General features: G+C 38.9%; 68 protein-coding genes, 2 pseudogenes and 1 riboswitch (2 of these 71 cut by a window edge). Of the genes and pseudogenes, 14 read left to right on the plus strand and 56 right to left on the minus strand.

The window, feature by feature from the left end; translation table 11 throughout:
• Positions 1 to 666: the 5' portion of a YihY/virulence factor BrkB family protein gene (locus J7I96_RS01205; RefSeq protein ID WP_214773663.1), read on the minus strand. Its footprint begins 174 nt before the window's first position; the window shows 666 of its 840 coding nt (coding positions 1-666); the start codon lies at positions 664 to 666; its stop codon lies off the left edge, out of view.
• Between the two features lie 16 nt (positions 667 to 682).
• The gene (locus J7I96_RS01210; protein ID WP_214773664.1) at positions 683 to 1075 is read right to left on the minus strand and encodes a YtxH domain-containing protein; all 393 of its coding nucleotides are present in this window, start codon (positions 1073 to 1075) and stop codon (positions 683 to 685) included.
• A 230-nt stretch (positions 1076 to 1305) separates the two neighbouring features.
• On the opposite strand from J7I96_RS01210, the gene J7I96_RS01215 reads away from it, so the two are divergent.
• From J7I96_RS01215 to J7I96_RS01230, 4 genes are all read left to right on the plus strand, one after another.
• On the plus strand, positions 1306 to 1530 hold the full coding sequence (locus J7I96_RS01215; RefSeq protein WP_034305672.1) for a DUF1128 domain-containing protein: 225 nt from the start codon (positions 1306 to 1308) through the stop codon (positions 1528 to 1530).
• Between the two features lie 97 nt (positions 1531 to 1627).
• On the plus strand, positions 1628 to 2893 hold the full coding sequence (locus J7I96_RS01220; RefSeq protein WP_214773665.1) for a molybdopterin molybdotransferase MoeA: 1266 nt from the start codon (positions 1628 to 1630) through the stop codon (positions 2891 to 2893).
• Positions 2881 to 3396: a molybdopterin-guanine dinucleotide biosynthesis protein B gene (gene mobB, locus J7I96_RS01225; protein WP_214773666.1), complete on the plus strand. Its 516-nt coding sequence runs from the start codon at positions 2881 to 2883 to the stop codon at positions 3394 to 3396. Before J7I96_RS01220 ends, mobB begins: the two co-directional genes overlap by 13 nt.
• A 12-nt stretch (positions 3397 to 3408) precedes the next feature.
• A complete protein-coding gene (locus J7I96_RS01230) occupies positions 3409 to 3651 on the plus strand; it encodes a DUF2164 domain-containing protein (protein WP_034305676.1) in 243 nt (80 codons plus the stop codon).
• Positions 3652 to 3691: 40 nt separating this feature from the next.
• Here the strand turns inward: J7I96_RS01230 and map are convergent, their stop codons facing one another.
• The 6 genes from map to J7I96_RS01260 all read right to left on the minus strand — a co-directional run bounded on the left by map (position 3692) and on the right by J7I96_RS01260 (position 8466).
• Positions 3692 to 4438 (minus strand): type I methionyl aminopeptidase, encoded by a 747-nt coding sequence (gene map, locus J7I96_RS01235; protein ID WP_034305678.1) that lies wholly within the window; start codon positions 4436 to 4438, stop codon positions 3692 to 3694.
• A gap of 106 nt (positions 4439 to 4544) precedes the next feature.
• The gene (locus J7I96_RS01240) at positions 4545 to 5060 is read right to left on the minus strand and encodes a type 1 glutamine amidotransferase domain-containing protein (RefSeq protein WP_214923201.1); all 516 of its coding nucleotides are present in this window, start codon (positions 5058 to 5060) and stop codon (positions 4545 to 4547) included.
• A gap of 127 nt (positions 5061 to 5187) precedes the next feature.
• On the minus strand, positions 5188 to 5463 hold the full coding sequence (locus tag J7I96_RS01245) for a late competence development ComFB family protein (RefSeq protein ID WP_251025403.1): 276 nt from the start codon (positions 5461 to 5463) through the stop codon (positions 5188 to 5190).
• A gap of 45 nt (positions 5464 to 5508) precedes the next feature.
• Entirely contained in the window at positions 5509 to 6264 is a 756-nt protein-coding gene (gene motB / locus J7I96_RS01250) for a flagellar motor protein MotB (RefSeq protein WP_214773805.1), read from the minus strand.
• Positions 6257 to 7048 (minus strand): flagellar motor stator protein MotA, encoded by a 792-nt coding sequence (gene motA, locus J7I96_RS01255; protein WP_134784041.1) that lies wholly within the window; start codon positions 7046 to 7048, stop codon positions 6257 to 6259. Before motA ends, motB begins: the two co-directional genes overlap by 8 nt.
• A 320-nt stretch (positions 7049 to 7368) precedes the next feature.
• Entirely contained in the window at positions 7369 to 8466 is a 1098-nt protein-coding gene (locus J7I96_RS01260) for an AbrB family transcriptional regulator (protein WP_214923199.1), read from the minus strand.
• 275 nt (positions 8467 to 8741) lie between these two features.
• Between J7I96_RS01260 and mreBH the strand changes: the two genes are divergently transcribed.
• From mreBH to J7I96_RS01285, 5 genes are all read left to right on the plus strand, one after another.
• A complete protein-coding gene (gene mreBH, locus J7I96_RS01265) occupies positions 8742 to 9749 on the plus strand; it encodes a rod-share determining protein MreBH (RefSeq protein WP_214773669.1) in 1008 nt (335 codons plus the stop codon).
• Positions 9750 to 10012: 263 nt separating this feature from the next.
• On the plus strand, positions 10013 to 10576 hold the full coding sequence (locus J7I96_RS01270) for a tyrosine-type recombinase/integrase (RefSeq protein ID WP_214773670.1): 564 nt from the start codon (positions 10013 to 10015) through the stop codon (positions 10574 to 10576).
• Positions 10577 to 10628: 52 nt separating this feature from the next.
• Positions 10629 to 11126, plus strand: a complete 498-nt coding sequence (locus J7I96_RS01275; protein ID WP_063234692.1) for a cation:proton antiporter regulatory subunit — start codon at positions 10629 to 10631, stop codon at positions 11124 to 11126.
• Between the two features lie 6 nt (positions 11127 to 11132).
• Complete coding sequence (locus tag J7I96_RS01280) at positions 11133 to 12359, plus strand: cation:proton antiporter (RefSeq protein ID WP_214923197.1); 1227 nt, start codon at positions 11133 to 11135, stop codon at positions 12357 to 12359.
• A 353-nt stretch (positions 12360 to 12712) separates the two neighbouring features.
• Positions 12713 to 13579 (plus strand): YihY/virulence factor BrkB family protein, encoded by an 867-nt coding sequence (locus tag J7I96_RS01285; RefSeq protein WP_214773672.1) that lies wholly within the window; start codon positions 12713 to 12715, stop codon positions 13577 to 13579.
• Between the two features lie 48 nt (positions 13580 to 13627).
• Here J7I96_RS01285 and J7I96_RS01290 read toward each other — a convergent pair whose 3' ends face one another.
• From J7I96_RS01290 to J7I96_RS01320, 7 genes and pseudogenes are all read right to left on the minus strand, one after another.
• Positions 13628 to 14794, minus strand: coding sequence for a DHH family phosphoesterase (locus J7I96_RS01290; RefSeq protein ID WP_214773673.1), 1167 nt, complete (start codon positions 14792 to 14794; stop codon positions 13628 to 13630).
• Positions 14795 to 15200: 406 nt separating this feature from the next.
• On the minus strand, positions 15201 to 15671 hold the full coding sequence (gene ribH, locus J7I96_RS01295) for a 6,7-dimethyl-8-ribityllumazine synthase (RefSeq protein ID WP_048685088.1): 471 nt from the start codon (positions 15669 to 15671) through the stop codon (positions 15201 to 15203).
• A 79-nt stretch (positions 15672 to 15750) separates the two neighbouring features.
• Positions 15751 to 16389 (minus strand): annotated as a pseudogene (ribB, locus tag J7I96_RS01300) (3,4-dihydroxy-2-butanone-4-phosphate synthase); the annotation flags it as partial.
• Positions 16390 to 16407: 18 nt separating this feature from the next.
• Positions 16408 to 17046: a riboflavin synthase gene (gene ribE, locus J7I96_RS01305; protein WP_034305702.1), complete on the minus strand. Its 639-nt coding sequence runs from the start codon at positions 17044 to 17046 to the stop codon at positions 16408 to 16410.
• Between the two features lie 146 nt (positions 17047 to 17192).
• A riboswitch (FMN riboswitch) is annotated at positions 17193 to 17323 on the minus strand.
• A 205-nt stretch (positions 17324 to 17528) separates the two neighbouring features.
• Positions 17529 to 17726: a helix-turn-helix domain-containing protein gene (locus tag J7I96_RS01310; RefSeq protein ID WP_251029069.1), complete on the minus strand. Its 198-nt coding sequence runs from the start codon at positions 17724 to 17726 to the stop codon at positions 17529 to 17531.
• Positions 17727 to 17728: 2 nt separating this feature from the next.
• Positions 17729 to 18181: an ArpU family phage packaging/lysis transcriptional regulator gene (locus J7I96_RS01315; protein ID WP_034305704.1), complete on the minus strand. Its 453-nt coding sequence runs from the start codon at positions 18179 to 18181 to the stop codon at positions 17729 to 17731.
• 56 nt (positions 18182 to 18237) lie between these two features.
• A complete protein-coding gene (locus J7I96_RS01320) occupies positions 18238 to 18765 on the minus strand; it encodes a hypothetical protein (RefSeq protein ID WP_251029070.1) in 528 nt (175 codons plus the stop codon).
• Between the two features lie 298 nt (positions 18766 to 19063).
• Here J7I96_RS01320 and J7I96_RS01325 point away from each other — a divergent pair, with 298 nt between their 5' ends.
• Complete coding sequence (locus tag J7I96_RS01325) at positions 19064 to 19588, plus strand: hypothetical protein (protein ID WP_214923195.1); 525 nt, start codon at positions 19064 to 19066, stop codon at positions 19586 to 19588.
• 284 nt (positions 19589 to 19872) lie between these two features.
• On the opposite strand, the gene J7I96_RS01330 is transcribed toward J7I96_RS01325, so the two are convergent.
• The 13 genes from J7I96_RS01330 to J7I96_RS01390 form a co-directional block, all read right to left on the minus strand.
• Positions 19873 to 20454, minus strand: a complete 582-nt coding sequence (locus J7I96_RS01330; protein WP_214923193.1) for a RuvC family protein — start codon at positions 20452 to 20454, stop codon at positions 19873 to 19875.
• A 332-nt stretch (positions 20455 to 20786) separates the two neighbouring features.
• Positions 20787 to 21113, minus strand: a complete 327-nt coding sequence (locus tag J7I96_RS01335) for a hypothetical protein (RefSeq protein ID WP_214923191.1) — start codon at positions 21111 to 21113, stop codon at positions 20787 to 20789.
• Positions 21114 to 21131: 18 nt separating this feature from the next.
• Positions 21132 to 22430, minus strand: a complete 1299-nt coding sequence (locus J7I96_RS01340) for a replicative DNA helicase (protein ID WP_214923189.1) — start codon at positions 22428 to 22430, stop codon at positions 21132 to 21134.
• A complete protein-coding gene (locus J7I96_RS01345) occupies positions 22411 to 23181 on the minus strand; it encodes a replication protein (protein ID WP_214923186.1) in 771 nt (256 codons plus the stop codon). The genes J7I96_RS01340 and J7I96_RS01345 overlap by 20 nt, the downstream gene beginning before the upstream one ends.
• Before the next feature lie 33 nt (positions 23182 to 23214).
• Positions 23215 to 23952 carry an MBL fold metallo-hydrolase gene (locus J7I96_RS01350; RefSeq protein ID WP_214923183.1) on the minus strand — a complete coding sequence of 246 codons (738 nt, stop codon included), beginning with the start codon at positions 23950 to 23952 and terminating at the stop codon, positions 23215 to 23217.
• Positions 23949 to 24104, minus strand: a complete 156-nt coding sequence (locus J7I96_RS01355) for a hypothetical protein (RefSeq protein WP_214923180.1) — start codon at positions 24102 to 24104, stop codon at positions 23949 to 23951. Before J7I96_RS01355 ends, J7I96_RS01350 begins: the two co-directional genes overlap by 4 nt.
• Before the next feature lie 12 nt (positions 24105 to 24116).
• Positions 24117 to 25022, minus strand: a complete 906-nt coding sequence (locus J7I96_RS01360) for a RecT family recombinase (protein WP_214923178.1) — start codon at positions 25020 to 25022, stop codon at positions 24117 to 24119.
• 172 nt (positions 25023 to 25194) lie between these two features.
• The gene (locus tag J7I96_RS01365) at positions 25195 to 25416 is read right to left on the minus strand and encodes a YqaI family protein (RefSeq protein ID WP_214923176.1); all 222 of its coding nucleotides are present in this window, start codon (positions 25414 to 25416) and stop codon (positions 25195 to 25197) included.
• On the minus strand, positions 25409 to 25567 hold the full coding sequence (locus J7I96_RS01370) for a DUF6906 family protein (RefSeq protein ID WP_214923173.1): 159 nt from the start codon (positions 25565 to 25567) through the stop codon (positions 25409 to 25411). Before J7I96_RS01370 ends, J7I96_RS01365 begins: the two co-directional genes overlap by 8 nt.
• Complete coding sequence (locus J7I96_RS01375; RefSeq protein WP_214923171.1) at positions 25564 to 27078, minus strand: AAA family ATPase; 1515 nt, start codon at positions 27076 to 27078, stop codon at positions 25564 to 25566. Before J7I96_RS01375 ends, J7I96_RS01370 begins: the two co-directional genes overlap by 4 nt.
• Positions 27079 to 27303, minus strand: coding sequence for a hypothetical protein (locus J7I96_RS01380; protein ID WP_214923168.1), 225 nt, complete (start codon positions 27301 to 27303; stop codon positions 27079 to 27081).
• 96 nt (positions 27304 to 27399) lie between these two features.
• Positions 27400 to 27582, minus strand: a complete 183-nt coding sequence (locus tag J7I96_RS01385; protein WP_214923362.1) for a hypothetical protein — start codon at positions 27580 to 27582, stop codon at positions 27400 to 27402.
• Positions 27583 to 27701: 119 nt separating this feature from the next.
• Positions 27702 to 27965: a hypothetical protein gene (locus tag J7I96_RS01390; RefSeq protein ID WP_214923165.1), complete on the minus strand. Its 264-nt coding sequence runs from the start codon at positions 27963 to 27965 to the stop codon at positions 27702 to 27704.
• A 257-nt stretch (positions 27966 to 28222) separates the two neighbouring features.
• Here J7I96_RS01390 and J7I96_RS01395 point away from each other — a divergent pair, with 257 nt between their 5' ends.
• Positions 28223 to 28699 carry a helix-turn-helix domain-containing protein gene (locus J7I96_RS01395; RefSeq protein ID WP_214923162.1) on the plus strand — a complete coding sequence of 159 codons (477 nt, stop codon included), beginning with the start codon at positions 28223 to 28225 and terminating at the stop codon, positions 28697 to 28699.
• A gap of 542 nt (positions 28700 to 29241) precedes the next feature.
• On the opposite strand, the gene J7I96_RS01400 is transcribed toward J7I96_RS01395, so the two are convergent.
• The 4 genes from J7I96_RS01400 to J7I96_RS01415 form a co-directional block, all read right to left on the minus strand.
• Positions 29242 to 29886 carry a hypothetical protein gene (locus J7I96_RS01400; RefSeq protein WP_214923159.1) on the minus strand — a complete coding sequence of 215 codons (645 nt, stop codon included), beginning with the start codon at positions 29884 to 29886 and terminating at the stop codon, positions 29242 to 29244.
• Positions 29792 to 30985, minus strand: a complete 1194-nt coding sequence (locus J7I96_RS01405; protein ID WP_214923157.1) for an FtsK/SpoIIIE domain-containing protein — start codon at positions 30983 to 30985, stop codon at positions 29792 to 29794. The genes J7I96_RS01400 and J7I96_RS01405 overlap by 95 nt, the downstream gene beginning before the upstream one ends.
• A complete protein-coding gene (locus J7I96_RS01410) occupies positions 30978 to 31208 on the minus strand; it encodes a hypothetical protein (protein WP_214923154.1) in 231 nt (76 codons plus the stop codon). The genes J7I96_RS01405 and J7I96_RS01410 overlap by 8 nt, the downstream gene beginning before the upstream one ends.
• Before the next feature lie 189 nt (positions 31209 to 31397).
• A complete protein-coding gene (locus J7I96_RS01415; RefSeq protein WP_214923151.1) occupies positions 31398 to 31580 on the minus strand; it encodes a hypothetical protein in 183 nt (60 codons plus the stop codon).
• Between the two features lie 151 nt (positions 31581 to 31731).
• Between J7I96_RS01415 and J7I96_RS01420 the strand changes: the two genes are divergently transcribed.
• The 3 genes from J7I96_RS01420 to J7I96_RS01430 are packed head-to-tail and all read left to right on the plus strand — an operon-like array spanning position 31732 to position 32647.
• A complete protein-coding gene (locus tag J7I96_RS01420; RefSeq protein WP_214923149.1) occupies positions 31732 to 31929 on the plus strand; it encodes a helix-turn-helix transcriptional regulator in 198 nt (65 codons plus the stop codon).
• On the plus strand, positions 31926 to 32402 hold the full coding sequence (locus J7I96_RS01425; protein ID WP_214923147.1) for a hypothetical protein: 477 nt from the start codon (positions 31926 to 31928) through the stop codon (positions 32400 to 32402). Before J7I96_RS01420 ends, J7I96_RS01425 begins: the two co-directional genes overlap by 4 nt.
• Positions 32402 to 32647, plus strand: a complete 246-nt coding sequence (locus J7I96_RS01430) for a hypothetical protein (protein ID WP_214923145.1) — start codon at positions 32402 to 32404, stop codon at positions 32645 to 32647. The genes J7I96_RS01425 and J7I96_RS01430 overlap by 1 nt, the downstream gene beginning before the upstream one ends.
• Before the next feature lie 96 nt (positions 32648 to 32743).
• On the opposite strand, the gene J7I96_RS01435 is transcribed toward J7I96_RS01430, so the two are convergent.
• The 24 genes and pseudogenes from J7I96_RS01435 to J7I96_RS01545 form a co-directional block, all read right to left on the minus strand.
• Positions 32744 to 33535 (minus strand): NPCBM/NEW2 domain-containing protein, encoded by a 792-nt coding sequence (locus J7I96_RS01435; protein ID WP_214923143.1) that lies wholly within the window; start codon positions 33533 to 33535, stop codon positions 32744 to 32746.
• Positions 33536 to 33750: 215 nt separating this feature from the next.
• Entirely contained in the window at positions 33751 to 34548 is a 798-nt protein-coding gene (locus tag J7I96_RS28705) for a flagellin (protein WP_396020041.1), read from the minus strand.
• A 354-nt stretch (positions 34549 to 34902) separates the two neighbouring features.
• Positions 34903 to 35307: pseudogene (locus J7I96_RS28710) on the minus strand (flagellin N-terminal helical domain-containing protein); the annotation flags it as partial.
• 8 nt (positions 35308 to 35315) lie between these two features.
• Entirely contained in the window at positions 35316 to 35489 is a 174-nt protein-coding gene (locus J7I96_RS01445; RefSeq protein WP_214923139.1) for a carbon storage regulator, read from the minus strand.
• A gap of 146 nt (positions 35490 to 35635) precedes the next feature.
• Positions 35636 to 35977, minus strand: a complete 342-nt coding sequence (locus J7I96_RS01450) for a YolD-like family protein (protein WP_214923136.1) — start codon at positions 35975 to 35977, stop codon at positions 35636 to 35638.
• Between the two features lie 104 nt (positions 35978 to 36081).
• A complete protein-coding gene (locus J7I96_RS01455) occupies positions 36082 to 37065 on the minus strand; it encodes a peptidoglycan-binding protein (RefSeq protein WP_214923134.1) in 984 nt (327 codons plus the stop codon).
• Between the two features lie 51 nt (positions 37066 to 37116).
• Positions 37117 to 37389, minus strand: a complete 273-nt coding sequence (locus tag J7I96_RS01460) for a holin (RefSeq protein ID WP_396020034.1) — start codon at positions 37387 to 37389, stop codon at positions 37117 to 37119.
• A 4-nt stretch (positions 37390 to 37393) separates the two neighbouring features.
• Positions 37394 to 37786: a hypothetical protein gene (locus tag J7I96_RS01465; protein ID WP_214923132.1), complete on the minus strand. Its 393-nt coding sequence runs from the start codon at positions 37784 to 37786 to the stop codon at positions 37394 to 37396.
• A 128-nt stretch (positions 37787 to 37914) separates the two neighbouring features.
• Positions 37915 to 38448, minus strand: a complete 534-nt coding sequence (locus J7I96_RS01470) for an acyltransferase (protein ID WP_214923130.1) — start codon at positions 38446 to 38448, stop codon at positions 37915 to 37917.
• A gap of 83 nt (positions 38449 to 38531) precedes the next feature.
• Complete coding sequence (locus tag J7I96_RS01475; RefSeq protein ID WP_214923128.1) at positions 38532 to 39938, minus strand: hypothetical protein; 1407 nt, start codon at positions 39936 to 39938, stop codon at positions 38532 to 38534.
• 13 nt (positions 39939 to 39951) lie between these two features.
• The gene (locus tag J7I96_RS01480) at positions 39952 to 41781 is read right to left on the minus strand and encodes an Ig-like domain-containing protein (protein ID WP_251029072.1); all 1830 of its coding nucleotides are present in this window, start codon (positions 41779 to 41781) and stop codon (positions 39952 to 39954) included.
• 39 nt (positions 41782 to 41820) lie between these two features.
• A complete protein-coding gene (locus J7I96_RS01485; RefSeq protein WP_214923126.1) occupies positions 41821 to 42042 on the minus strand; it encodes a hypothetical protein in 222 nt (73 codons plus the stop codon).
• 12 nt (positions 42043 to 42054) lie between these two features.
• The gene (locus tag J7I96_RS01490; RefSeq protein ID WP_214923124.1) at positions 42055 to 44811 is read right to left on the minus strand and encodes a phage tail spike protein; all 2757 of its coding nucleotides are present in this window, start codon (positions 44809 to 44811) and stop codon (positions 42055 to 42057) included.
• Between the two features lie 108 nt (positions 44812 to 44919).
• Complete coding sequence (locus J7I96_RS01495) at positions 44920 to 45885, minus strand: glycosyltransferase (RefSeq protein ID WP_214923122.1); 966 nt, start codon at positions 45883 to 45885, stop codon at positions 44920 to 44922.
• Positions 45886 to 45968: 83 nt separating this feature from the next.
• Positions 45969 to 48224: a pyocin knob domain-containing protein gene (locus J7I96_RS01500; RefSeq protein ID WP_214923121.1), complete on the minus strand. Its 2256-nt coding sequence runs from the start codon at positions 48222 to 48224 to the stop codon at positions 45969 to 45971.
• A gap of 12 nt (positions 48225 to 48236) precedes the next feature.
• Positions 48237 to 49052: a phage tail family protein gene (locus J7I96_RS01505; RefSeq protein WP_214923119.1), complete on the minus strand. Its 816-nt coding sequence runs from the start codon at positions 49050 to 49052 to the stop codon at positions 48237 to 48239.
• A complete protein-coding gene (locus tag J7I96_RS01510) occupies positions 49049 to 53182 on the minus strand; it encodes a phage tail tape measure protein (protein WP_251029073.1) in 4134 nt (1377 codons plus the stop codon). Before J7I96_RS01510 ends, J7I96_RS01505 begins: the two co-directional genes overlap by 4 nt.
• Before the next feature lie 220 nt (positions 53183 to 53402).
• Positions 53403 to 53759: a phage tail assembly chaperone G gene (gene gpG / locus J7I96_RS01515; RefSeq protein ID WP_214923117.1), complete on the minus strand. Its 357-nt coding sequence runs from the start codon at positions 53757 to 53759 to the stop codon at positions 53403 to 53405.
• A gap of 59 nt (positions 53760 to 53818) precedes the next feature.
• On the minus strand, positions 53819 to 54400 hold the full coding sequence (locus J7I96_RS01520) for a major tail protein (RefSeq protein WP_214923115.1): 582 nt from the start codon (positions 54398 to 54400) through the stop codon (positions 53819 to 53821).
• Positions 54401 to 54403: 3 nt separating this feature from the next.
• On the minus strand, positions 54404 to 54769 hold the full coding sequence (locus tag J7I96_RS01525; protein WP_214923114.1) for a hypothetical protein: 366 nt from the start codon (positions 54767 to 54769) through the stop codon (positions 54404 to 54406).
• Positions 54766 to 55155: an HK97-gp10 family putative phage morphogenesis protein gene (locus tag J7I96_RS01530; RefSeq protein ID WP_214923112.1), complete on the minus strand. Its 390-nt coding sequence runs from the start codon at positions 55153 to 55155 to the stop codon at positions 54766 to 54768. The genes J7I96_RS01525 and J7I96_RS01530 overlap by 4 nt, the downstream gene beginning before the upstream one ends.
• Complete coding sequence (locus J7I96_RS01535) at positions 55155 to 55475, minus strand: phage head closure protein (protein ID WP_214923109.1); 321 nt, start codon at positions 55473 to 55475, stop codon at positions 55155 to 55157. The genes J7I96_RS01530 and J7I96_RS01535 overlap by 1 nt, the downstream gene beginning before the upstream one ends.
• Positions 55456 to 55779 (minus strand): hypothetical protein, encoded by a 324-nt coding sequence (locus J7I96_RS01540; protein ID WP_214923107.1) that lies wholly within the window; start codon positions 55777 to 55779, stop codon positions 55456 to 55458. Before J7I96_RS01540 ends, J7I96_RS01535 begins: the two co-directional genes overlap by 20 nt.
• A gap of 16 nt (positions 55780 to 55795) precedes the next feature.
• Positions 55796 to 55870, minus strand: partial view of a head-tail connector protein gene (locus tag J7I96_RS01545; protein WP_214923105.1) — the end only. Its footprint extends 177 nt past the window's final position; the window shows 75 of its 252 coding nt (coding positions 178-252); its start codon lies beyond the right edge, outside the window; it ends in the stop codon at positions 55796 to 55798.

Below are 55870 nucleotides of genomic sequence, written 5' to 3' on the forward strand. Positions count from 1 at the left end.
AGCGAGGCTCCATCCTGCCGTTGCAAAGATTGCACCAGGCAGTACGGTTATGCACTTCAGCTTAATGTTGGGCGCAATCCAATAAAGGATGGTGAACACAATTAAAAACACAAGCGTACTGACCACCCAGCGAAGTTGGTTCCAAATCGTAAGAAACTCATCGGATTGTCCAATTTCGGCAAATAGGAACAATCCGATCTGTTTTCCGAATACCGGCAGCAATAAAACGACAATAAAAACAAAAATCATCGCTAAAGTGAGAAGAATCGACATTCCCCGGGAAATAAAGAAAGTTCGACTTTCTTTTACACCATATGCATGGTTAAATGCTTTAATGATTGCATTCATCCCATTCGATGCCGACCATATCGTTCCGATGACACCAAACGATAATAAAGTCCCATTCGCTTCCATCACTTCCGATAGATTAGCTTCAATGATTTTCATCGAATCGTCCGGTGCATATGTACGGACGGTATTTAATATATCTTCTTGTGAAAATGGCAGATAGGCCAATAAAGTGAATAAAAAAATAAGTAACGGAAACAGGGATAGTAGGAAGAAATAAGACAGCTGTGCAGCAAGCCCCGACACATCATCGACCTGTAACCGTTTTACCAAAGTCTTGAAGAATGAGCCTTTCAGCCATTCTTTTTTATTGGCCATACCTCCACCCCATTTTTTAATTTAAGGAAATTCGTTCGTTGTCTCTTGAAGACGGCTCTTCTTCCTCTGCAGTAAAAACTTCCTTCGTCTCCATCACCACTTGGGCAACTTGTGATGGAATATCTTTCATTTCCTCAACCTTTTGGGAAATGAAGGATACATCTTCGGAAATTTTTTCAACAGTGGAACGGACCTTGGATGATGTTTCACGTACTTGTGTAAGCACCCCATTGGGATTCTTCACGAATTCCTTCATATTACTCATGCAGCTTTTGCTGTTTTCCAATACAGAATAACGCGTTTGCTTGTCAAAAAGGCTTATTGCCGCCCCAGCTAACGCCCCAATAAAAACAGCTTGCATAAACTTACTTTTCTTGGCACAATTATATTCTTCTCGAATGTTGCTCATATATTCTCCTCCTCGTCATATATTAGTTGATGGATAATGGTAGCTCTCTCCATTATACAATGTTTAAAAAAGTTTTTTCCTATCTTTTCCCAAACTCTCTCACTTTAAAACGTGAAGATCACCAAGATTATCGGGGTTAAGCTTCATATACCACCCGAATATTCATTGACTTCCAGCGGTAATCATGCCAAGATGAAAATAATTTAGGAACGTATGAAAGGATGAAGGAAATGGATTTAACGCAAAACACAGCCGAAAGTGTCGAGTTTATGATTGAGGCAATCAAGGATAAATTAAAAGTGATGAACTTCGGTGCAATCAAATCAACTCATTTTGATATCGAAATGTACGAAGAACTGCACGATATTTATACAATGGTGATGAAAAAAACGAATTTCAGTGTCCGTGAAATGGAAGCGATCGCTGAAGAACTTGGAAGACTTCGTAATAAGTAACATTCAAATCCTCCCATACCGGTGAGGATTTTTTTCATTTTCAAAAAAATTCTGCTACATTTGATATAGAAATTGAAAACGGACAGGAGTTGTAAGCATGGTAGAAAGAAGAACGCCCATCAGCATCGCAGAAGCAGTGGAAAAAGTGATGAAGCATAAATTAACAGGACATGTGGAACTGATTCCCCTCGAGGACAGCCAAGACCGTTTTTTGGCTCAGGATATTGTAGCTACAAATGATGTTCCGCATTTTAACCGTTCCCCATATGATGGATTCGCCCTCAGGTCCAAGGATACTTCTGAAGGTTCCATAAATAACCCACTCGAGTTCGAAGTGGTGGAAGAGTTGGCTGCGGGTATGGTATCGACTATCCCCGTTCAAAAAAATCAAGTGGCAAGAATCATGACTGGAGCCCAGATGCCAGCTGAGTGTGATGCCGTAATCATGCTTGAACTTACTAAGGAATTTGAAAAGGACGGAAAGGAGTACATATCATTTAAACGCTCACTTAAGGAAGGCGAAAACGTTTCTTTTCAAGGCGAGGATGCAAAGAAAGGCGATGTTCTTGTAAAAAAAGGAACAGCGATCAATCCAGGGATCATCGGCTTGCTGGCAACATTCGGCTATGCCGAAGTGCCAGTTGCCAAGAAGCCTGTCGTCGGATTATTCGCTACGGGATCGGAACTGCTTGATGTTCATGAACCGTTGCAGCCTGGGAAAATCCGCAACAGCAACTCACATGCCATCTCCGCCCAAATTCGGAGGGCCGGGGGGGAAGTCCGTTTTTATGGAAAGCTCAAGGACGAATTCGAATTAAGCTACGAGGCCATTTCAACTGCATTGGAGGAAGTGGATCTGCTCATTACAACAGGAGGAGTTTCTGTCGGTGATTTTGACCTTCTCCCGGATATTTATCAAAAGCTTGGCGCCGATGTCTTATTCAACAAAGTGGCCATGCGCCCCGGCAGCGTGACGACCGTAGCGGTATATAATGACAAGTTTTTATTCGGTTTATCCGGAAATCCATCCGCCAGTTATGTCGGCTTTGAACTATTTGCAAGACCGATCATCCGAACCATGCTGTTCTCGGGATATCCTCATTTAAGAAAAGAGACGGCCCGATTGGCAGAGGACTTCTTAAAACCCAATCCATTCTCACGTCTGCTTCGCACCCGATTATTTTACGAATCCGGCCAGTTGAAGGTAATTCCAAGCGGTGTGGATAAATCCAATATTACAACAAGCTTGGCAGGTGCCAATTCACTGACCGTCTTACCTGGGGGGACACGTGGTTTCCAAACGGGAGACTTCGTGGACATCCTGCTCCTCGATGACCAGGAAGGTTCCAAATGGCCTTGGTGAAGCCCTTTATTTTTCAGGTGGTTGGCTACCAAAATAGAGGAAAAACGACCTTCATAACGAATTTAATCAAAAAGCTTCGCGAAGCAAAATTAGAGACAGCCGTTTTAAAACATCATGGACATGGCGGAAAACCAGATGTTACAGGCACGAAGGATTCCAATAAACACTTTCTTGCCGGGGCGGCCGCTTCACTTGTTGAAGGCGATGGAACAATCGAGCTGCTCGGCAATTTCAGGGGGAGCGCCCCTATCACGGAGCTGATTCAATTACTGTGTCTATTTCTCCCTGATGTGATTTTAATTGAAGGGTATAAGCAAGAGGATTTTCCCAAGGTCATTTTAATCAAGGAAGAATGTGACCTCCTGTTATTGGAACGGCTTACCAATGTCAAGGCAGCGGTGGCTTGGCCCGAATGTCTTGAACGAGCCAGGAATCATGCTTCAGTACCTGTCTTCCCTTTGGATTCGGATCAATTCATTACTTGGTTTTTAGAACAAATATGAAGGAGTGGGACAATGTTCATTCAATTCCCGATAGAAAAGCGCCGTAAAATGATCGAAAGCATCCAAGAATATGTTTATCAGGAACACGGGAAGGAAATCGGTGAAATTGCTGCTGAAAATCACTTGCAGTTCATTTTCGAAAATATCGCTCCCTTTATTTACAATGAAGGGATCAAAGATGCTAAAAAAGTCATGGAGGACAGGTTAGGAAATATCGAAGAAGATTTGTATTCATTGGAACGCCCCATTGATTAAAATGAAAAACAGCATCATAATCGATGCTGTTTTTTAATGTTCATTGTTCAGTTAGAATGAGCGGACCGTTTTTCGTTATGGCAATCGTATGCTCATATTGAGCCGAGTATTTCCCATCTGCAGTGGATGCCGTCCATCCATTCGGATTCCGGCTTGCTTTATATGTACCTACGTTTACCATTGGCTCGATGGTGAATACCATGCCTTCCTTAAGGCGCGGACCTTTATTCGGCAGTCCATAATGCGGAACCTGAGGCTCTTCATGAATGACATTCCCTATCCCGTGTCCGATGAAATCACGAACGACAGAGAAGCCTTCCGCTTCGACATATGTTTGTATGGCATGACCTATATCTCCAATCCGATTGCCTTCCACACATACTTCAATCGCCTTATATAAAGATTCCTTCGTCACATTCACTAAATGTTCGGTTTCCTTTGAAACCTTACCGACCGTATATGTCCAAGCAGAGTCAGCAAGGGCCCCATTATAATTGACGACCATATCAATCGTTACGATATCTCCGTTTTTCAAAGGGGTCTTACGAGGGAAACCATGACAGATTTCTTCATTTATGCTGGCACATGTCGCATACTCATACCCTTTGTAACCCTTTTGTTCCGGCTTCGCACCATGTTTTTTTAAGAATCCTTCAACAAATTCTTCTATTTCCCATGTTGTCACACCAGGAACAATCAACTTTGCAATCTCCCTATGACAAGCTGCCAAAATTTTACCCGACTCATGCATCGCTTGAATTTCACGTGCAGATTTTAATACGATCAATCGTGACACTTCCTTTTTTATTCGTCTCTCCTTTTATTTTACTGCAAAGATTGAAGTATATGAATCCTTTAATATGAAAAATCCCGGCAGCCGCCGGGATTTTTCTTTATTTCAATAGATTGAGCGATTCCCGGTTAAATGCCGGTAGATCTTCAGGAGTCCTGCTGGTTACAAGCTGGTTGCCGCATACCACAACCTCTTTGTCCAAATATGTGGCACCTGCATACTCCATATCGACTTTAATGGATGTATACCCTGTTGCGTGGCGTCCTTCAAGTGTTTTGGCCGTAATCAGCAACTGCGGTCCATGACAGATCGCAAATACAGGTTTTTTATCATCCATGAACGATTTTGCGAAAGATACGAAGCGTTCGTCAGCACGCAATTGATCAGGCGAGAACCCACCGGTGATGAATAACGCATCGAAACTTTCAGGTTTCACCGAGTCGATGCTTTCATCAATCTCGACTTCCACCTCCCCTTGTTTCCCTTTAACCGTTTTCCCTTTTATCATTTCAATTGTCGTTACCTTATGGCCGGCTTCTTCAAATGCTTTTGCCGGTTCACTATACTCCGAGTCCTCAAACATATTCGTTACTACACATGCGATTTTTTTACCCATAATCATTCATCTCCTCAATTTTTGATTGAATGAACCTACTTTGCACTTTATTTATGTTCCCTCTGGCACTATAAATAAAACACATAATTAGTAGTTGTCCCTTTGTTTATGAGTAAAATACCGCGAATCAATGTTTAGGATATTCGCCAACAACGTGTATCGCATTGATGATTCTTTTATTGATCCATTTCCTGTTTTCTTCTGTATTCAAATTTCCAAATATCCTATTCCGCCCTACTTCCGTGGTTACATAGTAATTAGGCAGGTTATTCAATGATAATGTGATGATGTCATTTTTACATTTCCTGCACGAACAAAATGTTTGGTATTCTATACCTGACATTAAAACCTGCACCCATGTCACAACGATTTCTTCCATCACATTTGTATATTCTCTTTCCATATATTCTCCTTCAAAAAGAAAAACCCGTCCATTCCTGACAGGTTTTCACTTATTTATCGCTGTCCGTGGAACAATTAGGATTTCAACTCTCCGGTTTTTCGCCCTTCCTTTTTTCGTTTCATTGGAAGCAACCGGCTTGAATTCCCCATGTCCTTTAGCACTGAACATTTCGGGATCCAAATCCTTATTTTCGAGGAGAAGTTTCATAAAATTCACGGATCGCATCACACTCAGGTCCCAGTTGGATTCATACGTGGAATTTTTAATAGGAATATTATCGGTATGTCCGCTTACGATGATGTTTCTGGGTAAGTCCATGACCAGTAACTCCGAGATTTCTTTAGCGATTTTACGGTTTTCACTTCTCACCTCGGCCACACCCGATTCGAACAGCACGTTTTCCCTAATTGAAATCACCATGCCTTCATCCGTAAGGTTCGTTCCCAATTTATCCGTTAAATCATTTTTTTCGATATAGGCATTTACGCGCTCCTGAACTTCAGTAAGTTCTTCCTGCTCGTTTTTCCCTAGCTTCTCAAGATCTTCTGCACCTGTTCTTTGTTCTGGTGACGTCGGCTCATTGCTTGGGGAATCACTTGGAAAATCCATAAAACCCGTTCCGCTTGTAAAAACCTGGTTAAATACATTGGACAACTGCTGGAACCTTACTGCATCAACCGAACTTGAAGCGAACAAGACGATAAAAAGCGCAAGAAGCAATGTTAAGATATCGGCATAGGGAACCAGCCATGATTCATCGATATGCTCTTCATGCCTTTGTTTCTTTTTGCGCCTAGCCATCATCTCTCACATCGCCTTCCAACCACTTTTTACGATCTCCAGCTGGCAAATATGAGGTTAATTTCTGTTCGATCGTTCTCGGCGCCTCCCCTTCGATGATCGATAAAATCCCTTCAATCATCATTTCTTTGATTCTGACTTCCTGCTGAGATTTCCGTTTGAGCTTATTGGCAAATGGATGCCATAACACATACCCCGTGTAAATCCCCATCAAGGTCGCGACGAACGCTGCAGATATGGCATGTCCCAATGCCTCCGTGTCAGCCATATTACCCAATGCAGCAATCAGCCCGATTACGGCACCCAATACGCCAAGCGTCGGTGCGTATGTACCGGCTTGACTGAAAATCGCCGCCGCACTTAAATGACGTTCTTCCATCGCGTCTATTTCCTCTGCTAAAATATCACGAATATAGTCGGCACTCTGACCTTCGACTGCAAGGTTCAAGCCATTTTTCAAAAAGGCATTATCCACCTGATCCGAAATGCTTTCTAAGGCCAATAAGCCTTCCTTCCTGGCAATGACCGCCCATTCCGAAAAGGTTTTTATTAAATCTTCCGGCTTTGTCAATTTTTGTTCAAAGAATAAAATCTTGAATATTTTTGGTAGTCTTTTTAATTCCGACAAAGGGAAAGCCGTTACGACAGCAGCTATCGTCCCTACAATGATGATCAAAATAGCCGCCGGATTAATCAGCGCCGTTACACTAACACCTTTCAACACCATTCCGACTAAGATGGCCACAATACCAAGAACTACGCCCAAAACTGATGTTATATCCATAATACTCACCCATTCATTTAAAGTCTCGTCTCCTCGTTATATCGGATGAAGTTCAAAAAAAGTGAGGATTATTTTACTATTCAATTTCAATTTTCATTAAATCATCACAAAATCTACCAACCTTATTGCCTGCATGAGCTTATCAGCACAAATATTCTTTCAAGAATGGAACCTCAAGCATGTTCCGTACATGATCTTCTCATAACATCTGGAATATGCGCGTTTATTCGTGAGTTTCACGCTTTACTCGTAAATTCCGCATATCGCCTGACATTTTTTTCTCACTCTTCAGTTTTTCCGAAAGAAAAGGACAAAGCCTGTCAGCTTTGTCCCTGCTCTTGTTTCCCGTGGTTTCTTCCGGCCAGCCATTTTATGATGGGGGACAGAAAAAATAAAATGAATAAGATCCTGAATAAATGAAAGCTTGTGACAACGGATAAATCCACATGCACAGACATGGCTGTGACTGCCATTTCGGCGACCCCGCCTGGCGCCATGCTCAAAAAAAGTTCATTCGCCTGTAAAGATAGGGCCGGGGCAAACTGAATGGAAAGATAATAGCAAAATCCAATCAATAGGACATTACTGACGAATACGGCTCCGAACATCTTTCTGAAAAGTCGGGGATTATCTATCTTCAGTGTGTAGCCTAAATGTGCGCCGATCAATAATTGCGACAGGTTCAACCAAAAGTCAGGAATCTGCGGGGCACCTGGGCCTGCTAAATTGAATAGTGCTGCGGCCATGAGAGGTCCTAACAAAAAAGGCAGCGGAAAATTGGCTTTCTTTGTAATGAAAATGAACACTAGCAAGGTTAACAACATCATGATGGCTAATTTCCCATCATATTCAAATAAGAAAAACGGCCGCTCCGTTACGGCCATTACCGCACCTGCTTCAACTGACATTACATGAGTCACAATCCAAGGGACAATGGAAATCACCAGGATGACCCGCAGTGTTTGCATGAAACCTACAACCGTTTCATCACTATCCTTCATTTCCTCACTTAGGACCACCATCTGGGAAAGACCTCCCGGGAAACTGCCGAGCATGGATGTGCCCAAGGATAAGTTCATTCGTTTTCCGATAAACCAGCCAGTCAACACTGTAAATGAAATGATTGCGATTGTCGTAAAAAGCATGACAGGCAGATATTCAATCATCTCATTTAACGATTGTTTCGTGAATGAACTGCCCAATTGTAAACCTAGAATGATTAATCCAGTACTTCTAAAGGTTTTAGACCAATATAAGTACTTCCTTAACTTCACTTTCGCAATCATCACGACGAATAATGGTCCTAGCATCCATGGCAGGTATATGCCAAGGCTATCAAACGCATAACCACCCAGGAATGCTAGAAAAGCTGTAAAAATGATTCTAAAACTCTTACTCTCGATTAAATCTGCACTCACAAAATTACCTTCTTTATCTAAGCGGTTTTTCATCTATATCTTAACATAAAATAAGTTGGTTCAAAGCTGTATCCACGCTTGTTTTCGACTGAAGCGAGGAGCGCAGCAGTGATACCTTCTTCAGTGCACTTTTTTATATTTAATCATGTTTTCGCTCCATGAAAAGAAACAGCATGGCACTTCCACCATTTACTAGATTTCCCACCCCCACAAACTCGCAATAAAAGGTAGAATAATATATATAGGGGGTCAAACTCTTATGGAGGGGTGACTAGATGTTATCAAATACAGAAATAGGCATTGACTTAGGAACTGCAAATACGCTAGTTTACAGTAAAAATAAAGGTATCGTATTTAATGAGCCATCTGTGGTGGCCATTGATATAGAGACTAATAAAGTATTGGCAGTCGGTGTTGATGCAAAAAACATGATCGGGAAAACACCTGGAAATATCGTGGCAATCCGTCCGCTTAAGGATGGCGTCATTGCGGATTTTGATGTGACCGCGCAAATGCTTAAGGAAATCATGAAAAAAGCAAGCAAGGCCCTAGGTTTATCGATTCGCAAACCTAGTGTAGTGGTCTGTACACCATCAGGTTCCACTTCAGTTGAGAGAAGGGCCATTCAGGATGCAGTCAAAAGCTGCGGAGCGAAACAGGTCCACCTTATCGAGGAACCGGTAGCGGCAGCAATAGGTGCGGGCCTGCCTGTCGAAGAGCCCGTTGCCAATGTCATCGTTGATATCGGCGGCGGAACGACTGAAGTCGCAATCATTTCATATGGCGGCGTCGTTTCCTGCAATTCAATCAGAATTGGCGGAGATCAATTGGATGAAGATATCAGCCAATATGTCAGGAAAAAACATAATGTGCTGATTGGGGAAAGAACAGCTGAGGAAATAAAAAAAGAAATCGGCTACGCACTCGTTGAACATTCTGTGATAACCATGGAAGTCAGGGGCCGCGATCTTGTAACCGGGCTACCAAAACCGATTACAATATCATCCACTGACGTCCAGGAAGCCATCCAGGAATCGCTTCTTCATATACTGGAAGCAATAAGGGCCACTTTGGAAGACTGTCCTCCTGAATTGAGCGGGGATATCGTCGATCAAGGAGTCATCTTATCCGGCGGGGGTGCACTTCTCAACGGGGTACAGGAATGGCTGACGAATGAAATCGTCGTCCCTGTCCAACTTGCAGATAACCCGCTTGAATCAGTTGCCATCGGAACCGGGCTTTCACTTGAGGTCATTCACAAATTACAAAAAGCCGTGTACTAAAAAGATTATGAAACCCCAACTTGGGGTTTCTTTTTTTTATCCTTCCCGACTGATTTCCACCATGATGCAAACAGCAACCTCCACATTAAATAACTTCCCTGAAATATTTTACCTCGTTTGAGAAGAGAATAAGGAAAAGGTTTTTTCGTTCGAAAGCAAGCATTACTGATTGGAAAGGCATCATGTGCAGAACTAATTGCATGTAATGTTACATAACTTGTGTTATAATGTAATTATGTTACATTGGTAAGAGGAGAAGATCTATGGAATATGTAGAAGCCTTTAAGGATATCAATCAAATCAGCAAAATAAAAACATACCTACGCGCTCACTCCAGTCGAGATTATTTATTGTTTGTACTCGGCATCAATACAGGTATGAAGATAAATGAAATGCTCGAAATCACCATCGCCAGCGTTCTGGATGAAACGGGCAAAATCAAGGAGTTCTATGAGCAACGGACGGAAAGTGACGAAGTAAACCAAATTTATTTGAACCTGAAAGTCCGTACAGCCTTACAAGAATACCTTAAAGGCTCAAAGGTTATCGAAGGTCAGTTTTTATTTCTTTCCCCTAAGACAAAAAAGCCGATTACACGTCAACAGGCGCACCGAATCATCCATGATGCTGTCGAAGGTGCAGGGCTAACAGGCAAATTCGGAGCAAGTTCGATGCGTAAAACTTTTGGATACCATGCCTATAAACAAGGAGTGTCACTGGCTTTGATTCAGAAGCATTACCATCATTCCAGTCCATCGGAGACATTAAAATATATCGGTATATCCAAGGAGAAGAAATTCAAGACGAATATTGACGTTAACTTATAAACATTCTGCTATCTTCTATTAACTCTAACCAACATTTTAAGGAGGAATTCCAGTGAAAATTAGAGAAAGTGAACTTCCTGGTATTGGCCAAAAATTTGAAATCATAACGAGAAATGATGAAAAGTTAGTAATCGTCATTCACGATGATGGCCGTCGGGAATTATACCATTTTGATAATGAACATGAGGACGTCATATCGAGCATCACCCTTAATGATCAGGAATCCCGGCAAATGGCTTCCATCATAGGGGGCATGGTCTATAAACCACAAGCACTTGAAACAATTGAAATGTCATTGGGTGACTTGGTGATCGAATGGTTCAAAGTCGAACCCGGTTCAAAGGCCATCAATCAAACGATCGGTTCGATTGATATCAGGAGCAATTATAACGTCACCGTCATCGCCCATTCTAAAAAAGGCAAAAAACAACTGAATAATCCTGGTCCTGACTCCATCATCGAAACAGGCGACACCCTTGTGATATCCGGTGAAAGAAAAGATATTCGTAACCTGATAAGAGAATTATTGACCGACGAAAGGAGTGACTAAGCTCATATGGACCATTTAGTCTTTGAAGTGGGTACTGCCCTACTTCTAGTGGCATTAGCCGCTCTCGTTGCAGGTAAATTCAAAATATCAAATGTTCCGCTATTAATTATCATCGGGATGCTCGTTGGCCCGCATGCCCCGCACTTCGGATTAATTGACCTTCGTTTCATTGAAAGTGATGAAATCATAGCATTCCTCGGTCGTGTCGGTATTTTATTCCTTCTGTTTTACCTTGGGCTTGAATTCTCCGTCAAAAAGCTTATGAAATCAGGGAAAAATATCGTGACAGGCGGAACCTATTACATTTTAATCAACGTGGGAATGGCCTTGCTTTATGGTTTCCTGCTCGGTCTTCCATTAAAAGAGGTCCTGATATTAACCGGGATCATCAGTTTTTCTTCAAGTGCCATCGTGGCAAAGGTACTTGTGGACCTTAAAAGGACCGGTAACAATGAAACGGAGCTAATCCTTGGCATCATCATGTTTGAAGATATCTTCCTCGCTGTTTATTTATCAGTCGTTTCCGGATTGGTATTAAGCTCTTCTGGTTCCGTTTGGGGAACATTACTTTCTACATTTATCGCGATTGGGTATATGCTGATATTTTTCGTTATCGCCCGGAAAGCATCTGGGGTCCTTAACAAATTATTCAACATAACCTCCGATGAGATTTTTATCATCGTCGTGTTCGCATTACTATTCTTCATCGCCGGTTTCTCGGAAACGATTCATGTTGCGGAAGCCATTGGTGCATTACTACTCGGCCTAGTCTTTTCTGAAACGGAGCATAGCGACAGGATTGAGAAACTTGTCATCCCCTTCAGAGACTTCTTCGGGGCCATATTTTTCTTCAGCTTTGGCTTGAGTATCGATCCGACGACCCTTGGCGGAGCTGTCTGGATGGTTCTTGGTGCCGTCATCATCACCATAATCGGTAACTTTGCAGCTGGTATGATTGCAGGACGCAAATCCGGTTTATCTCACAGAGCTTCCGCAAATATCGGTTTAACGATCGTTTCACGCGGCGAATTCTCCATCATTTTAGCCAACTTAGGCATTGCAGGTGGTTTAATGCCTATACTAACCCCGTTTGCAGCACTTTATGTTTTAACCTTAGCGATTCTTGGGCCGATCCTTACAAAAGAATCCAAACACATCTATAATATCCTAAATAAAATATTCAAATGGACCCCTCCGAAGGTTCAAAAGAATCAGGAAAAAGAAGTCCAATAGAGGAAAAAGGCCAGAATTTGCTGTCTGGCCTTTTTTCTGTTTACCTTTTATAACACGCTTACATGATAATACTTGTTATAAAGCGGGCATAAAATCATACCTAGTAATAGTATTGGTGCCGCCCTTGAAGTACAACAGCACCTATTCTCAGTTATTTTAGAAACTTGCGAGATGAGGGATATTTCTATTCTGAGCTTGCCTCACTCCAATTTCTTTGCGGGTTATGGCATTGTCACAAGCTTCTACAAGTGCCGCATTAGAGGTTTCAATTTCTTTTCTTTTGAGGATTAACTTACATGTACAGAGGGAATAGAAGCAGATAACCTAAGTAACTATTCAGGAGTGATGCCCAGATGAATAAGTCGATCCAATTTTCAAAGAAACTTATTAAAGAAATAAAGGAAGATCGTGTGACCGGGCTGGCAGCAGAACAAGCTTATTACTATTTACTGGCACTATTCCCTTTGCTCATTTTACTGCTTTCCATATTACCTTATCTGAACATCGATATTCAGACAGCCCTCGACACGATAAAAACCTTCATGCCTGCGGAAACGATGGAAGTCATCGAGAAAAATATCATCAACATATTATCTGAACGGAACGGCAGCTTACTGACCTTTGGTTTCCTTGGAACGATATGGTCCGCATCAAACGGAATGAATGCGTTCATCCATTCCATGAATATCGCCTATGATGTGGAAGAAACAAGGAATTTCATTAAAGCCCGCTTCATTTCCATTATATTGACATTAGGCCTGGTTGTAGCATTCATCGTCATGCTAGGTCTCCCCGTCTTCGGAAAAGTCATCATCGAATTATTACAGCAGGTCATTCCAATCCCTGAAGAAACGCAAATCTTATTCAGCTTATTACGGTGGGTCATCGCGGTTGTGGTCATCTCACTGGTCCTGGCCTTTTTATATCGCTTTGCACCAAATAAAAGTTTTCCCATTAAACATGTCATCCCTGGCGCAGTGACAGCAACTGTACTTTGGCTGGGAATATCACTAGGATTTTCATTCTATGTCAGTAACTTTGCCAACTACTCTTCCACTTACGGCAGTTTAGGGGGAGTCATCATCTTGATGCTATGGCTGTATTTGAGTGGTCTGATTTTTGTGATTGGCGGAGAAATCAATGCAATTCTTCATCGCCAAAATTCGATTCCAAAAAAACAGTCACGCACGATCGTTCATCCTGTCCCGCTTAAAAGATAAAATCAAGAATAAAAAGCGGCTGTCCCATTCGGGCAGCCGCTTTCCTATTTAACCCTTATTGACAAACTCTTCATATCTTTCATCATGGGCCAGCCATGCAGCGTATTTCCGCTTCATGTATTTTTCCGCTTCAGCAAATGTATCGAATGTCTTTTTCTGTTGTTTTCCGTTGATTTCAACAATCCATTCCTCTTCTTCATCTTCATAGATGAATATGTCCTGTTTGTCTCTTGTTGAATATAGGCAACCCTCCGGGGATCCTTTTACATTCAATTGATTCTTATGTGCGTCTCGTTTAAGGGGCTCGGCATTGAAGGTCTTTTCGACATATTGGCTATATGCCTTTTCGGACATCGTACAACCGGCGGCTTTTTGGTGGCCGCCACCATCGTACTTGCCAGCAACCTCAGAAACATCTATATCATCGTGGATTGTCCGGAAGCTGATCCTTTTGCTTCCTACCATCAGGATGGCTATATAATCCAGATGTGAGAACTCTTTCGACAGTTCATTTCCCAATTCCGAGTGGTATGACTCTGCATGGACCACACCAGCTGTATGGGGACCGACCGTAGCTTGATAAACTTCTCTTTTTTTCCTGTTTATGTACCGATCCACTCGACTCTCTTCAACATTCAAAAGCGTTTGCTCCACTTCGTCAAAAGTGAAACTTTCAGCCGTGGAAAGCTTATTTGCGATTTTCATTTCGAATTCCTCTATCGGAATCATGAAAAACAGGTCATTCAATCGCTTTGCCGTTGTATTTTTATTGACTTCCCATTCCCAAGTATCATATTGACGGACCAATTCAACGAATTCAGCGACAATGCTAGAAGGTTCCAGCAAATTATTTTCAACTGCATACTGATAGAATAATGATGTGGCTGCCGTCTGTTTACCATCTTCCTGTTCGACCGTTACAGATGCCCAATCATGTTCGTTCAAATGCAACGCTGACTTATGATGGTCGATCAGCAGCGCCTTGCCTCCATCCTCCACAAACTGAGTAATCATTTTTTCATTATCTTCATCAACCGATAGATCAGTAACGATCAATGTATCTTCAATCTTGGCCTGCTCAAGAAATGCGCCTACATTCTGATTAAGGCGACCAATTGAATTATAACTAACCACTACTTCATCACCGAATGCCAGCTTAGCTACAATGCCGCACCCGACTCCATCTAAATCATTATGTGTAAAGAGATGGTACACACAAACCCCTCCTAATAACTAATAAGTTTACTTTTCCCTAAAGACATGAATTTCAATTGCAATCTTTACAATTGTAGCATAATCATATCTGCATATTTTATCATGCTTCCATTACGTGACGCTTTTGTTCGTTTTTTTTTTCGAGGGATTTCCTAATGATTCCTCATTACCCATAATTTATAACAATAAATAATGAAAAAACACATTACTTTGAAATCGGGTATTTCCATTGAAAGAGTATCGGTGAATGTCGAAGAGCGGCATTAGCCAATCGATCAATGGCTATGAACTTTACGAACTTTAAAGAATCGCCAGATGGTTGAAGAAATTTGACTCAATCAGTCCCAAGATCCGGACATCAAAAAAGCCGCAGGAATGTTAATCCCTGCGGCTTCCTTATCTGAAATCACTGTTCTATTAATTTTCCAAGGTTGGCCATCTCAATGGCACTAACCGCAGCTTCATAGCCTTTGTTACCTGATTTTGTTCCAGCACGCTCAATGGCTTGTTCAATATTCTCAGTCGTCAGCAAACCAAAGATAACCGGTACACCTGTTTCCAAAGAAACGGAAGCCATGCCTTTAGCTGCTTCATTGCAGACATAATCATAATGTGAAGTAGCGCCCCTGATTACCGTTCCAAGACCGATTACCGCATCATATTTACCTGTATTCACAAGTTTCTTAGCAATTAACGGAAGTTCAAAAGCACCCGGGACCCACGCGATGTCAACATCATTCTCATCAACTCCATGACGCTTAAGACCATCCAATGCCCCTCCTAAAAGCTTGCTTGTGATAAACTCATTAAATCTTCCTACCACGATTCCTACCTTTAATCCTGATCCGATTAATTGTGCTTCAATAGTTTTCCCCATGTCCAATTCCTCCTAATTTTTAAAAACAATAATTTTTTTTCATGTTAAGATTTCATTCCTTATAAATCCTTTAAGCTTTCGGGATGTTCAGTTCAAGTTCCTGTTTCCCGATTGGATCATTATGTTGAAGATACCGAATCAAATCGGCTATCGTAATGAACTTCAGATTGAATTTATCAGCGATGACTTCTAAATCGGATACGCGGGCCATCGATCCATCTTCATTCATGATTTCACAAATGACACCAGCTGGAGCGGCACCGCATAACTTCGCCAAGTCCACCGATGCCTCTGTATGTCCTGCCCTCCTTAATACGCCGCCTTCTTTTGCGACTATCGGAAAAGTGTGACCAGGCCTTTGAAAATCTTCAGCGACCGAATCTTCATTAAGAAGCTCAAGGATGGTCAAGGACCTTTCGAAAGCACTGATTCCTGTAGAAGTGCTTTTATGATCGACACTTACCGTAAAAGCAGTGCCATGATGATCGGTATTTTCTCCTACCATAGGATGCAGTTTCAATTTTGCTGCCAGTTGTTCAGTGATGGTCGTACAAATCAAACCACGTCCATGAGTCGCCATGAAATTAATCGCTTCCGGTGTCGCCTTTTCGGCCAACACTACAAAATCCCCTTCATTTTCACGGTCTTCATCATCGGATACGATTACTACCTTGCCAGCCTTCAAATCTTCTATTGCTTCTTCTATTGTATGGAACATCATTACACCGCCCTTTTATTAGAATCCATGCTCTGCCAAAAACTCTAAATTCAGTCCTGGTTTTGGATTGCCATTTTTCATTTGATGTATTATATATTTCCCTATCATGTCGTTTTCGATGTTAACGATATCGCCAGCCGCTTTTTGTCCCAATATGGTGTCCTGATGAGTCAATGGAATCAATGATACCGTCAAAAGGTTCCTTTCAATCCCGAATATCGTCAAGCTCGTCCCATCAATGGCCACGGAACCTTTTGGAATGCAAAAGGCACTAAGCCCCTCTTCCAATTGGATTACATAATATACGGCATTTTCTTTCCGTTCTTTTTTTATGATCGTTCCGGTTCCATCGATATGACCTGAAACAAAATGGCCGCCAAACCTTCCCTGTGCACTCATGGCTCGTTCGAGATTCACAGGTGATCCCAATTTTAACGTCCGGATCGAGGAAGCTTTGACCGTTTCCGGCATCACGTCGACCGTAAATAAACTTTTCGTGAAGGACGTTACCGTTAAGCAGACTCCGTTGACTGAAATACTATCCCCCAGATGCACATCTTCAAGGATCTTTTCAGAACGAATCGATAACTCCATACTGCTTTTTCCTTTTTTCAAGGAATGTACGGTACCGATATCCTCAATGATTCCCGTAAACATGTTTTTCCCCCTTTTATAAAATATAAAAAACCCCTTAGGATGACCTAAGGAGTTAGCAGGAGAAATGAGTGAAAAAAATTGTATACTTAACAAGCCCAATTTTTTCATTTTTGAAAAATTAGGCGTACGTATACACTTGGGTTCCACACGTCCTTCTCCCATCCAGACTGTACTGTCGGCTTTGGAATCTCACCAAATCCTGCCTTTATCAGGCTCGCGGGCTTAGAATTTCTTCATCACCGCCGGTTGGGATTTTCACCCGACCCCGAAGGACACTATCAACACATTGCTGTGCTTTCTAGTATTATGTTGTTATTTAAAAGCCTATGTAATAGGGTTTTAACGGTTATGATATTTATCGGAATGTTTTTTAGTTCTGTTGAATATTGCTCATTCCTACCAAGTATCCTACCAAAAACCTACCACGGATTTCGCTTTTAACTAAAGACATATTACCATGACAAAATAAAAAGAACAAGGAATCATTCTCCTTGTTCTTCTCCATCAAGCCATTTAAAAAATGTGACTTTCGATACTTTATATATCCTCCCAATCTTTATTACATGAAAAGGTGGTTTATTAAATAATTCATAAGTCTGACTACGTCCTATCCCTAAAATCGCCTGAACGTGCTTCGGTTCAAGTGCTTCTGGTAGGTTATCCCTATTTATTGCAACCAACCTTATTCCCCCCTTCTAATTATTACAGCTATATTTAAATTGAGCGCAAGCTTGTAAAAAGCTTTCCACCGAATTTTTGTATATGTTCCTTCTGAAATACTTGGTTGGAACTTAAAACAATACACATTATAATCCGTCAGATAGTCCGATTCCTCTTGCATGTATCTTTCTTCAATCAGAAACCTTTCTTTCTTTGGTAAACGGCTGACAGCACGTTCTAAACGATCACAGTAATTTTTCCTGTATGCCTGTTGATCAGCATTATAAATGGCAATGTTCCCGGTCTGGTCTCCGGTCTGATTTGTAGGACCATGATATCTTACTTCAGCGCTTGCAGTGACTGATGCTTCTCTTTCTTCAAACATTAAGTATTTATACAACCTATATTTCTCTAACGCTTCTTCGACAGCTTTCTGGGTACCTTTTCTGTCCAATTCCGGTAATTCAAAACTCATTGTCTTCCCCCATTTTCCTAAGAGGTTCCCCAGGCCAAAGCCCAGGGTCAAATAGTTTATTCTAATGAATCATCATCAGTAAGGTTTACCTCAGCAAACGGATTATCGTTATCATCTTCTTTTTTGTCAGGTTCATTTTGAACATCACTCTCTTCCTGGTCCACATCATCCAAGGTCATTTGATTTGGTGTCACATTCGCGGTACCATCCTTATCGATTTTGTATTCAATACCTTCGTGATCATCTTCCTCATAGAAATCATCTACAGACATTTGTGACGGCTCCATAAACAATGTGACGCTTCTTCCAGCGTGTGGATAAAGCTTGATTACTTTGTCATCAGAATCACCTTTAATATTGAATTTGAGGGTGGTCTTCTTAGAATCCTTTTGTACAGATACAAATTCCGCATTGAATGTTCCAGCATTACTTTCCTCAACATTTAGAATTACGATGGATCCAGCTAAACCGACAAGCTCCTGAGTGTTTGGTAGCTCATTACCTTGCACATGAAACTCCAGCACTTCCTTTTTGTCATCCTTTTGCATTTTTTTAAATAGAACGTTCAATGTAGTTTTAGTCATAATCATTCTCCTTTTAATTTTAATATCGTTTTACGGCTTCGTATAGGTTTATTACGAGGTCGTAATTACTTTTCCATACATTTACCCTTTAAGAAGACAAAACGCTTCTATGGGCATTTATACGCGTTTACGGTTGTATTTAAATTGGTGAAGCTCTTTTCTTTTTATGAGTTGTAAAATACGTTGAAATTAACATTTATTATTAAAAAGATCCTTTAAATACCAAAATTTTATTGTTACTTTTTACTCATATAAGTTAATATATAAAATGCTACTAAATATATAGGAGGAATTTATATTGGAACTTATAGAAACTTTAAGGCTATATGAATCTGAAGCACTTATTCAAAGAGATGAAGCGCTAAAAATAAGAAAAATCAAGAAAAAGAACAGTTTGTTCAGGCGTTTCATTCTTTCTTTTTTTGTGGTACCACTTGTTTCTCTTTTAATATTACTTTCTTTTAATCAAACAGATTCTGAGTCTTTTAATAATTTTTTTCTTATTATGCCTTTCATTATTTTTATTTGGATGACTTTACGTGCAGGGAAACGAAAAATTGAACTAAAAAAATCAGAACAATTATTTCAAGAGAGTGACAAAAGAATGCAATCATTTGAAATTCTTCCTACTAAATATCAAAGTTACGATACAATTTTTACTTTTATTTCATACATAGATACAAAGCAGGCAGACACTCTTAAAGAGTGTATTACTTTATATCACACCAATTTACGACATCAACAAAGAATGAGAAAATTAGAAGATATCGAAGATCAATTGAGCTATATCGAAGATATTGATGAACGAATTAAAAGGATATGAAATATTAGACTGCCCCCAAAGCCTATATGTCTACCGTAATGCAATGTAAACTATAACGTATTCTGGAGAAAGAGGATGAGCAATATCAAATCCTCTCCTCTCTAAATCCCTTATGGCCTTTCTGCCACCGGCGGACAACAACGGAATTTATGCGGTTTCCCATTATCCCCTCTTTTTACAGTCAAGAAAACCACACTTTACAAAGATGTTTCTCCATGCGCGATTCAACCGTTCCTTTTTTCTTTTGGCCAACGACTTCTTCAACCGACGTTTTCCTTTTGGTGTCATGATTTAGCCACCTTCTTTTTCTTTTTTGGTTTGGCAACTGGATTTAAGATGGCATCAATAACTTCATGTTGGTAAGTAGGTTTAGCGTTTGAAATATTATCCGACCACCATATTGCTTTGGCTATCTCAGCAAGAATATAAGCGTCAACCACGTTGTCACTTGCATTGGTAAAGCCGTAATGTTCTTCAACTGCTTTCATAACAGCAAGCTTTTTATCTTTACCTGTAAGCCTTTTTTTGTGGCCAACTTCTCCAACCCAACCAGTAACATTAACAAACTTTTTAACAGCATTTGGAGCTGCTTCATAATAGTTAAAACCTTTTCTGAACAGTGCATTTCTAATGCTCCCGTGTATCCAGCCTGCTTGCGCTGCACGTTGAGTATCGAATGGGACACCTTCAATGCAGATAACATCACCAGGTAAGATGTGGGCCATAATTTCATCAGTTAAGGTAACAATTCGTTTTGGATCAACATACCCTAAACCCTTCAATTCTTTTGCCTTTAAAACATTTCCACCTTGATCCATTGCAACAAATCCTGTTTTAGTTGACGGGTCAATTCCTATAAAACGCATATAACCATTCCTTTCTAATTCTCCCGACTCCAAGGAATCTTTGGAGCAATTTTTAAATAGTGCAATCTGGTTTCGTATCTTTGCTTTTTAGGTGATCCGTAATAATTCAGTGATTCCTTCCAAATATCTTGGTGGTGAGAAGCACAAAGGGGAACAAATCCCCACGTTTTTGTACTTTTCATTGAGCAACCTGGATACTCACATTTGTGCATTTTCGCTGTCTCCTTTCTTGTAATTCTTTGGCTGCTGCATACCTATCTTTCAATCTATTATTTTCATCCATGGCTATTTGGTAGAGTTGATGGTTAGTAGCCTGATATAAATTCATTTTTTTACGACCTCGTAAGTTTTTGATTAAAAAAAATGTCTTTTAGAAAAACTGGTATTCTTGCGTGTGAATCTTTGAACCATTGCTTATCATTATGATGTAATGCCATGTTAATTATTTCATCGAAGTCTTCTTTTTCCAAAGCAAGTTCTTTACATTCGGAAAGTTTATCAAGGTCTATCCACAGGTGAATTTCTTTATTTTCAACCAGAGTCCTTACACGACAGTTACCATTTACTTCAGATATAGTTGTGATAAATCCAATGGAGTTATTTTTATGTGGTATACGGACCCAATCACCAGCTTCAAATAACACTTCATTTTCGCCCATTGTTTTACCGTCCTCTCACTATTTTTTTATCTGATCAGGTAATTCAGTGAATTTTTGCTTCCAGTTAAGAAAAAGTAATTTAAATTCATTCACACCAATATCTCGACCTTTTGCAAATGTCTGATTGATGATCTTTCCCTGAGATGTTCTTTCGCCCTCACTCCAAAGAAATTCAACTACATCGGCATCCTGTTCGATGGAACTCGATTCTTTTAAATCAGCTAACACAGGCCTTCTAGGTATTCCACCCTTATCAGAGTCCCTAGTCATTTGTGATAGCATCATAAAGCAGCAGTTCAGTTCCATAGCTATTTGTTTAGCCTGGCCTGTGACTCGTCCAATGGCCAAGGCCCGAGTATCACCTTTTGTCTGTGGGATATTCATGATTTGCAGATAATCGACTACGATCATGGCAATCTTCCCGTGTTTTCGTTTGAATTGTTTAGCCGTTGCCTTGATTTCATCAATGGTGACTCCTGAGCTATCCTGCATAAAGATTGGAAGATATTCAAAGTTGTCATAAGCCATATCTACAAGCTTTTGCTCCTTTTGGTTCAAGTCTTTCATTTTGATTCTTTGGAATGGAATACCTGTTTCAGCAGAGATCATCCGATCTTTTAAAGAATCTCTTTTCATTTCTTGACTCCAAACAAGTACCACACCTTCTTTTTGCTTAGCGACCCCGTTTATTCTTTGCAAAGCCAATGCCGTTTTACCAACTGATGGACGGCCGGCACTAATGAAAAGCCACCCTCTCCATAAACCTTGTGCCCACTTGTCATATTCGGAAAAGCCACTCTTAATGAACTCTGCTGGTGTTTTTAGATGTGTGTAATACTCTTCCCTGGTTTCTGAAAAGCTGAGCATCTTGGCATTATCTACTGGCCTTAATTCGGTCACCAGCTGCTCAACATATGAAAAGAATTCTTCATCCGTTTCATAATCATCCCGGGACATTCCCTCGATGATTTGGGCTGTATTTTTAATCCTACGTTCCATTGCCTTTGAGCGAATCAATTCAGCATAGTATTTGACATTCGCAGTGGTGGGACAGGATGCAGCTAGTTCAGATAAATACTGAACACCACCAATTTTTTGGATATCCCCAAACTTAACATAAGCCTCAGTTACCGTAATGATATCCACAGGTTTTCCACGCTTTTCTAGGAATCTCATTACTTTATAAATTTCTTTATGCTTAGGTGTAAGGAAATCTCGTTCTTCTAAGAATGTGATATCGTCAAGAACATCTGGATCAAGGAAGACTGCACCTAACACAGACTGTTCAGCGGACATGTTAGTTCCAGTTGAAATCATTTGGATCTCCACCTCGAGCTACCCACTGTTGAAACTCAATGTCCTTATCGCGGGAATCGATTTGTTTTATAGGCTGGGAAGGTTTCTTTTGGCTTGCCATTTTCATTGCCAGTTTTGCAAATTGCTTTCTAAATGTGGAAGCAGATAAAATATTCGTTCTCCAAAAGTCATCCGTCACAACCCAATCCATAACGTCTTTAGCAAGTCGTTTATCAACCTTTTCAAGCTCAACTAATTTTCTAAAGTCATCTGCCCACGTTTGTAAGTTAGCCCTGGAAATTAGATGTTCAATACCAGCTTCTTTTGCAACGGTTTTGACAAGATTATGAAAGTAAACAGCCATTTTGTAATAAGAGTTGTCTTTTTCATACACTTTTTTCTTGGCCACTTTTTTAGGTTTTGGTGGTTTAAGGACAGCTGTTGCAGGAACCATCGTTTCTTTTGAGTCCCACTCATCGTAGTTCTTGTTCACACTCAATTTCCTACCCCCTTTTGAATCTTCAACTATTTCAATGATTTTCTTCTTAATTAGTTGATCCAGAGCATTCTGTACTTGGCCTTTGCTTGCTTCAATCTTTTCTGCAATGTAAGAAAGAGGCAAAGTATGTGCTGTTCGTCTAAAACCATACGTATAGCGCCACACGGCCAATACAATTCGAAACTGGGTACCATTTAAACTAATCTTCATGATTTGTTCTAATAATTCATTTGCTACAGCTGTATATCCGTTTTCCTTTTGTGGATTTGCCATTTAGCTTCATCCGTTCTTTATTATCTTCAAGCGTTAAAACACCTCAATTTCGTAATGTGTTCCTGCCTTTAATCCCTTTTTATTTAGTTCCCTTATAGTCGTTAATTTCGCGAGCTCCGGCATGTTGTTGCTACTGGATAAGTGGGTAAGATATATCTTTTCCCCAATGCCCTTTACAAGCTTAGATAAGGCTTCTGCTGTTTGTTTATTACTTAAGTGTCCTATGTCAGAAAGGATACGCGCCTTTACGCTGTTTGGATAATTAGAATGTTCAAGCATGGCCGGTTCATGATTCGACTCTATGATAAAGAAATTACTATATTTCATAGTTTCTATCATTTCCGAATCTACCTTTCCAGTGTCCAAGCAAACAGAAACCTTATCCCCAACGTTATCCACAATTGCATAACCTAAAGGCTGAAAAGCATCATGATGAACTTTAAATGGTGTTACATCAAAACCACTTACTAACATGTTGCCAACAATAAAGTGCTGCAGTTCTTCATTTACTCCCTGTATGCTTTTCCATTCACCCTCAGAAGCGAAGACAGGTATTTGATATTTATTAGCCAGCGAAAGACCTTTAACATGATCTGAATGTGCATGTGTTATTAATATGGCATCTATGGAGTCGGGACGAATCCCGACCTCCAGCAGCCTTTTTTCAATCTTTGTTTTGGCGATTCCTACATCTACTAAGATGGTATTCCCAGAGGACCGGACAGCAATGACATTGCCGCCTGATCCACTGGCTAAGATGTCTACTTTCATAAATTCACCTTGTGTTTTTGCCAGAACCACTCTTTAATTTCTTCATATTCGCCTTCACTAATTTCCCATTCTTCAAGAAGTTCCATTAGTGAATTCCTTCTAGCTGCTTTCATTACTGCATACATGAACTGATCTAATTTATTCGGTTTCATTTCGCTGGCACCTCATTCCAACTCGTCAGCATCTGCATGCTGTGCGTCCTGCATATCAATGTGCATGTCCATCAACTCAAGCAAACCGAGAAGCTGCGGCAAGGTAGGCTCTCCTTTAATGTCCCGAGCATTCTTTTCAATATACACAGTGCGAGCTTTTCCTTTAGGAATGCCCAGCCTTTCAAATTTCTTGACCATTTCTGTTTTTGCTTCATCGATAGCATCGGCATCTTCATTCTTTTGCTTACTCGGCTTCTTAGGATTATCGATAACTTCCTGGTTTGGAGTAATGTCCTTGCGCTCCTTTGGCTTGTATCCAGGGACTGCCTCTCCTGCTGGCTGAGGAATATCCTCGTCTCCAAACTCTAAGCCATACTGTTTTTTTAATGCACGTTGCTGCACATGTTTTCCGAACATATCAGCTGTCCATTTAACCCAGTTATCTTTGTTTTGACCTTTAAACATATGTTCAATTTCAGCACGATCCATTATGACTGTTACTGGACGTTGGCCTTCTCTGTAAGAAATTGAGTAAGCCCCAATAATTTCACCGCGAGGAAATCCGATTTCATGAGTAACAACTTCAAGTTCTTTAGTTTCAGAGTTTTTAGCAACCTTAAATTCATCATTTTCACAAACCATTTGAGTATCAGGTGGCTGGAACCCTTCTTGTTCTCGAGCTTTAGAAAGGTACGCTTCAGCAGCAAATTGGATGCGGGCTGTATTGCCGTACTTGATGAAAAAGATTTCGTTTTTGAATGGGTCTAAACCGTAACTTGCAGCCTTATGAGCGAATAAAAGAAACTCTTGATCATTAGCTGTTGGAGCAATAGAATTACGAATGACCTGCAGTACTTCTGGTTTAAAAGCTTCGTTGATTTCCGGTGTATATTGAACGATCGAGTTATTGTTTGCCATGTTTATGTTTCCCCCTTGGTTTTTTTAAAAATTTTGGTATCGATCTTATTCGCAGTCTTCACACTTTCGCGGAAAGCCCGGTTCTTCTCCGTCTACCAAAGAACAACACAACTCACATAGAAAACCATTAATAATCATTTCCGCTGTTTCTCCCATGATGAGGATCCTCCTTTTAATCTGCTGTTTTAAATTGAAGTCCCTTAACTTCTATCAAGTAATCTTCCAAACTATCTTCCAGAACCATTTCACCGTTACTAGGATCAATAATTATTGAATCACCGACAAGGACTTCATTTCCAAAGTAATCAGTGCCGAAGTGTTCCGGCTGTGCAACAAGATTTGCATAGCCGGTTTTATTGGCTTCAGTAACTTCCGGATGTTCTAGATTAGCCATTGGGCAACTCCTTGATTTGACCTGTGTACCGATGGACAATGTGTAATTCTCCAGGAAGGTTCTTTACAACTAACCACTCATTAGTGTCTTTGACTCCTGCCCATTCCATGTCTTTTCGTTGGTTTAAAGTGGGTCTTTTACCTGATTTCATACAGCATTCACCCCTTCAATTTTCAACTTCCGACCTGCAACTACCCTAGAAACAATCAACTGGCCAACAGGCTGCTTAAAGCTCGTGATTGATTCAGCGTTATCCACAAAAACAGGTGTTATAAGGTCGCTTTGCTGTGAAAGGACATCTCGAAGTTCCAACCCTGCCCTTATACCTTCAGCTGTGGAAAGCTTCCGATACGGCTTCTTATCAAGTTCAATTTCAAAAGTGTTTTTCATCTCACCATTCTTTTGTTCTTCAAAAAGTCGGACAGATAAAGTTTCAAAAAGAGCTTGTACCTTTTCACCTTGTAATTCAGCTTCTTTCGCCTTGAATGCCTTCACACTATCCAAGATGAAGATTGACTCATTAAGCGATTGGAGCGTTTCGTTTTCATCAGCCTGTGCCTGATTAACCTGAGATAAAAGCTGTTCATACTGGGCATGATTTCTGATTTCTTGAAGCAAAGGTTCTCGGTTACGTTCGAGCTCTCTAACCTTTTCAATCTGTTCAGAAACATCAATGTATTCTAGCTTGGCAAGTTCTTCTTCTAATGCTTTTCGCTGAATGACCTGAACATTGTAGTTATCTTTAAACTTTTTAATCCGGTCCTGCTTTTCTAATTCAGCTGATTCTAGAGATTCGTCTTTTAAAGGTTGTTTACAAACTCGGCAAGATCCTTGAATCTCTTCATCTTTCAACCTTTGGAAATCCTCTTTCATCTGTTCACGTTCAGCCAACATCGAACGTATCAGAGTATTGAGAGTATTTATTTTTCGATTCGTGTCCCCTGCAGAATCTGTAATCTTTTCAATTTCTTTTATCTGCTTAAGTAACTGGGCTTCTTCGACTTTCAATGAATCAAGTGCAACGGTAGGAGCATTTTGATCCAACTGTTCTTTGAGAGTCTTTGTCCGGCTTTGTGCAGCAATATATTTTTTATCCAAGCTCGTTTTGTTCTCAGCATGGATTTTCTTGATATCTTCTAAACTATGTTTTTTTAATAACACTGATAGGCATTTACTTTGCTCATCCGGCATATGTTTTAGTACATCTTTACTTACTGGTGATGTAACGTATTGCAGAAGCATTGACCGCTGTTTTTCCCAATGCATGGATGGAAAGTAATTAGGGTTGTATAAGGAAAGAAACAAGTCCTTATCGAATAGCTGCTCAACCACTTCATTAAACTCACCAGCTTTTGAAGGAACGTCATTCACATAATAGGTAGTCTTATTTTTCTTAATGCTTCGACCAAGCATTAATTCTTTCCCATCAATTTCTAATAAAAGTGAAACCTTTGTTTCTTCTGCTGCGTAAGTAATTGGCGTAGGATCCAATTTGCTTCCAAGGGCATCTGTGCCATAAAATACATATGAGGGAACTTCGCAAATTGTGGATTTTCCCTCGGCATTGTCCCCCGTGATATCCGTTTGCTCGCCAAAGTTAACAGTGATATCACGGTGGGATTTAAAATTAACCAGCGTCATTGTTTTAAAGATTACCTGCATTTACATCGCCTCACTAACTGGATATTCGTATTTCACACCGACTACAGGCAATTGAATCTCAGTGATAAGTTCATCATTGCGATTAAACAGCCTGAAAACTCCATTGTGTTCGATGATATCATCCACTTTTTGTCCGCCAAACTCCTTACCAACCTCGAATTTATAAATAAATGGTTTAGTGGCTTCAGCTACTACCTCAAATGATTTGATTACTTTTTCACCCATACTATTCAGCTCCTTTTTTCTTGGAATTTTCGACTTCGGATATAAGCCCGATAAATTTCCATGTAGCGATCAACCTCAGACATTGCTAACCATTCTTTAGATTTTATTTTCAGTCCTTTCACCTCCCTTCAATTTCTTTCGACGTTCGCCATAAGCAAAAATATCTGAGAAAGCTGCTCCGCTTTTATTTGGCTTTTCCTCAGAAGGTACGATCGGATGCTTTTCAATGTAAGCAAGACGTTCTTCTTCAGTCATATACCAAACAGTTACTTTACTCATTGTCTTCACCTCCTTTAAGTCTTTCATCTGCAAGAAAGCTACCAGCAACGATACTCAGCAAAACTACCATTAAGTAAATTAGGAAAATATCTATCATTTCTATTGTCACCCCCCTATTTTTACGACCTCGTAAGTTTTTCTTCTAAAAAAAAGAATCTTTCAAAGGGCTCACCGAAGGCGCTTAATACTCCTGCGATAAATGCTGGACCTGGTGTATTGTGCCTCGGGTCATTGATGGGCAATGTTGCTTTCCAGAGTTGAGTGTTTGAAACTCCAATAGCTTCTGCAATTTGCTTGTCGGTTCTAAGATTGTGTTCGATCGCTGCTATCCTAAGCTCTTTTTCATTGAGGCGTAAAGCAACTTTCTCTAATTTACCTTCCATAACATCATCTCCTTAAAAAGTTGGCATATTTTCCTGGTGAATTCAATATATACCAATTATTACGCGCGCGCAATAATTAATTACGTAAAGTTTTAAAAAAATTACTTCCGCGTAACTTTTTGTTACTTTTAGTTTATTGCGCACCCGTAAAATATTTGGTATATTTTCTATACAATAATAAAATCATAAAAAATATATTCATAAAAAATAGAAAATAAATTTCAATTCAATAAGTAAACATAAATGGGGGAATTAAGATGAATATAGGATATGGGGAATTCATAAAAAGAAACAGAATTGCTTCTGGCTTTACTAAACAAGTGCAATTAGCTGAGAAATCAGGCATTACAGCTGCTACAATTTCAAGAATAGAGAAAGAAATTCAAAAACCTTCAATGGAAACATTAAAAGAATTAGCTCGTTTTTTACATTCAACTTCATATGTAGAATTAATGGTTGCTTGCGGTTACTGGAATGAAGAAGAGTTACTTGAAGAACCTTCAAAACCAAAATACCCATCTATAGCAAGAGAATCTGATGTTCCATATACTTTAAAACCTAAAAAGCCATCTCCAGTAGAAGATGACTTTATCGAAAATATAGATCTTTCCGATGAGGAATTATTAAAACAGTTTAATGTTCAAATAGATGGTATGGATTTAACAGAAGAAGAAACTAAAGGTATTATTGCATATGTTCGTTCTCTTCGTCTTGTGAATCAGAATAAAGCCTAGTTAGTTCTATCTTAAATTGATTGATGTGGATGCCTAACTTCTTTGCTACTTCCTCTAGATCTACAGGCTTTTTCAAATTTTAACACTCCTTACACCGCCACAATCCGATTTCAGGAACTAAGAATAAAAAGAACTTAACAAAAGAACAGGTAGCTAATATTCTTAGAGTCACTCCAACTACATTTAACATGTATGAGCAAGTAAAGAGCGACAAATGGATTAAAATACCTTAATGAGCAGTTTACTATAAAGTAAGTTTGGATTACTGATTCCTAAGGGGGTGTTCCTTTTCTTTATGAACAACTAAAAAGGATGAACTTAAGATTGTGTTTTCAATCGCTCAGTTTATATAGATATATATAAGTTTTGAGAATCACTTTGTCTTCTCTCAGACAAAGTGATTCTTTTTGCCTGATTCATTCGATATATAAATTATATACGAACAGTCGTTCGGTTACAAGAACATTCTTAATTAAATGCATTTTTTTGTAATTGTAGCCCAGTAATGTCATTTTTGCATTTTGATGGTCTTTTCTAGATAATCATGATGTGTTAATTTCAGAAAAGGTTTTTACTTGGCCGTGGATATTCTTTTCTTTCAACCAAAAATCGAATTTTCCTTTTCTCTCTAGATTAGTTGTGAAGATGTAAAGGATAGGTGCCGTGCTTTTTCTTAGGTCCTGCAGCACTTCTGCATAGGCATCAATTTTTTTTCGGTTATCAATCATACTCCTTGTATTGTCTATCTCTATCAAATGCATATATCCATTTCGATTAAATGACGCGTCGCTTATTATTCTCTTTTTGGCCGGTGAAAGGCCCATGAATTGAATACCGAATGTAGGGACAGCCTCTTTAGATTCAATCCTATGCTCCGTCTTCCAATCTATCGGACAATTAAAGTATAAATATGCCTCATTGCGCAAAAGAGTATGCTCCATGAGTGAGTTTCTTTTCACTTCTTTAGTTGATCCAATCAATTGTCTCCCGGCTTTATTTAAATAAACGACCTTTTCTTTATCGAAGAAAGTTTCATGAATGAATGGATCCAACTGTTTTATTACTCTGCAAGCATTCCGGTAGCTTTTTAAATCATGTATTTGCTGGAGGTGTCTTATCTTCGCCATACTCAGCCGGTCTATTGTCATTAACAGGCTTTCGATACGTTGCTGCTTGAATGATGTCATTTTCTCTTTCCTCCATTTTTTCGAACATATATTTATCATCTATATATGGAACTTGCACGATTCTGTTTTTCTCAATTTTATAGATGGCACGCCCTGGAATGCTCGGTAAGTCTTCCGCCCCTTTTTCGTCTAAAATAACCATGCTCGCAATTTGGGCAGCAGCAATAAATGAGATCCTAGTTACAATGTTCATTTTCACTTGCATTGGGACAGCTTCTTTAGTGGGATACTGAGTGCAATAAATGAGCCGAAGCCCTAAACCTCCACCTATGCGGGATATCTCAGATAAAGCAGCCTGACAGAACTTTGCGTATTTCTTACCTTCGCCAGCAATAATATTTGGTGATAATTCAGCCCCTTCATCCACTATGACAAATGTTCTTTTTTTTATAGGCGTATCCACAATGTTCGTATAGCCCTTTTCCCTAAAGTACTTCTCACGTTTCTTTAGATCATCCACAATTTCAGACAATACTTCAGCTGCTTCGAACACATCGCTCGCGACTGATTTAACTTGTGGCAATCCTTGATATTTCCCAAACTCTAAACCGCCTTTTAAATCCAGGAAATAAAACTCCACATCTTTAATCTGGTTCATAAGCAAAGTGTAAAAAGTCTCTTTGATTAAAACGGTTTTTCCGAAACGTGTAACTCCTCCTACAAGCATGTGAGGGTATTTTTCAAAGTCGTGATATAAAGTGCCTTTGTGGTTCTTGCCTATTGGAATTTCCCATGTATCAGGTCTTAACAGATCCTCATCATATTTCCAACTGCTCGGCAGCCCCTGCTCAAACACATTGATTCTTAACACCTCATCAAATTCAATTTCTATATCTTTATTTAATCCATCTTTCAATACAGGGATAAAAGATTCAAAAGCTTCTGAAGGTACGCCTAAAGGCAAGGAGTAGATATAAGTGGTGTAAGTAGAGTGGTTGTATTTGCGGATTAATTTAGGGTATAGAAACGTTGCTCCTTTATTGATACCAACTTTTCTGTTTTCAAAAATCATTTGTATTTTTTTCTGATCAGTTAAACTTTTCTTTGGGAGTAGAGCAGCGCCAAAAGCCATTGCTGGTATTGCTAGCCATTCAATCATTCCAATTCCTCCAATCTTCAATTTCTCCTTCTGTTGTACCGTCATTACAAACGTTGAAGTATTCACGGTTTCCAAAGTGCTTGTAATACGTTTTTTCTTCATCATGAAACATGTACATGTACTGGCTTAAAGTTTCTTCAGTATCCTCTGGATCGTTGGTCCATTCGGACAGGAAGTCCTGTAATGGTTTAAAAGCTTTCTTTGAATTCTTATGAAAAAACATACAATCACTCCTTCAGTGAATTATAGAAAGAAAACTTCATTGCATAATACATAAGGTGTATCCTTCATTGAACTATACAATGTTAGGTGGTAGTTGAGTTGTAGCTTGTTCTTTTTACTTCTTTCAAGATGAAACAGATATACTTCACATATCTCCTTTCTGTCTGTTTCCATTCAGAAAGGATTGTTTTCACAAGAATAGTTTACTAAGTTCTCTTAGGAGAAATAGTATCCCTCCGTACTTAGCTATTTCCATGAATAAAAGTAATGCCGTATCATTTATTTGGAAGCCAGCACCATCTAATAATGAAATACCAATTAATGAAGCACCAGTAGCACCAACAGCAACAATTCCGAATGTGAATGGATCCATGTTGTTCACTCTCCTCTTCTTTGTATAGTGCAATGTATGGTCATAAGCCTAAAATATTGCTTGTCTGTATAAATAAACTTATATTTTTTTACAGCTTTTCTTATAGAGGGATATCCATATCACAAGGAGAATACCTTTATAGGGTGATAAGATGAAATGCTTAATAGGAGAAATTATTAAAGAAAAAGGGTTAAAGAGTAAATACGTAGCTGATAAAATAGGTGTTTCATCACAACAAATTTCGAATTGGATAAATATGAGAAACTATCCTACAATTGATAAGGCGTTTAAATTAGCTAAATTATTAGATGTGAAGGTCGATGATTTATATAAGGAGGATGAGAATTGAGAAGTATTCTATTCCCTATTGTCCTAGCAATATCTTTATTAAGTGGATGTAATCATGGAAAAGTCACCACTATTGGAAAAGACAATAGACTCGATAAGCTGGAAACGGTAATTGAAGACATTAAATACGAAGAAGAAGAAATTAAAAAAAAGGAAATTATTAAAGCACAGAAAATAAAAGAAGAAGAACGAATCATTGCGGAAAAGAAAGCAAAAGAAGAGGCTGAAAGAAAAGAACGTGAGAGGATCGCAGAAAAAAAACGACAGGCCCAATTGGCAGTACAACAACAAGCACAACAGAAACCCCAGGAATCTCAACAAAAACAAACTAAATCAAATGATCTGAATAGTGATGGTTTTGTTGATCAATATGAATGGTCGAAAATGAGCAGTGGAGAACAAAAACAGTGGACTGAAAATTTTTCAGAATGCATAGACTCTGGTAAGGATGATTGTGAAAGGGAATCCAATTGATGTACATTAATATCAAAGTTTACTTACATTCAAAAGGAACGAAATTTTTACAGAGTGGAAGCTTTCCTGTTCCTAATTCAGATTATAAGAAAGATCCAGACTGGAATGCAGCCATTGCTGCATATGAATGGATTCAACAAATTAAAAGTAGCTACGCAGCTAGTGAGGATTTCCGAATAGATCAAGTTGTTTATAACGAAGATATTGATATTACGGAGTTAGTTAAGAAGGTTAGACTTAATTAACCTTATCCTCATTTACCATTGCAAGTTGATTTACCTACTAAAAAAGCTGGCTAATCTTATAAGCCAGCTTTTTTGTATCTCATTTAACTATTCGAATTAATAAATTTTGGCATTAGCAAATTTCACACTTCCATACTCGTAACCAGCTATAGACTTTAAAGAGGTTTTAACCTCCAGTTTTTTCACTCCTTTTACGGAGAGAGTTACGGAAGTTGGCAGATCCCTTGTTTTCATCGTATAGGACTTAATGAACTTCCCATCCCCATAAAAAGATACAGTCCCGGTAAAATCATCATCATCGATTGAATCATCATTATATCCAAGAAGTCCTTTAATCGTGGTGTATTTCCCCTGTAAATTATAAGCGTATTTATAAGTATCGGAGAAAATATCATATTCTTGGCCTTTTTTATAGGCCACCCCAGCCATCGTGGTATTTGAATCAATAGTTGCTGACCCACCAACATATGTAGATAAGATATCAGACATATACACGCCGTTACTATTCTCTCCCATGTACCACGTATTGTCTTTTTTTACATAAGAGACCCCTAATCTAAGAAGACCTCCTACTGTATCCAATTGGGCGTATGTTTTTCCCTTATATGTGAGAAGTGAATTAGTTTTCGATTGATTTTGGTAAGTAAGTTTTGCATTTATCGGTGTTGCTGCGTTCTTTTTTAATGAAGCTATTTCTCCATTCTTTGTTGTGATTTGACCCTTTAAAGATTTAATTTCTTTATCCTTTGTATTTACTTGTTTCTTCAAATCATCCACTTGTTTCTGAAGTGTAGCCGTAGAAGGAGCGGCTTTTGTTGTTTGCGGAACAAAAGTGAAACTAATTAACAGCAATGCGGTTGCTGCTAATGATACAAATGTTTTTTTCATGATATATCCCCCGATTTCATATAGTACTTTTTTACCAATTTTTATTATCGACCAAATTAACTATTAATTCAAGTAGTATTTTCCATCCCAAACAAAAAACACCATAATGGGTAAATCCAATTCAAAAAATAAACCCCTACTCACTGAGTAAGGGCTTTTACCATGTTCTATATTAATAAAAAAGGACCTTCAAAAGAAGATCCCTTTCTTTATTATTAACGTAATAACTGAAGAACACCTTGTGGCTGTTGGTTAGCTTGAGCCAGCATTGCTTGTGCTGCTTGAGAAAGAATAGAATTCTTAGTTTGGTTCATCATTTCTTTCGCCATATCTACGTCACGGATACGAGATTCCGCAGCAGTTAGGTTTTCAGAGGATGTTCCTAAGTTATTGATTGTGTGTTCTAAACGGTTTTGAACAGCACCCATTTTTGAACGTTCCGCAGAAACTGTTTCAATAGCATTGTTTATCTTTGTAACAGCACGAGAAGCTTCTGTTGCTGTTTTCACACTAATAACTGAACCATTTACATTTAGACCCAATGCTTTAGAAGACATATCTTCAATGTCAATTTTAATAGATTGGTTTTCATTTGCACCAATTTGTAAAGTAGCAGAACCGTCAGTACGAGCACCTTTAGCATTTTCAGCTTCAAGTCCTTCTACTGTAAACTTATCAGCAGCGCCAATATTTCCTGTTCCTTTTACAATAGTTAAACCATTGTAAGTTATGTTTCCTGTACCGTCCGCTCCAGTTCTATTAGTAGAAGTTGTTACATTTCCAGATGCATCAGTAAATTTATCATGTATAGTTAATTTAGTTGCACTAGCATTTGTACTAGCTTTTGCTGCAGCTGCTGTCCCATTATTAAATAATACAGCAACAGCATTTGTTGCACTAGAAGTTGTTTGTTTAATATTCAGTTGAGTTGCACTAGCTGCATCACTATAAACGGTTAACTGTCCATCCACTAATTCTGCTGTAGCGTTTGTTTGAGTACTAATTGCATTCATTAGATCAGCAACCGTACTATTCAAGTCTAAGCCAGTAAGTGTTGTTTCACCAGCTAAGTCACCTACAGCCAAGCCAGCAATATCAGTAATACCTAATGATGCTAACGTTTCGTCGCCTTTTAATCCAGTTTTACCTTTAACTTCTCCAGCAACTCCTGTGCTAAATGAAATCTCATGAGTTCCAACTTTATCATTTGTTAGTACTCCAGTTACACCTGAAACGTTTGCAGTGCTTGATTTTAAGTTTGCTTGACCTTCACTAACACCTGCAGTAGCCACACGATCTTTTCCTAGAGAGCCATCTAATAGTTTTTTAGTATTGAACTCAGTAGTGTTTGAAATACGATCAATTTCTTCTGTTAATTGACTAATTTCTTTTTGGATTTCTGCTCTATCTTTATCGTTATTAGTATCATTTGAAGACTGAACTGCTAGTTCACGCATACGTTGAAGAATATCGTGAGTTTCATTTAAAGCCCCTTCAGCCGTTTGTATCATAGAGATACCGTCTTGTGAATTACGAGAAGCTTGATCAAGCCCACGAATTTGCCCACGCATTTTTTCAGAGATTGCTAATCCAGCTGCATCATCACCAGCTTTGTTGATGCGCATACCTGATGCCAATTTCTCCATTGATTTAGATTGTGCATTAGATGCACTTGATAATTGGCGATGTGTGTTTAAAGCTGTGATATTGTGATTGATAATCATTTTGTTACCTCCGTGTTTTTTTATAGGTGGCCTCATCCATGTGGCCATGATAGGAATTATTCAGGTATTACCTCTTCACGAAGAATATTGTATTTCTTCGGTGCATCTATCTTCATTCGAATATCACCTTTTAATTCATGTCTAAAAAGCGTTATTTCTATCTTTTCATTGGTTTCTTCATTGATGATAACCAGTGATTGTTCCATTTTCCTTGTAACAACTAAACCCATTCCTGTCATCCTCCTTGATGTTATATAAGAAATATCGACTATACTTTTTAATTGTTTAACTTATTTTATAAATAATCTTTAAGAAACATATGAACTATTATTTTTAGAAACAAACATAAAGCCCTCTCATAAGAGAAGGGCTTTTTTTAATCCTCAACAGTTATTCCAATAATCTCATCAAACTGAATATACTCAAAGGAACTATCTTCTTTCTGAATACGTAACTCTTTCGTGACAGGATGAATGTACACACAATAACCATGCAATCCTTGTGGATTTCCCTCGTTATGTAATCTAAAACTTATCGGTAAATGATATTCCATTGCATAATGAATATTGTTTTCAAATTCTTCAACCTGGTATTCATCAAGGACAGGTTTCTTATTCAAGAAATAATCAACCTCACCTATTCTTTTATGTAAAGATTTATGTTCTGGCATAATTAATGCTGCTTGCCATTTAACGAGCCCTCTATCACGAATTATCATCAGAAGAATCCCTCCTTTTCATTTATTATATACGAACAATTGTTCTTATAAAAGGCAAAAAAAAATTCCTTCCCCAATTAAGAAGAAGGAAATATACTTTCGCTTTAAAACATCCGATTCCAAGTGTTAGGTCCTACTCGTCCATCTTGACTTAACCCTTGTCGCTTCTGATAGGCCTTTACGGCTTTTGTTGTTTTAGGTCCATACTTACCATCAACATCTTTTTCAGGCATGCCAGAGGCACGTTGGACCCGTTTGATATCAATTGCTTTCATCCCTTTTGCGCCTTCTTTTAATACGATTCCAGGATAAGGAACAATAGGTTTTGGTGTAACTTCCACTTCTACATTAGGTTTTTTGGCCTTTTCAGGTTGTGAAATAACCTCTTTAGCATTTCCGAAATTGATTTTCTGACCGATTTTTAATTTAGTTGGATCTATGCCAGGATTTGCTTTAATTAAATCTTCAACTTGTACGCCACCTGCGCCATCCTTATGTGCAATGCTCCATAAAGTATCGCCTTCTTGGATTGTATAAACATCAGGAGCCGGCGCTGGTTTGGATGGGGTTTTTGAACCTTTCCAGTCAAAAGCATCTCTGTAGTTATACTGACAGCAGGCTTTCCAGCTATAACCTGGCATTTCATTATGGGCTTTATCATATTTCCCTATCCCATCTTTAACAAGGGCAGCGTGAAGCTCTGCAATACTCGCAAGAGTAGCATCATCCATAGTGTCATAACGATAATCACCAGCAACACAGATACCAAGGGAGAACTGATTGCTGTTTCCAACATGGTAAGTCCTTTGGTTAATATCATTTGCATAAACAATCCTTGCCCTTTTTCCATTTGGAGTATTAATTATATTCTTCGGCTCAATTACAAACGTATAGCCACATCCAGGCCACCCCAGCGTAATTACATGATACTTGGCAAAGCTTGCAGCATCAGATCCACCCAAATTCTTTTTTGTTAATGAATGATGCCATACACGATGAGTGATTGTTTTCGTACGCTTTGAATAAGTCCCTTTTGATTCTAATTTGCCTTTCATATCGACTAATTGAGGGAGTTTAATAAAGTTCATTTTTCATCGTCTCCTTTTAATTTAAAATAAAAAGCCACCCCGATGGGCAGCTTATTTTGAATTTCCTTCTCTTTTTACAACTAACTCATAAAGGCCAGTTCCACTCAGACCAGCGAATGCCCCGGCCCATAACCTTAATACGATATCCATATCTGTGAAGGGAAAGGCAACAGAACCCACACCTAACCCGATTACCAGGCTTAAAATGGGAAGTGCATTATTCGGCAAAGTAACTGTCTTTTTAACCACCTGAACCATTGCTGCTACGATTGGTGCAAATATAGTTGTAAATATTAATACTTGTTGCATTACTTCGTTATCCATATGATCAACCTCCAAATGAACTTATGATTTTTGGTATATATTCAAACGCTGCTAACAATAGCCCTGGAGCTGAAAGTAAAGCTACGAGGATCTTTTCTTGACTAGACATCTTCGCTACTGTGACGTCCTTTTCTGCTGCGATTTTTGTTAATTGCACCTGTCCTTTTACTTCTTCTTGCTTCTGGTTAATGGTAAGTAAATGCTGCAACATTGTTTGATTTTGTGAAACTAATATATCTTTTTGAGAATTCGAGGTTTGCAAAACGGTTTTTTCAATCTGGTCCTGACCCTGTTTTATAACTGATATTTCCTTGATGACCTCACCATAATTGGTTTCTAGTTGTGATATACGTTGCTCATGGTTTTCTAACCTTTGTGGCATGTCCATCTCCTCCAATGTTCATAACCCCCTTTAACATAAAAATTCTCTCTATCTCTGTATGTCTAGGATGTATATACATAATAAAAAGCCGCCCGTTTTGGACGACCTGGTTTGTATATCTATTTAGTTTAAGTATTTAAATTCTATAAAGCATGAAGGGAGGGTTTATCATCTTCTAATGATCTTATCTCTTTTGCTGGAACACCTGCGTAAAGAGTGTTTGGTTTACAGTCTTTAGTTACCACTGACCCTGCAGCAATAACACATCCATCCCCTAATATGACCCCAGGGAGAATAGTTGACCTTGCCCCTACCCAACACCCTTTCCCGATTACTATTGGTTTCCTATCAGAAACTCCAGCCCTTTTAAATGATTCTCCAATCTTATGGCCTGATGTGCAAATTAAAACATCAAAGGCGATCGCTGCATTTTCCTTAATCGTAACCTTTTCCCAACTATCGATAAATACATTGTGGTTAAGAAAAACATCCTTTTCGATTACAAGGCTTTTTCCACGGAAAGTGCAACCAGATCGTATATTTGAAGAAGATGTCTTCATCCCCGCCATTTTATAAAGCATATATCGTAGATTTTGAGGCACCAATATAGATTTCCCTAAAGTATTTACAAATAAATTCCAGATAATTAATGATAAGCAACTTTTTAGTTTCGACATAACTTGAATAACCCCTTTCTACATTCATTTATTCAACGAATAAGGGGTTATTACCTTTCTATAAATAAAAAAACCAGATCCATTCAAAGTTTCCCCAAACTGAATTTATACCCCTTGTAATCCGTGAAAGCAAAGACTTGCCCATCAGATATGGAAACGCCCTGCATATCTCCAGTAGCATTTACAATAGGTCTGTATTCGCTGTCGAAATACCCATTGTTTAAAGGGATGCACTTTCTAATGTTGTTTGCTCCCTTAACCCCTGTATAAATGTACCCTTCATGAAAAAACATACCGCCTAATGTATCGACAGTCCTGGAGTACCAGGTATTTAAAATTGTATAGCTTCCATTATATCTAGTTGCTGCAGATCCATCTATATAGGTTCCACTCCCTAGATTATTCGTCCCTTTACCTAAAAGAATCTTCCTCAAGATTCGGTTATCATTGGTGAACAAATAGATGATATCACTGGAACTATAACCCCAACATAACTGTCCCTTCCATTCCTCGATCAATTGACTGAAGTCTAATTCGATTTTATCGACCGTATTAAAATCAATCGTAGTCCCAGATAACAAGGCGGAAAAATTGGGAAGTATCCATCCTTTCGGTAATAATGTAAAGCTTTTTGAACCATTTCCTACAATCAAAGAATCTTTAACTGCACTGTAATCAGGAGCGTTCATATGCCCTAGATTGTGCGTAATTGTTTTTATAATAGTGTTAGGATTCGGTTTTGAAACGGCGGTTATATTTACAAAGTCCGTGTGTTCATCGTTAGAATGGTTACACTTATAAATAATATCCCCTACAATAAATATCCCTTGAGTGGATCCGGTGTTAGATATTAATTCTCCCTCAATGTCCTTTACCGGTACACCTAAAGAATCCCCGCCGTACAAGCAATATTTACTTAATAACCCGCCTAAAATGCCTAGATTATTATATAAAAGTAAATATTCATTTTGAGAAACCGCAACCGCACCCCAACCTGCATTTTTAATTGATACTGTGTTATTTGTAAGGTTATAGATTAAAGCGTCACCTTCTTCTAATGTACCGTCCTGTAAATCTATATAGACGTTCCCTGTCCCTGATGGCTTCCAAACAAACAACCTCCTATACCTATTTGTATCTAAAGTAGGGAAGGTAAAATAAACTTTTGTAGTGTTCGTGTCTTTCCTTACGTTGATAACGCCGCCCCGCAATGAAAAGATAGCGTGACCCCTTCCACTAACAGCGACACTCTCACCGCCGCCACCCGTTACGTTTAAAACACCGTTGTTGTCAATGTATAACCCTGTCCCTATTTTAATACCACCTAAAGTTGTTGCTGATGCAATTGGTAACGTATAAGGTCCATTGCCATTGCCACCCATGCTACCATCCTCAATGGCTTGTTTTAATGTTTTGTCCGGTGCTACATAAACAGCTTCAGCAACCGTTACAGGGAAAAACCCGTCAAGCACCTTTATTTGTGCTTCCACTTAACAGCTCCCCTTACACATAATATATTTTTAAATTTGCACTTGTTAAATAAGCACTCACGCCTGCCACATCAAGACTAGACAATGTCCCTTTAGGTAATAACATTTCGACTGTTCCGTCTGCATTAACGCGAATGTTAGCAAAAGTACGACTGAACACATAATCATTAGCTGCAATAACCTTGCCAATCGAAGAATAAAAAGTATCTTGCGTTGTTGGTGGAACATAATCCCCAATACTACCGCCTAAAGTGAACTTTACATATTCAAAATCTGCCGTGACTCCTGATGTTCTTGTCGTTACATTGGAAACGTTAGGGGTGATAGAAAGTATTTTAAATCCTGTTGCCAATTTTAGTTTCATTCTTTTTCCTGCATTTTTTAAATAATCTGCTATAAGCGTCGCTGTCGTCCCGTGTGTAGTGGAAACCTTTAAAATCGGTTTTCCTAATTGTGATCCAGAACTTGCTATCGTACTAGCTTCGTAAGGATATGTCGCTGTAGGCATATTTACCACAAAAGGAACATATGGATAGCCTTCAACTATTATTGGATTTCCGCCTGTGGTTGTGCGGTCAAATAAAGCACTTAAAATACCGCCAGCAACCCCAATATATTCGGTGTCTGCATAACCACTTACACCCGACCAAACATGAGTATTTAAAGGTATGTTCAAATAACCGCCTTCTTCATAAATTGGAGCTTCTGTTTGCGGTGGAGGTGTTACCACTGCTTCTTTAACCGTTAAATTGCAATTCGCAACAAATCCACCGTCCGTCGTTGTGGCTGTTATAACAGCACTGCCTGCGGCAATCGCTGTAACTAATCCACTGCTGTTAACTGTTGCTATAGTTGTATTTGAGCTGTTCCATGTTACGGTTTTATTCGTAGCGTTAGAAGGTAAAACTGTTGCTGTTAATTGTGAAGTGTTCCCTTTAGTGATAGTTAAATTATTTTGGTTTAATGTGACTCCTATCACTGAAATATTGCTTATTTGTGCGGTTACAGTAATTGAAAACATTAAAACATTGCTTTCCAAACCTTCGTTATCTGAAACTTTTAAAGATAACGTATGGGTTCCAGCTGCTAACAATCCAACGGTCCATGTATTAGAACCTAAATTAACTATTTTGGTAGTGGAAACACCGTCTACCGTTTCTGTTAAGGTCAATGAGGTGCTTTTATCGTCCGTTATTGTAAAAGGAATTGTAAGTGTAGTTTTGTCATCTATAGTAACCGGAACGAATGAGCTCGTTAATGTTGGCGCGGCATTAGGTGGTAGTGTTGAGCCACCATCCACAGTAAAGTTTTCGCCACTAATTATGTCTCTTACATTAAAACCAGGACTGCCTGCACCGCCATTTTCAATAATCTTTGCAATTTCTGCTAACTTATTAATATCGATATCTTTGAGTAATTCACCAGTTTCCAGTGCTTTACTAAGCACTGGCCACTCATTTGTACTTTGTAATGATTCACCACTTAAAATGCCTTTTTGGGTGAAGTACTTAAACTTATTCGTAACAGTTACCTTATCACTTCCTGCATAAACCATTACTTCTGCTTCATGACTACCTGATACAATATAAGCTTGTGAATCTAATATAAACGTACATTTACCAGTTAAAGCATCAGTGATTAGACCCTCTTGAAAAACGGTTTTTAAATCAGGTTTTTTAACAGCTAGTCGAACCGAAGTTGCCTCAGTTAAATCAACAGGAATGCCACCTTTATTAATGATTATGGACAATTTTAATGTATTTAGATCATTTGCATTCACGTTAAATACTGGGTTTTTAACAGCCTCTAATGCGTCAACAACTATTGAAAACTCTTTAAGCATCTTGCACCCACTTTCATGGCAATAAAAAAAGCCCTTTAATTAGGCTGTAGTGTTTTGAGTGTTTTTTTGAATTTCTTGCAATGCAGCAAAACCTTCAGCAACCTCTTCAAATTGCACTAATAAAATGGCATTTTCGTGTTCTTTTTTTGCAATTTTATCTGTCAATTTCTTTGCAATTTTTATTGATTTTTTCAACTCATACTCTAATTGTTGAACTCTTTGTTCCAATTCCTCTTTTGTTAATTCTTTTTTCTCTTCCATACTATCACGCTCCTATGCGGCTTGTTCTAAATGTAAAACTCGGTCTTTTAATTCGCTTATTATTTCCTCAAGACTGATTATTTTTTGCTCTTGATTCCTGTCTAATTGTAATAATAAAACTTCGTAATCCGTTATTTGTTGCTGTTGAACATCAACTTTTATAGATAGTTCCTGTATAGCCTTAACTGCATAACTTAGCAATTTATACATATTTACGGAAAGGCCATCTGAAGTTGCTACCTCTGGACTAAGTTCACTGATCACACCCACTTGCCAATTGTTATAGATCCCGTGGTCTACATCTGATTGGAGTACATATTGTTTTAATTCCAAATTATTAATGATATTCAATCCACTAACATTCAAATCTTCAATATTGGTTTTATAAATGATACTAGAGCTATTTCGAAATTCTGAGGCACTAAAAACACCACTACCCATATCGCCATTGATGTTAGTGGCGTAAATAATAGCTGCGTCTTTATCAAAACGAATACCTGAACCAAGATTACTTTCTCCACTATAGTTGCCATACCCCAGGACACCATCCGTATCATAACCGGACGGATTATCTTTAACGAAAAACCTAAATTCGTTAATTCCTGCACGTGTATTTAGATAAGGTCTGATGTAAACTGAATACTCTTCTGATTCGATATTATTTGTTAAACGAGAACGTGTGAAAATGGTGCTGTATTCTGATAATAATGAAACAGCACCATAAGTGCTATGAAGCGTTACACCACGTGAAGTTTGGTTGAATCTTTGTGAATGGAACTCTAAGGTTCCTGAAGAAAGACCTTCAGTAGCCCCTGCCATTGTTGTACTTAATCCACGCTCTGTGAAATATAGGTTATAGCCTGTCTCCTCATTAGAGACCCACATCTGACCGTTCCTAATACCAAGATTCAATAATGCTGTTTCTTCCACACCATCCCAAGTTCTTGTATAACGGCCATGAGACCGAAGCTGGTTTTTTTCTATACGGATAAAATCATCACTGTTATCCGATGTTTCAAACATTGAACCATATATCTCTACACCTTCGATGATGATTGCGCGTAATGTCCCTGTGGTAATTGCATCTGCGACGATTCCCTCAGCTGTCATTGCTGTTCTGAAAGTTTGGCCGCCATCTGTACTGATTCCAATTCCTTGGCTATTAAAAAGGACTAATTCATTGGGATTTGTCTTTTCCCTAGCAATGAGGCCATTGTTAAATTCAAGTTCTGTCTGTGCGCTTTGCAAGGCTGCAGTTGCTCTCTTAACAGCTTCATCGAGAAAATCATATTTAAGCTTATCATCATCAGTTAAGATTCTGGAGATCCTTTTTGAAGTTTGACTAAAACTGGTCATAACACTTGAAGCTGATTTTCCAAAGTTAGCAAGGGTAACGGCGCAATTTATAATATTTCCTTTTGCATCCTCTTCTTCTTCAATCCTCATAATTCGAACATTTATATCTAAATTCATAGGTTCATAAATAAGAAGAATTTCATCCCCCTTATTCGGATGTTGATATGGATAACCAGCATTTCGAAGGTCCACAAAGTCAACGGTTATAGATACCTCCGGTTCATCTTGGATTGATTTTTTTAATTTGTTTAATAAGGTTGTTTTATTAGTAATTCTTTCATCGTAAACAGGATCTGCATGTTTATAACCATCTTCAGAAAAAGGATTAGGGAATTTTGATGCATTAGGACTTACATATTCAGCTGTGACTGTATATTGCTCATCCCCTACTAATTCACGATAAAGACCAATTATATTACCACTTTTAAGATATACAATTGGCGCAGGGTCTGATTTAAGTTTCGTATAAGGGTTTTTAGCGTCCTTACCTTTAAATGTTGCCACTACACTATGAGACTTGTTTTCTAACCCTCTTATGATTTCGATTGTTTTATCTTTGGAGACAACATCTTGATAAGTGGAAATTTTAACGCTTTGAGAACCATCAATTGTAAACTCCCACACGCCACCTAAGAAAGTGACAATTGTTTTGAAGTTGAACCCAGTACCTACAAAGGAAAACTTAAAATTAGCACCAACTTTTTCTGTTGCTAGTTGATTTAGCCCTGGGTCTGTATAATATGTTCCAGACCTACTGGCATAAGGGATAGAATTTCCACTAAGCACATCTTTTTCTTCTTTTAGCTTTCCGTATCCTTTTATATAAGTGGAAATTCCGTTTGAATCTGTACTTTTATTGATTGCTTTTATATTGTGCTTATATCGAAACTGGGTATCTGTTTTATTACCAATTTGTTCAGCAAAAGTGAAATGCGTACCACTTATATCATATTCAGCTTGAAATATTTCCAAAGCCTTTTGTAGCAAGGATACGCCGTTGTCATTACCAAAGTCTTCACCCACATCTTCACTTGGAAAAATATCAGTAATGGAGAAAGTGTAACCAGTTCCTTTAAAAATAAAATCAAGTGCTTCTTTAAGAGTCCTGGTACCAGTTAAGGTCTCGTACACAAAGTGATCGATTAAATCAAACATCGTATGTTGAGCAGTAATGGTCTTCATGCTACGAGATCCAATGTTCTGCTCGTTAACATTTTTTATTCGATACTCAACGCCTTTATGTTCAATTAGGCTTTCTTCTTTGACTAAAGGATAAGCATGAGCATTCCTCTCAGAATTAAAAATGAGTAAGGACAGAGAATAATCTCCATTAACTTCCTCAATCCTTTTTGGGGTTTTCACATCATAAAGAGGTTCCGTGATACCTGTTAGATCTGTAACTGTAAGGAACATATTTTCGCCTCGCTTCCTTATGCAAAACTAAAAAGCCGCCTTTTAGGACGACTTGGAATATTGCTATTTAATTCTCATTACTTCACGTTTTGTTCCAGCACACAACATTCATTTTGCGAATTTCCATACCCTGTAAAACAAGTTGATGTTAATGCGAGATATAGCACAAGAGATTTTTACAAACTTCCCAGTCAACTCATTCAATTTATACTGATATAAATTTTTCTTTAACCGTTTCCGAATATTACTTTCGCACTTATTCTCTTGTATACCGTTCATCAACAAACTGATGTTCATGTGCATGAAGTAGTTTTTGAATTTTTCTAACTGGATACCTTCTTTATCACTTAACAAATTAACAATCCTTGTTAAGGCATCTAAAGCAGTTAACTTTTTTAGGCTGAACTGTGATTGAGATGCATTATTGTCGTGAATGATATAGTGATAATGGGGAGTAGAATTATAAACGATCTTGTTAGAGTTTGAGATTGCTTGACAGCAAAACAATAAATCTTCACAAAAATGTATATCTTCATCAAAAACAATATTTTGTAGTATATCTGCAGAAAAGAGCTTGTTGCAAGTAAAACCCTTAAAGCCATCTTCACTTAAGATAGCGTCCAATGCTTCTGCCTGATTGTAGGAAAAAACATTTGGTTCAGTTATTTTATTTATGACTACACCATCCGGATTCTCCCTTAAATAACCACAAGCTGCGATATCCGATTGATTTTCATTAATTAACTTGTACAGACTTTCGAACATTTTTAGGTCCACCCAATCATCAGGATCAACAAAGCCGATATATTTTCCTCTAGCCGTTTTTAACCCTAAATTTCTAGCCGAAGAAACGCCACCATTTTCTTTATGGATAACGGTAATTCGATTATCTTTTTCGGAAAATTGATCGCTAATAAATCCACTTTGATCTGTTGAGCCATCATTGATTAGAATGATTTCTAAGTTTTTGTAAGTTTGACTTGTAATACTAATTAAACATTTGGAAAGGTATTTTTCAGCGTTATAGATTGGAATAATAATAGAAATTAAGGCCTTATTTGATTCAGTTTCCACAGTGAGAACTCCTTGCTTGAGCTTTTAGCATAATTTTACTTTATTAGTATAAGGTTAGCAAGGAGTTGAAAAAATAATACCTGTTAAGTAATTTGTTTCCAGTCATTTGCGTTTGATGTACCGACTGCCATATAAGAAACTTTATTCACTGTATCAATATATACCTGCCCTATGAAAACGGGAGTTGTAGAAGGTAAAGAAGTACCTTGAATTATACTTGCAAGGGGATACCACTGACTCCAAACGCCATTACTTTTATTTCTTACCCATGTAACGGCAGTAGTATCTTTCATTGCGATCTGTGTCATCCACCCATTATTTGCACCAACTAAATGGATAATTGTACCGCCACCACTTGAAGATGGGGCAGAGGTCGAAGTAGAACTCCAATAATATTGACCAGAAATAGTCAGGGTGTCAAGATTAGAAGCTAATGAGTTTGACGTAACTCCAAAACCTGACGTGTTACTCCTGCTGTAATGTTTCTTATTTCTTACATACCCATCATATAACGAACACCAATTAACATTTGCGCTCCTAGATGAAGTCGTTCCTGTAGGCGCTCCTATTATAAGGGTCACAGTATCAACGATATCATCTAACAGATAAGGGAATCTCAATGCAGTTACACCGTTATAAGACCCTATTTTCCCATTATCTGAATAAATGGTTTTACCGTTTACTTGAAGTACAAAATAACAATTATCTGTCAGGACTTGCCCTTCAATGAAGAAAGTGTAATAACGACCTTTCTTTAATGGTTTCGATAGCTTGTAAGTACCAACAGCAGTTACATTGGTAACATTCTTTACTGTATCCCCATCTAATATTATGTTTTCGCCAGTATACATACTTTCTACATTGGCGAAGGGGAAACGCGCAGCAAGAACGCATTGGCTCATATACTCATTGCTGGCCTCATAATAAACGGTACTGATTCCATTATCGAATTGAAGGGTTGCCCATAAGGATTCATTTTTCTTATGCAAGTATGCTGCTACATGGTCTATCTTCATAAATGCATTGTCGCGGATACTTCCCGCAAGGTCACCACTCCCCTCTTTATTTGTCCAACTGAAGAAAAGAATATCACCCGGCTCAACATTCGAGAAGTCTTCATTCGGTATAAATGAATACCCTTTCTCATATGCATATTTTCCGATTTGGTTCGCATACCGATATTTATAGGGGTCGATATCATGAAAGAATAGTTTTGATCCCACATTTTCAGAATTACCATTATACCTTGACTTTTCATAAGGTACGCCCCGAATTAATAGATTAGCGAAGGAGCTACAATCTATTTCCTTTTTCCCTCCAACTAAATCCATTGTAGGGTCATAGGCTGTATACCGATTTCCATAAACGAAAGAACCAACATTATCCCAATAGGTCTGTGCTATATCGATCATTCTTTCAACGATACCATTAGAGTTTTGTACACGAGTTGGGTTTTGTTCCAATTGCTTACTAACTCTGTTCAAACTAATTGGAATAGGCTTAATGGCTTCAGTAATGTTTGTCACATTCAATCTAGACATATAGATGGATAACGAAGAATTGAAATTGAAGTACATATAGTCGCTACCTTGTGTCATAGTGGCAAGATCTAAATCTATTTCAATTAGATTCCATTGATTAGCTGGTCCTAGATTAACGGGAACACTAGGTGTGTAAGCCATTCTTATATTTATAGTTTTATTAGATGTTAAAGGGTACACCCAAAAAGATACTTTTACCTTTTCCCTGGGCATCATTTTTTCTGTAAGGATGAACGCGAAATCTTTATTAACATCCGTAGAGTCTTCATAATTTAACGCTTCAATTTTCAGCGATTTTCCCCCATCTTTTTGAGGTGCTGTAACACCTGCCAAAAAGCTATAAACCGAACTTCTTGAATAAATGGTGGGAAGTGCTTCGAAATCCGAGTTGCGCACTAAATTTAAATCACTTATTAATATATCTTGTACCTCCGATTGATTAGCTTTTTCCTCTAAATGTAAGTTAACTTTGTTGTAATCAGAATCAACCCTGGCCTTTGCTGTGGGGTGAGCAACCCCCTCTGTATCCACCCTCATTTGTGCTGCTTCAACCGAAGAATCTCCTTCGATAACAACCTGGTTAAATTGCTCTTGTACACTATCAGCTTTGTTTTCAGCAATTTTTGCAATGCTTTTTGCTTCGGTTGAAACATTTTCTGATGTTACAGCCTTTGCCAATGCACTGGATGAATCAGCCTCTACCTTGTTTAAAGACGTATCCACCTTTTTAATGCCTTCATTGTATGAATTTCGAAAATCTCTGGAGAGACTTGTTTGCAATTCTGGAAATCTTCCCATGTCTCATCCTCCTTATAAATAATAAAAGCGAAAGTCGAATGTGATTTCGAAGCTACCGCTGGTTCCAGTTAATATGAAATTGTTCCAGCCAGGTGCCAAAGTAAGGAGCTTTTTATTTGTTGCTCTCGTTATGGATAAACCGTTTTTAGTGGAACGAATACCATCAAGATTTATAGAATCACCAACGTTTGATGTCCCTGTATATGCCCATTCAACATTGGTTGTTGTGTTCTTAATCTTTAAATTCGTGGAGGCCCCCTTATAACTAATGATTAAAGGTAACCATCGCGGATCTAAGTCTATATCACCCGCATTATAGATGCTAAATGTTGTGGTTGAATGCTTATAAAATAAATCAATATCAGCTGGTAAGCCTTGCCCCATTTGCCATAATTCAGAGTCAAAAGTAAAAGGATCCAATGAAGTTCCAATGGATTCTGCATACGGAAAAGCAACAGAAAACTCCAAGTCAAATTGCCCGGTTGAAAAATTTATATATTCTGGTCTAAATGCACTTGAAGTTCGTGCTCTCCACCTTTTTCCTGGCTGACGTGTATCTACAATAAACCGATCTTTTCTTGGATCATAAATCTTGTAAATTTCATCTCTCAGAAGTTGATAGTCCAGGTGGTCAATAGCTTCGATGAGAAATTTTGTATAGAGTTTTCTGGTTGCTGCTGTGGTTCCGAGAAGTATAGACCCGTCCACACCTTCTCTGCTTTCTTCAACGAATTGGGGTGAGAGAGATTCAGGTATAAAACTGGTGCATCGTAATCCTATTTTAGAAATATCGATTAGATTCCCCAATGCATCATATACATTTATCATTTTCTCACCCCATTAATTGTTAAAGATCTACTGTAGTTAGAAACTAATTTTGAATCTATATAAGGAAATGTGATTTCTGTAAATGCAAATCCATCAACATTTACAGGTGCAGGATTTATGATTACAGGCCTTTGAACTAAACTCGAAACAATGGTTTCGGCCAATTTCGCATAATCTATACCACCAGGATTCATACCTAATGCCTGACCAGCTTGCGCCCACATACCTATGTTGTTTTTCCGGTGTTTGGGCTCAGAAGTTAGGACCCATTCTTTCCAGCCATTTTCACCTAATGCGGCCACTTGAGGTTCATCTATTACTCCACCTGTTGCATAGCCATGTCCATGCCCGATGACTCCTAGCATGTTTGAACCGTATCTACTTTTAGCGTAGTTCATACCAGCAAGTAAGCTATCCAAACCATTCTTCCAATGCTTATGACCTGGGAATGAAAATGCGGAAAATGTTGGCGGGATCACCTGGACGAGGCCACGGGCCAAATTTCCAGAGTAATAGTTGACATCTTTTACTCCGGATGACTGGATTGCATGTGGATTACCACCTGATTCAGACTTTATTTGACGCAGCCAAGCATCTTGATAAGCCTTCGCTGTAGGTAAACCGTTCATTGCCAAAGCTTTAATGACAGTTGAACGCCATCTTTCAACGCCAGCCCCTACAGGGTTATTACTGCCACCGCCGCCGCCACCTAATGTAAACTTATCTATTAATCCTTTAACCCAATCCGATCCCATATTTATCATGGAGCTAATTGGGTTGCCTGATAATTTATTCATCCAGCTAGGAATTAACGAGTCTTTTAAATTGAACTTTTCAAATGTTTTTCCAAGAAAATACTTTGATCCTTTAAACATCCAATCAAAATAATCGCCTGTTCCATTTTCATACCCAGGCATACCATAGCGTTTTAAAACTTTTTCTGTATGGTGATTAGGTAACACGCTGGTTCCAGGAGCTAAATTTCTAAGTTCAGCACCCTTACTTCCTGATAAATACGTTCCTTTTCCTGGCTCATGAATTAATTCTCTTCCCTTTTCAGAAACAATAGCTGGCCCTCCAGGATGGCTACCATTCGGGGTCCCTTTTGCCATCATAGGAATTGGTTTTTTTGCAACACTTTTATTAGAACTTAATGATGGAGTTTCTTTTGTTTTCCCTCCACCAAATATCCCCTTAACCCAGTCAACAGCTTTCTTAATACCGCCAACCATCTTATCCCAACCGGTAAGTACCTTGCCTGTTTCCCAATCCACATCGTCAATATGTTCTTTTGCTTGCTCCTTGGAAGCTTTAACCACGCCTTTATGCATACTATTAGCCTTGCTAACAGCTTCATCACGTTGACGATCTGCTTCCCTAATTATTGCATCTGCTTCTTCTGCTGAAATCGAACCTGTTTCATCTCGTTCGCGAATAGCTGCAGCTTGTATTTTTTTGAACTTTTCATTTGCTTCTTTAACTGATCCGTCTTTAGCCTTCTTACTTTCAGCTACAGTTTTTGCAGCCGTTAAAGCAGAAATATTACCTGATTCCCGTTTTAACCTATCCATGATTGCTATTTGCTCTACTTCGCCTTCTGACAACGTTTTAACGGCCATGTCCATCATTTGTTGTTTAATTGCATTTATTTCGGCTTTTTCAACTTCAGAGGTTTCCCTTTTTTGTTGAACTGCTCTATCGGTTATTTCTTTAACCCTTGCTTCATATTGTTGAAGTTTATCTAACTTTTCTTGATTGTTTGTTTCCATTTTTCCAAGTAATTCTTGTTCATAGCTGTCACTAAGAATGTTACTTTCTTTAAAAAGACCTTGGATATGTGTCGTGCTGTCTTCAAAATCCTTTTTTAAACTGGCAGAAATAGTCCCGCCCATTTTACTGAACGTACCAACCAATTTATCAGCCATCTGTTGAGATACTGCTTCACCTGATGAGGCTAAGAGGTTTAATTGCACCGTTGCATCATCATTTAATTTTTTATATCCTAAAACTGCCTGAGTCGTTGAATCAGAAACCTTATTACCAAAATCGGATAATGCAGGGATCTGTTCTTCTTTAAGGTGTTTATATAACTTATATCCACCTTGAGCAAGCAAGGCTACACCAGTAACAGCTAGTCCAACTGGACCGCCAAATGCTGCCAAACCACCTCTCGCAATCATTAAGATGGAGCTTAAATTTTTAAAGTTTTTAGCTGCAGAAAAAACCTTACCGCCCATGCTTGCTACACTGCCACCACTGGTTACAGCATTTTTACCAAATCCAAGTAACTTTGATCCACCCTGAATTATTTGAGGAAGAAAGGTTGTCAAGATTCCCCCAACTATTCCCCATTTACCGCCAAACATAGCCATAGCTCCACCGGCAGCCGCAGCACCACCCTGGAGACCCTTCATGCCTTTTGTGGATTTTGCCATTGTTCCATTTGCGGTATTCATCTTAGTGGAAGCGATAACAGCCGAGTTCCCCATTGTAGTTACTGAGGCACTAGTAAGCACTGCTTGTGAACGATACTTCCCTAACCATCCTATGCCTGCAGCTAATCCCCCAGATACTATCCCTATGGATTTAAATAGGGCAGCCATACCGAGTGTTATAGGCGCGATTCCGGCAGCAACCAATCCGAGAATAATCACAGTCTTTTTAGCTTCCGGACTCAAGTTAGAGAATTTATCCCCCATATTAGCAAGCCATTCCGTAACGTCCCTTATGGCTGGTGTCATAACGTCTGAAACTTGGATGCCTATAGATTCCATTGTCCCAAGCAATTCACCCATAGCACCCGCAAAATTATCCTTCATGATCTTGGCAGCTTCTGCAGAGGCACCACTTGAGTTTTCAAGTGATTGGGTCATCTTATCGATTTCTTCAGGACCAGCCTTCATGAGTGAAAGCATTCCTGAAACTGCCTCAGTACCAACCAGGCTTGCAAGGGTTGCGGCCTTTTGTGTTTCTGTTTGACCGTCCATAGAATCTGAAAGGTTTTCAACAAGTTTAGAAAGTCCTACAAAATTGCCCTCAGCATCTGTTATGGCAATCCCCATTGTATCCATCATTTTGCTATTTGCTTCTGATGGATTCAACAACGAAAGCAAGGCTGCCCGCAAAGTCGTTCCAGCTTGTTCGCCTTTCATTCCAGCGTTTGTCATGATACCGATAGATCCGGATAGCTCTTCAAAACTGACGCCTAGTGCTGCCGCAGGAGGCCCAGCATATTTCAAGGCATATTGCATATCTGTTATATCTGCTGCTGAGATGTTTGCGGTTTTCGCTAAAATATCAGCTACATCAGATGCCTTATTTGCTTCCAGACTAAAAATATTAAGTGCTGAAGACATGACCTCTGCCGTTTGTGCCATATCGGAACCGGATGCTTCACTGGCGGCTATAATCCCTGGCATGGCTGCCATCACCTGATTTGCATCATAACCAGCTTTGGACATCTCCAACATACCTGATGCAACCTCGGAGGCTGATTTCGAGGTACTGGCGCCTAATTCAATAGCTTGTTCGCGCATTTGTTGCAACTGCTCTCCTGTAGATCCTGAAACGGCTTGAACTTTACTCATTTCTTTATCAAAAGTCATACCTGTTTTTACGGCCGCAGCTGCCAATCCAGCGACAGGAGCAGTAACGGACAAAGCCATGGTCCTACCGAATTCACCCATTCTATCTCCAGTGCTGCCCATGTTTTTTGAAAAAGTGGACATCCCTTGGCTTGCTTTGTTCCATTTTGAGTTCAGGGTATCAACTTTCTTGGAAGTTTCAGTTAAATTACGACCAAGAGTATTATAATAAGCAGTTGCTCGGTTTAAGTTAGATCCTGCTTTTAAAGCTGCTTCACTTTCAGCACCGTGAGCCTTTGCCAATTCTTCATACTTTTTCTTTAATGCTTGAACCTGTTGACCTTGTAGTGCATACTGCTTTCCCAATATGCCTTGTTTGCTTTTTAAAGCATCAAGTGAATTCCCATATTTGCCGAACTGGGATTGGGAAGCTTTCATTTCACTTTTCACGAGATTCATTTTTTGTAAAAGGTTTTTTTGCCCTTTGTCAAAATCCGCCCCATCCAGACCGACGCGAACCATCATGGAGCCAATCTCTTCAGCCATACTTCCACCTCCTAGAATACGGCGTCAATAGGAACCACCTTTTGATCTTTCAACCTATTTCTTTTTCCTTTGGTATTTCCGTTTGTAGTTATCTTTACTGCAGAGTGGTTTAATAGTTCATAGTAAAAGTGGATATCCATGTCATCCACATCCTTCAACGGCCACCCTTTTTTGTGAACAAGGTGATCATAAGTATCAAGTAACTCTTTATATATTTGGGTTATTTGTCTTTCCCTAGGCTCCCTAGGGCTTCTGCTAAAAAACTGTTTTCTGCCTGTTCCATATCCTGTTTCATTTTTGAATAAGGCTTCCAACCTAAGATATCCTTTCGAATAATGTCCCAAAGAACCTCATCCACTTTTCGGGCATCTAAGCCGTTTTCTAATTGATCAGCTGTAAATTGTTTCTCAAAAATATCAACAATAAGTTCAAACTGTTCGGTAAGGGTAGCTTCTTGATCTGCTTTACCATCTTCTAAGGCCTTAAGCAGTTTTAATGACTTCCGGTAATATTTTGCTGATACAAATGATTGGGTGAATGTTTTTTCTTGTCCATCTACAAATAAAGTGATTTCCATAACGCGCCTCCTTATATATCAAAAAAAAGAGCACCGCTATAAGCGATGCTTCAAAATGGTTAAACAGTAGGTGTAGTATCTAATGTTGCCAAGTCGAATACTTCATTAAAGAATGTAGTACGATAAGGTGCAAATTCAGCAACAGCAGTATCGCCAACGATTTTAAATACCTCATCAGAATCACGTCGGATGAATGTTCCTTCAATTTCTTGGTTTTGGAATTCTGGTGAATCTGTTTTAGTATTCCATTCATCAGAAGGAATGGAGAATCGGCCTTTTGTTAGCCAAACAACACGTTCTTTCCCGTCTGACTTATCACCTGCAAACCCAAGGGCGAGGTAAGGACCGACAGCACTTTGTTTATAAGCAATGACTCCTTTTTTCAATTCTTGCCCCAGAATTTCTGCCAAAACTTCCATTGGAATTTCATCTACTGTTAAACTCAATGTTGTTTCCCCGATTTGAGTAACAACTGCAATAGGGCCATTATCTGCATATTGTGTGGCAGATTCCTGGGCAGTTTCTACTCCGGCCGTAATGGCAGGAGCAAAGGGTTTTACCTCTCCATATGTGGCTTTCCCATCTTTAGGATCTGTTAATAATGGTGCATATACAAGATTACGTAAACCTACAATCGCCATGCATTATTCCTCCTCTAAATTCACTTTTGATGTATACCGAATCATTTTTCTCATTGCTCCAGTGTTTTCTTCATAAAAAGAAGCCACGCCCATTCGTTTGAAATGGAGTGACTTCATAACTTGATCTATTCGATTTTGTACTATATTTGGATCACTCTTAGTCCACAGGTCCACTTGAATGGCAATGTCCGAAGCTACAGCTTTATTATCGCGGTAATCTTCATCAGTATTATCAAGTTCTGCCACACGGATATAAGGGTAATCACCGGAACTCTCTTGCGGTACAAACCACCGAAAGACCTTATCACCAACTAAATCTGATAAACCGGCTTCTAAAGAGGAAATGACTGGAAATTCCATATCGATCATAGCCCCAACCCCTTTTTCAGCTCACTTTTTAGTTTTGCTTGAACATTTTCTTTTGATAAACGAACAGAACGAAGCATAAATGGGTTAGGTGGCATATAAATAGTGCCGAATTCAAGGAAATGAGCCCGCCAGGCTGTTTCTTTACTCGGCCCAACTTGAACGTGAGGAATTCCTTTAATTCGCTTCACTTCACTGACTACAATGTCATCCCTGATATGAGTATGATTTATGTCCGAAACAGCGACTTCTTTATACATCGTATCTGCTAGAATCTGCCCGCCTTGCTTTATGGCAGCATTTTGAATTTTTGACCCTTTACGCCCCAATTCAATGATTCTTTTCCGGATTTCTTCCATCCCATCAACATCTAATGTGGATTTAACCATTATTCAACCCTCCTGCACTGCAAAGAGGTAAGGTTTTTCTTCCGTGTTCCATATCGAATAGGACCAATCTTATATTCTTCGCCTTTGTATTTTAAAAGCATTCCTGGTGTTATTCCATCTTTAGGGCGGATATTAAAAAACACTTCGTTTTCTAAATGGGAGACAGCAGCTTCAAATAATGCACGTCCTGTCGGCTCATATCTCTCTGCCCAGCAAGAGTGAAAAGATACCCATACCTTTTCATTAAGTTTGGTTTCTGGGTTCTTAACGGACTGATTTTGACCGACTTCAATGCGACAATCAAGCTTTGCTGGATTCATCGTCCTCACCTTTTAGGAGTTTTTCAATGTGTTCTTTCACAGTTACACGGTTTTTTCCTTCAGATTCACGTTTGTATAGGGATTCCAATTCCTCTTTCGATGTTTCAGGAACAATGGCTTTCACAACCTCAGGAGCATTTTTATCCAAAACGTTATCTACGGAGGAATCAATTTCACTCCCGAGAAACCCCTTAATTTGAAGGAATTCTGCACGATCAACATTATCAGTAACGTAAAAATCACCAACAGCGTATTCATCTTTTGTATTCTTATCAATAAATGCAGAGCTTACCTCGTATTTCATGTAAATCACCTCTTAATTAGTTTTTTAGATGAAGAATAATTGATTGAAAGGCTGTATTAAACTTCTCAATTTTTTGTCCTGGATCACGATT

The organism is Bacillus sp. ISL-78 (assembly GCF_018613455.1).
Lineage (GTDB): Bacteria > Bacillota > Bacilli > Bacillales > DSM-1321 > Peribacillus > Peribacillus frigoritolerans.

What these genes read in the sequence shown, in the direction of transcription:
- J7I96_RS01210 (WP_214773664.1), bottom strand. Translation starts at nt 1,075, where the DNA reads ATGAGCAACATTCGAGAAGAATATAATTGTGCCAAGAAAAGTAAGTTT.
- J7I96_RS01215 (WP_034305672.1), top strand. Translation starts at nt 1,306, where the DNA reads ATGGATTTAACGCAAAACACAGCCGAAAGTGTCGAGTTTATGATTGAG.
- J7I96_RS01220 (WP_214773665.1), top strand. Translation starts at nt 1,628, where the DNA reads ATGGTAGAAAGAAGAACGCCCATCAGCATCGCAGAAGCAGTGGAAAAA.
- mobB (WP_214773666.1), top strand. Translation starts at nt 2,881, where the DNA reads ATGGCCTTGGTGAAGCCCTTTATTTTTCAGGTGGTTGGCTACCAAAAT.
- J7I96_RS01230 (WP_034305676.1), top strand. Translation starts at nt 3,409, where the DNA reads ATGTTCATTCAATTCCCGATAGAAAAGCGCCGTAAAATGATCGAAAGC.
- J7I96_RS01240 (WP_214923201.1), bottom strand. Translation starts at nt 5,060, where the DNA reads ATGGGTAAAAAAATCGCATGTGTAGTAACGAATATGTTTGAGGACTCG.
- J7I96_RS01245 (WP_251025403.1), bottom strand. Translation starts at nt 5,463, where the DNA reads ATGGAAAGAGAATATACAAATGTGATGGAAGAAATCGTTGTGACATGG.
- motB (WP_214773805.1), bottom strand. Translation starts at nt 6,264, where the DNA reads ATGGCTAGGCGCAAAAAGAAACAAAGGCATGAAGAGCATATCGATGAA.
- motA (WP_134784041.1), bottom strand. Translation starts at nt 7,048, where the DNA reads ATGGATATAACATCAGTTTTGGGCGTAGTTCTTGGTATTGTGGCCATC.
- mreBH (WP_214773669.1), top strand. Translation starts at nt 8,742, where the DNA reads ATGTTATCAAATACAGAAATAGGCATTGACTTAGGAACTGCAAATACG.
- J7I96_RS01270 (WP_214773670.1), top strand. Translation starts at nt 10,013, where the DNA reads ATGGAATATGTAGAAGCCTTTAAGGATATCAATCAAATCAGCAAAATA.
- J7I96_RS01280 (WP_214923197.1), top strand. Translation starts at nt 11,133, where the DNA reads ATGGACCATTTAGTCTTTGAAGTGGGTACTGCCCTACTTCTAGTGGCA.
- J7I96_RS01285 (WP_214773672.1), top strand. Translation starts at nt 12,713, where the DNA reads ATGAATAAGTCGATCCAATTTTCAAAGAAACTTATTAAAGAAATAAAG.
- ribH (WP_048685088.1), bottom strand. Translation starts at nt 15,671, where the DNA reads ATGGGGAAAACTATTGAAGCACAATTAATCGGATCAGGATTAAAGGTA.
- ribE (WP_034305702.1), bottom strand. Translation starts at nt 17,046, where the DNA reads ATGTTTACGGGAATCATTGAGGATATCGGTACCGTACATTCCTTGAAA.
- J7I96_RS01315 (WP_034305704.1), bottom strand. Translation starts at nt 18,181, where the DNA reads ATGAGTTTTGAATTACCGGAATTGGACAGAAAAGGTACCCAGAAAGCT.
- J7I96_RS01320 (WP_251029070.1), bottom strand. Translation starts at nt 18,765, where the DNA reads ATGACTAAAACTACATTGAACGTTCTATTTAAAAAAATGCAAAAGGAT.
- J7I96_RS01330 (WP_214923193.1), bottom strand. Translation starts at nt 20,454, where the DNA reads ATGCGTTTTATAGGAATTGACCCGTCAACTAAAACAGGATTTGTTGCA.
- J7I96_RS01335 (WP_214923191.1), bottom strand. Translation starts at nt 21,113, where the DNA reads ATGGGCGAAAATGAAGTGTTATTTGAAGCTGGTGATTGGGTCCGTATA.
- J7I96_RS01340 (WP_214923189.1), bottom strand. Translation starts at nt 22,430, where the DNA reads ATGATTTCAACTGGAACTAACATGTCCGCTGAACAGTCTGTGTTAGGT.
- J7I96_RS01345 (WP_214923186.1), bottom strand. Translation starts at nt 23,181, where the DNA reads ATGGCAAATCCACAAAAGGAAAACGGATATACAGCTGTAGCAAATGAA.
- J7I96_RS01350 (WP_214923183.1), bottom strand. Translation starts at nt 23,952, where the DNA reads ATGAAAGTAGACATCTTAGCCAGTGGATCAGGCGGCAATGTCATTGCT.
- J7I96_RS01355 (WP_214923180.1), bottom strand. Translation starts at nt 24,104, where the DNA reads ATGAAACCGAATAAATTAGATCAGTTCATGTATGCAGTAATGAAAGCA.
- J7I96_RS01360 (WP_214923178.1), bottom strand. Translation starts at nt 25,022, where the DNA reads ATGGCAAACAATAACTCGATCGTTCAATATACACCGGAAATCAACGAA.
- J7I96_RS01365 (WP_214923176.1), bottom strand. Translation starts at nt 25,416, where the DNA reads ATGGCTAATCTAGAACATCCGGAAGTTACTGAAGCCAATAAAACCGGC.
- J7I96_RS01370 (WP_214923173.1), bottom strand. Translation starts at nt 25,567, where the DNA reads ATGAAATCAGGTAAAAGACCCACTTTAAACCAACGAAAAGACATGGAA.
- J7I96_RS01375 (WP_214923171.1), bottom strand. Translation starts at nt 27,078, where the DNA reads ATGCAGGTAATCTTTAAAACAATGACGCTGGTTAATTTTAAATCCCAC.
- J7I96_RS01380 (WP_214923168.1), bottom strand. Translation starts at nt 27,303, where the DNA reads ATGGGTGAAAAAGTAATCAAATCATTTGAGGTAGTAGCTGAAGCCACT.
- J7I96_RS01385 (WP_214923362.1), bottom strand. Translation starts at nt 27,582, where the DNA reads ATGAGTAAAGTAACTGTTTGGTATATGACTGAAGAAGAACGTCTTGCT.
- J7I96_RS01390 (WP_214923165.1), bottom strand. Translation starts at nt 27,965, where the DNA reads ATGGAAGGTAAATTAGAGAAAGTTGCTTTACGCCTCAATGAAAAAGAG.
- J7I96_RS01395 (WP_214923162.1), top strand. Translation starts at nt 28,223, where the DNA reads ATGAATATAGGATATGGGGAATTCATAAAAAGAAACAGAATTGCTTCT.
- J7I96_RS01400 (WP_214923159.1), bottom strand. Translation starts at nt 29,886, where the DNA reads ATGACATCATTCAAGCAGCAACGTATCGAAAGCCTGTTAATGACAATA.
- J7I96_RS01405 (WP_214923157.1), bottom strand. Translation starts at nt 30,985, where the DNA reads ATGATTGAATGGCTAGCAATACCAGCAATGGCTTTTGGCGCTGCTCTA.
- J7I96_RS01410 (WP_214923154.1), bottom strand. Translation starts at nt 31,208, where the DNA reads ATGTTTTTTCATAAGAATTCAAAGAAAGCTTTTAAACCATTACAGGAC.
- J7I96_RS01415 (WP_214923151.1), bottom strand. Translation starts at nt 31,580, where the DNA reads ATGGATCCATTCACATTCGGAATTGTTGCTGTTGGTGCTACTGGTGCT.
- J7I96_RS01420 (WP_214923149.1), top strand. Translation starts at nt 31,732, where the DNA reads ATGAAATGCTTAATAGGAGAAATTATTAAAGAAAAAGGGTTAAAGAGT.
- J7I96_RS01430 (WP_214923145.1), top strand. Translation starts at nt 32,402, where the DNA reads ATGTACATTAATATCAAAGTTTACTTACATTCAAAAGGAACGAAATTT.
- J7I96_RS01435 (WP_214923143.1), bottom strand. Translation starts at nt 33,535, where the DNA reads ATGAAAAAAACATTTGTATCATTAGCAGCAACCGCATTGCTGTTAATT.
- J7I96_RS28705 (WP_396020041.1), bottom strand. Translation starts at nt 34,548, where the DNA reads ATGAATGCAATTAGTACTCAAACAAACGCTACAGCAGAATTAGTGGAT.
- J7I96_RS01445 (WP_214923139.1), bottom strand. Translation starts at nt 35,489, where the DNA reads ATGGGTTTAGTTGTTACAAGGAAAATGGAACAATCACTGGTTATCATC.
- J7I96_RS01450 (WP_214923136.1), bottom strand. Translation starts at nt 35,977, where the DNA reads ATGATAATTCGTGATAGAGGGCTCGTTAAATGGCAAGCAGCATTAATT.
- J7I96_RS01455 (WP_214923134.1), bottom strand. Translation starts at nt 37,065, where the DNA reads ATGAACTTTATTAAACTCCCTCAATTAGTCGATATGAAAGGCAAATTA.
- J7I96_RS01460 (WP_396020034.1), bottom strand. Translation starts at nt 37,389, where the DNA reads ATGGATAACGAAGTAATGCAACAAGTATTAATATTTACAACTATATTT.
- J7I96_RS01470 (WP_214923130.1), bottom strand. Translation starts at nt 38,448, where the DNA reads ATGTCGAAACTAAAAAGTTGCTTATCATTAATTATCTGGAATTTATTT.
- J7I96_RS01480 (WP_251029072.1), bottom strand. Translation starts at nt 41,781, where the DNA reads ATGCTTAAAGAGTTTTCAATAGTTGTTGACGCATTAGAGGCTGTTAAA.
- J7I96_RS01485 (WP_214923126.1), bottom strand. Translation starts at nt 42,042, where the DNA reads ATGGAAGAGAAAAAAGAATTAACAAAAGAGGAATTGGAACAAAGAGTT.
- J7I96_RS01490 (WP_214923124.1), bottom strand. Translation starts at nt 44,811, where the DNA reads ATGTTCCTTACAGTTACAGATCTAACAGGTATCACGGAACCTCTTTAT.
- J7I96_RS01500 (WP_214923121.1), bottom strand. Translation starts at nt 48,224, where the DNA reads ATGGGAAGATTTCCAGAATTGCAAACAAGTCTCTCCAGAGATTTTCGA.
- J7I96_RS01505 (WP_214923119.1), bottom strand. Translation starts at nt 49,052, where the DNA reads ATGATAAATGTATATGATGCATTGGGGAATCTAATCGATATTTCTAAA.
- J7I96_RS01510 (WP_251029073.1), bottom strand. Translation starts at nt 53,182, where the DNA reads ATGGCTGAAGAGATTGGCTCCATGATGGTTCGCGTCGGTCTGGATGGG.
- gpG (WP_214923117.1), bottom strand. Translation starts at nt 53,759, where the DNA reads ATGGAAATCACTTTATTTGTAGATGGACAAGAAAAAACATTCACCCAA.
- J7I96_RS01520 (WP_214923115.1), bottom strand. Translation starts at nt 54,400, where the DNA reads ATGGCGATTGTAGGTTTACGTAATCTTGTATATGCACCATTATTAACA.
- J7I96_RS01525 (WP_214923114.1), bottom strand. Translation starts at nt 54,769, where the DNA reads ATGATCGATATGGAATTTCCAGTCATTTCCTCTTTAGAAGCCGGTTTA.
- J7I96_RS01530 (WP_214923112.1), bottom strand. Translation starts at nt 55,155, where the DNA reads ATGGTTAAATCCACATTAGATGTTGATGGGATGGAAGAAATCCGGAAA.
- J7I96_RS01535 (WP_214923109.1), bottom strand. Translation starts at nt 55,475, where the DNA reads ATGAATCCAGCAAAGCTTGATTGTCGCATTGAAGTCGGTCAAAATCAG.
- J7I96_RS01540 (WP_214923107.1), bottom strand. Translation starts at nt 55,779, where the DNA reads ATGAAATACGAGGTAAGCTCTGCATTTATTGATAAGAATACAAAAGAT.